Genomic DNA, 57,008 nt, shown 5'->3' on the forward strand with positions numbered 1-57,008 from the left:
GGCCGGGTGAGACGCTCCTCACCCGGCCGCCGCCGCCGTCGTGGCACCCCTCAGCGGTTCAGCGCTCGCCCCACGGCGAGTCGTACTTCTGCGCGAGCACGCCCGCCTCCTCCGGCGTCAGAAGCCGCGGGGACCGCTCCCCCAGCGACAGGAGCAGGGCGGACACCTCTTCCAGTTCCACCGCCGCGTCGACGGCGCGGGCCATCGTGGGGCCCGCGAGGACGGGTCCGTGGTTCTGGAGAAGTGCCGCGCGGAGCGGGAAGGGCAGCCGGGCCAGGACCTCGGCCTGGTCCGGGTCGCCGGGCGGGGCGTACGGAACGAGCGGGGTCTGCCCGACCCGCATCACGAAGTACGGGGTCAGCGGCGGGACCGCGCTCCTGGGGGACCACGGGGGGAGGCAGGACACCGCCGTGGCGTTCCGGGCGTGCAGATGTACGACGGCGCGGGTGGCGGCGTCCCGCCGGTAGAACGCGCTGTGCAGGGGGAACTCCTTCGACGGACGCGGTCCGTCGAGGTGGGTGCCGTCGAGACCGAGCACGCTGAGCCCGTCGGGGTCGACCTCGGCGAGGTCGGCGCCGGTGGGGGTGATGAGGATGCGGTCGTCGGCCCGGACGCTCAGGTTGCCGGAGGAACCCGGACTGAGCCCCAGGGCGGCCAGCCGGGCGCCGGCTGCTGCGAGGTCGCTGCGGGGGTCGCTCATGCCAGCGCGCTCCAGGCTTCGGTGAAGATGGCGGTGTCGCCGAAGTTGCCCGACTTCAGGGCGAGGTCCACGGTGTGGTCCTGACCGTGGACCCGGCCTTCGGCGCGCGCCCAGGTGACGCCGGGGGCGATGGGCGAGCCGATGGACAGGGTGCGGACCCCGAGGGCCGTGACGACGGCGCCGGAGGTCTCGCCCCCGGCGACGAGGATGCGGCGTGCGCCGGCGGCGACCAGGGCGGTGGCGCAGGTCGCGAGGGCCCGCTCGACGAGCTCCGAGGCGGCGGGGCCGCCGTCGGGCGCCGTCTGTTCGAGGTCGCCGAGGTCCTCTACGGCGTGGACCAGGGGCGGCTTCCCCGGCTCGTCCTGCCAGGACCGGCGTACGAAGTCGACGAGCCCGGCGACCGCCCCGGTGAAGTCGGCGCGCAGGGCGGCGACGTCGAGCTTGCGGTGCGGCAGGTGGGCGCGCGCGTGGGCGACCTGGGCCCGGGTGGCGGACGAGGCGCTGCCGGAGAGGACGACGCCGGGGTCGCCGGGCCGGGAGGCGGGCGTGGCACGGGCGGCTTCGGCGTGCGGGCCGCTGAGCCCGAGGGCCAGGCCCGCCGCACCGGTGACGAGGGTGAGCTGCGCGGTGGCCGCGCAGACGGTCACCAGGTCCTCGTCGCTCACCGCGTCCACGACGACGAGGGCGTCGGCGAGCTCCGGGGCGTCGAGAGCGGCGCGCAGTGCGTCGCTGCCCTGCCGCACGGTGTCCAGCCCGACGAGGCGGACCGGGTGGGCGGTCTGCGGGGCGAGGAGCCGGCCGACATGGGAGTCGAGCATCGGCGTGAGCGGGTGGTGCCGCATGGGGCTCTCTTCGAGGAGTTCGCCGTGGACGAAGAGGCGCCCCTCGTGGACGGTGCGTCCGGTGGCGGGGAAGGAGGGCACGACGACCGTGCGGCGTTCGCCGAGTTCCGCGAGGAGCGCGTCGGCCACCGGACCGATGTTGCCGTGCGGGGTGGAGTCGAAGGTGGAGCAGTACTTGAAGTAGAAGCGCCGGCAGCCGGACTCCCGCAGGGCGCGCAGGGCCGCGAGTGACGTGCCGACGGCCTCCTCCACCGGTGCGGTGCGCGACTTGAGCGCGACCACCACGGCGTCGGCGTTCCGCACGGCCGCCGCCCCCGGGCCGTCACAGAGGGCGTCCGGGCCCACGGTCACCACGGTCCGGTGTCCCCGGGCGACCAGCATGGTCGCGAGATCGGTCGCTCCGGTGAAGTCGTCGGCGATGGCCCCGAGGGTCGGCATCGGACCTCCTTGCGTTGGGGGGCGGTGCCAGGTGGAGTGTCCCGGCAACTCGTGTGTGAAAAAATGTTAACAGACTTTACGCAGGCGATATCTACTGGTACATCTTGTTAACACGCTCCCCTGTGGTGCTCGTGCCGTGGCCGAGACCGCTTCTGCCGGAGCCGTTCGAACCGAGCCGTGTGCCCGCCTAGGAGAGCCCATGAATCTGCATCACCTGTTCGCCGGAACCGGCGACCGGACCGTGCGCTACGCACTGTCCGGAGCCGGCGGCGGCTTCGCCCGGACCCTGCTGGCGCAGACCCCGCGCATCGGACGTCTGGCCCCTGCCGTCCTGTGCGACCGTGACGTGGAGCGGCTGCGCGGCATGCTCGTCGAGCTCGGGTACGAGGCGGAACGCCTGGCCGTCTGTGCGGACGCCGACGAGGTCGCGCGGGCCGCGGAAGCCGGGGCCGTCGCCCTGGTCGCGGACGGCGCACTGCTGTCCGCGGCCCCCTGGGACATCCTCGTGGAGGCCACGGGGAGCCCTGCCGACGGCTATGCGATGGCTCGCGAGGCGCTGGCCGGCGGACGCCACGTCGCCATGGTCAGCAAGGAGGTCGACTCCGTCGCCGGGCTGCACCTCGCGGATCTGGCCAACGACAACGGCGTCGTCTACACCACGGCCGACGGCGACCAGCCGGCGAACCTCATCGCCCTGGTGACCTGGGCGGAACTGCTGGGCCTGGACATCGTGGCGATCGGCAAGTCCAGCGAGTACGACCTCGTGTTCGACCCCGCCACCGGCTCGGTGACCCAGCTCGACACCACGGTCCCCGCTCCCGGAATGGGCGGGCTGCTCGGCCTCGGATCCGACGTACGCGCCACGCTCGCCGCCCGCGCGGCCGCCGTGACCGCGCTGCCGACCGGCGCCACCGCCGACTACTGCGAGATGGCGGTGGTCGCGACGAACACCGGTTTCCGGCCGGACGTCGAGCGCCTGCACTACCCGGTCGCCCGGATCGCCGAGCTGGCCGACGTCTACTCCCTGCGCGAGGACGGCGGCGTGCTGCACCGCCCCGGCGCCGTCGACGTGTTCAGCGCGCTGCGGCTGCCGGACGAGGCCTCGTTCGCCGGGGGCGTCTTCGTCGTCGTACGGACCGGTGACCCGGTCACCTGGGAGACGCTGCGCGGCAAGGGCCACGTGGTCAGCAGGGACGGGCGCTACGCGGCGGTCTACCTGCCGTACCACCTCATGGGTGTGGAGACGCCGGTCTCGCTGCTGTCCGCGGTGCTCCAGGGCCGGCCCTCCGGCGGTACCGACCCGCGGGCCCACGCCATGCTCGCCGGACGGGCCGAGGCCGATCTGCCCGTCGGCACCGTGCTGGACATGGGCGGCCACCACCACGACGTCACCGGCGTCCAGGCCGTCCTGCTGCGTGACGAGGACGCTCCCGCCGACGCGGCTCCGCTGTACCTCGCCGCACACGCCACGCTCGGACGTGACGTCCGGGCCGGGGCCCTGATCACTCTCGGCGACCTCGCCGACCCGGACGCGGACCTGCTCCACGCCTGGACCTCCGGGCGCGCCTCCCGCGCCACCGGCACCTCCGTCCCCCACGCGAGCCGATGATGAGTACCGACCTCCAGAACCTCCTGCTGGGCGCGGCCGCGGTCGTCGTCCTGATCCTGCTGATCACCAAGGCCAAGCTCCACCCCTTCCTGGCGCTGGCGTTGTCCGCCCTGGGCCTGGGGCTCGCGGCGGGACTCGGCCCCGGCGACACGGTCGACCACTTCCAGGACGGCTTCGGCGACGCGCTGAAGAGCACCGGCCCCACCATCGGACTGGGCACGATCCTCGGCGGCATCCTGCTGGGCTCCGGCGGCGCCGACCGGATCGCCACCGTCTTCATCGGCGCCCGGCCGGTGAAGTGGATCCCGACGGCCATCACGGCCGCCGCCCTGCTCATCGGGATGCCGCACCTCTTCGACGTCAGCTTCGTGATGCTCGTACCGCTGGTGTACGCGGTCGCCAAGCGCACCGGCACCCACCTGCTGTACGTCGGGCTGCCTCTCGCGGCGGGCCTCTACATCTCGCACGGCCTGCTCCCGCCGCACCCCTCCCCCACCCTCGCCGTCTCGGCGTACGGGGCCAACACCGGCCTGACCATCCTCTACGGCCTGATCATCGGCATCCCGATCGCGGTGATCAGCGGACCACTGCTGACGAAGTTCGTCTCGCGGTGGTTCGGCCCGGCCCCGGACCTGGACAAGGGCCCCATCCCGGAGACGAGCCCCGAGCCGGAGAACCGTAAGCGGCCCGCGTCCTTCGTGCTCGCCCTGATCACCGTGCTGCTGCCGCCCGTCCTGATGCTCATCGGCACCGTCGGAACCGCGAACACCGCGGAGGGCTCGCTGCCCTACGCCGTCTTCGAGGCGTGCGACTCCTCGGTCATCTCCCTGCTGGCCGCGGTGATCTTCGCCTTCTTCGCCCTGGGTCTGCGCTCCGGCTTCGGTCTGAACCAGCTCCAGAAGATGGCGGGCAAGGGCCTCGGCCCGGTCGGCGGGATCGTACTGATCCTCGGCGCCGGCGGCGGTCTCAAGGCGATGCTCACCGCGACCGGAATCGACAAGCTGATCTCCGACTACGCGGTGGGCTGGTCGATACCCCCGCTGCTGCTCGCCTGGCTGGTCGCCGCGTTGCTGCGCATCTGCCTCGGCTCCGCCACGGTCGCCACCGCGGCCGCCACCGGAATCGTCGCCCCGCTGATCGGCGCCTACCCGGGGCTCTCCCCCGAACTGCTGGTGCTGGCGACGGCGTCGGGCGCGGTGATGCTGTCGCACGTCAACGACTCCGGCTTCTGGCTGTTCAAGGAGTACTACCAGCTCTCGGTGGCCCAGACGTTCCGCACCTGGACGCTGATGCTGTCCCTGCAGTCGCTGCTCAGTCTCGGCGGAGTGCTCCTGCTCAGCACGTTCGTCGGGTCCTGAACGCCGCGTCCTGTTGGGACGGCGCGGGCCGGGGCGGCACAATCGAGCAGCGACCGCGGTGGTCGCGTGAGGAAAGGTAAGAAGCAGTGGCCGACGAAGAGCAGTTGCCCCTGATCCCCGATCAACGGCGCGAGCTCCTGTTGAAGCATCTGCGGCGCGACGGAGTACTGAGCGTGCAGCAGATCACCCAGCTCTTCGGCGTCTCCCACATGACCGTCCGCCGCGACATCGCCGAACTGGAGCGCAGGGGGCTGGTGTTCTCCGTACCCGGAGGGGCGCGGATCGCCAGTCACCTCCAGAGCGAGCCCAGTTTCCAGGCCAAGTCCCTGATAGAGCAGCCCGAGAAGCAGGCGATGGCCACGGCCGCCGCCGGGCTGGTGCGGGAGGGTATGACGGTCTACCTCGACGCGGGCACGACGCTGCTGGCCATGGTGCCGTTGCTCGCGCGTCACGAGTCGCTGACGGTCGTCACCAACGACTTCACGACCGTCGACCGCCTGATGGGTTCGTCGCACCTCGACGTCATACACATCGGCGGGCAGGTGGACCCGTCCAACCGGTCGAGCGTGGGCCGGCTCGCGGCCACGACCCTGCGGCAGCTCGCCCTGGACATCGCCTTCATCAGCACCAGTTCCTGGGATCTGCTGCGCGGGGTGACCACGCCTTCGGCCGCGAAGGTGGAGGTCAAGCAGGCGGCGATGGAGTGCACGGGGTCGAGTGTGCTGGTCGCGGGCTCGTCGAAGTACGGGACGTTCGGCAAGTTCCGGGTGGCTCCGCTCAGCGCGTTCGACACCGTCGTCACCGACGCCGGCCTCGCGGAGGCAGCCGCCGAGGGGCTGCGCGCCGGCGGCGCCGACCTCCGGCTGGCGGCTGTCTGAGTCCGCTCCCGCCGCCCTCGTCCGCCCGCCGGGCAGGACGAGGGCGGCGTCGCGCTCAGATGGCGTCGGCGGCTGTTCCGGTGAGGCGCGCCGACTCCTCCCAGAGGGCGAGTGCCGTGGTCATGTCCTGGGCCCGGGACGACAGGCGTGCCGGTGCGGGGCCTCCCCGGGTCTCGCCGAGCAGCCGGGGGCCGTAGTAGCTCCCGCCGAGCGCCGTCGGCAGGGTGGCCGCGTACAGCGTGGGCAGTGCCCCGGCGGACGCCGGCTGTGTGTAGACGCGCGTCGCACGCTCCAGCCGTGCCGCCCAGGTCCGTCCGGCCAGCCTCGGGCCCGCCTGCCCCAGCTCCGTCGCGGACAGACCCGGGTGCGCGGCCAGTGCGAGCACCTGCCTGCCGGCGGCGTCCGCCCTGCGCTGGAGTTCCGCGGTGAAGAGCAGGTTGGCGAGCTTGGACTGCCCGTAGGCGCGCCACTTGTCGTAACCGCGCTCGGCGTTGAGGTTGTCGAAGTCGATGCGGCCGATGCGGTGGGCCAGCGACGACACGGTAACGACCCGCGACATGCCTCCCACCCCGAGCAGAGGCAGCAGGTGGTGCGTGAGAGCGAAGTGGCCGAGGTGGTTGGTGCCGAACTGCATCTCGAATCCGTCGGCCGTACGCATGAGGGGCAGCGCCATCACCCCGGCGTTGTTGACGAGCAGGTCGAGCTTGCCGTCGGTCTCCTTCGCGATCCGGCCGGCGGCCTCGGCGACGGAGGAGAGGTCCGCCAGGTCGAGACCGACGAGCCTGAGGTCCGAGTCCGGCGCGGCACGGCGTACGGCGTCCAGCGCGCGCCTGCCACGCTCGGGGTCACGGCAGGCGAGGACCGTCCGGGCCCCGGAGCGGGCCAGACCGAGCGCCGTCACGGCTCCGATTCCGCTGTTGGCCCCCGTGACCACGGCGGTGGTACCGGAGAGGTCGGGCATGTCGGCGAGAGTCCATGGGTGCATACGCCACGCCTCCCCTTCGAGAACCGGCGCACACCCGTGGCCGCTGTGATCTTCGGCGCGCGGGTGGTGGTCCGCCCCCTGCCCCCGTCAGCCACCCTCTCACCGGGCGCCCGGCCCCGGTTCCCCGGATGCCCGGTCGGCCGCCTCCGCGGTCACCCGGGTGCCGGGGTGCCTGAGCGCGCACAGGTACGCGACGGCGAGCGCGATGGCCATCCCGTAGAACACCCACTGGTTCGCCTCGGCGAAGTCCAGCCTGATCGCGTCCATCGAGTCCCGCATGAGCGTGGCCACCCGGCCGTCGCCGGCCGGCTCCTGCGCGTCCGGATTCCCGGTGACGGCCTCCGCGACCGATCTGGCGGCGTCGTGCGCCGGGCCTGCCGGGACCCCCTCGGACGTGAGCGTCTCCACGACCCGGTCGGTGGTGACATGGGTGAGGACCGTCCCGAACACGGCGATCCCGATACTGGCCGCGAAGTTGCGCACGGTCTGGGTGATGCCCGTGACCTCGCCGTACGACGCTCCGATCGACCGGTTCACCGCGTCGGTGGAGGCGGGAGCGAGGAGGAGACCGATACCCGCGCCGGCGAGTGCCGCGTACGGCCACTGGTCGTGGATCGAGAGGTCCGTCAACTTGTTCGCCCACAGGGCGAAGCCCACAGCACCGAGCGCCGTGCCGAGCTTCATCGCCGGACGGGCTCCGCGCCGGTCCAGGATCCGCCCGCCCCACTGCGACGCGATCCCGAAACCGATGAAGAAGTACAGCAGGTAGAGCGCGGCCTGGTTCGGCGAGGCGCTCAGCGAGACCTGCGCGTACACGGAGGCGAAGAAGAACACGGGGACGAAGGCCAGCATCGCGAAGAACAGGACCAGCGTGTCGACGGTGAACGCCCGGTCGCGGAAGACCCGCAGTGTGATGAGCGGTTCCGGCACCCCGAGTTCGTAGCGGCAGAAGGCCACCAGGACCACGATGCCTCCGACGATGCACGCCCAGGTGGCGACGCTGCTCCAGCCCCACGCGGAGGCCTGCTGGAAACCGAGCACGCTCAGTCCCATGCCCACGGCCACGAGGACGGCGCCGGGCACGTCGAGCTTCTCGCGCCGGCGGGTCTCGGGGATGTGGGCCATGGCTGCCAGGACCAGGGCGATGACGGCGATCGGCACGTTCACCCAGAAGATCGCCCGCCACGTCCACGCCGTCAGCCATCCGCCGAGCAACGGCCCGACCGCGGTGAGGGCACCTGACAGGCCGAAGAACAGTGCCAGGGCGCGGCCGCGCCTCTCGACGGGGAAGACCGCGATGACCACGGCGAGCGCGGCGGGGAACATCAGTGCCGCGCCGAGCCCCTGCGTGGCGCGGAAGACGATCAGCCAGGTCTGCGCGAAGTCACCGGCCGGAACACATCCGCACAGCACGGAGGAGACGACGAACAGGAGAGTCCCGCCCAGCATGACCCGGCGGTGGCCGATGATGTCGGACAGCCGTCCGCCGAGCGCGAAGAAGGCGGCGAGGGCGAGCAGGTAGGCGTTGACGACCCACTGCATCCCGGAGGCCGAGAGGCCGAGTTCGTCGATGATGCTCGGAGCGGCGATGGAGACGATCGTCTGGTCGATGAACGTCATCGAAACGGCGAAAAGCATCGCCGCCAGGGCAAGCGTCTGGTTGGCGTTGCCCTGACCGGCGGTGGGGCCGGCCGCGGCCCGGCCGGTGCCCGGAGGCACCCTCTTGTCGTGCATGATCCGAGTGTGGACGCGGGGTGAACCGCACGCACCTCAAGCTCACTCCGGTGCCACACGGGTGGTGGTGTCTCAGCTGCTCCGCAGCAGCAGGCCCGCCGCGACGAGTCCCGCAAGACCCACGTCCGCGTCCGTGTACTCGCCGCCGAGGAGGTGATCCACGTACGCGTCCTCGGCCAGGGTGAACGGCTCGACGAACTCCTCCGCGTCGGGTGTGGGGGCGGCGACCTTGCGGCAGCCCCTGGCCAGCACGGCGTACCGCACATGGGTCGCGTTGGACGCCAGATAGGTCCGCATGACGACCTCGGCCGTCCCCGCCCGGTATCCGGTCTCCTCCAGGAGCTCCCGTGCCGCCGCGTGCAGCACGTCCTCACCGGGCTCGATCATGCCCCCGGGGAGTTCCGCGAGCACCCTGCCGGGACCGGGGCGGAACTGGCGTACGAGGATGCCCCGGCCGCCCTCGGTGAACGCGACGAGGGCCACCGTCCGTGAGCCGTACAGGATGTCCCAGTCCGACTCCTTGCCGTCGGGCTGCACGTAGGTGCGGCACCGGACCGTCAGGTAGCCGGCGGCCTCCGGCCGCTCACTCTTCAGGGTCCACGTCATGGGGTCAGGACTCTCCGTCACGGACCGATCATGTCCAGCCCGTCACGTCGCAAACGGTCCCGGGCGGCGAACCGTCCCGGTGGAGCGGCGTCCACGCCCGCGGCCCCCGGCAGCGCCGTCAGCCCGGGGCCGCGGCCGGGGCGGTCCTGCCGGGCGGTACGGGTTCGGGCCCGGCGCGTGGCCGGTGCAGGGCCAGCATGGCCTGGTCGTCCTGGGGCCGGCCGGCGCCGTGGCGCCGGACGTCCTGGATCAGCATGTCCAGGATCTGCCCCGGCGCGAGGCGGCCGCCGGCCCGTTCCCGCCCGCCGAGCACGAGGGGCAGCCGGGAAACGGGGTCGTAGAACCCTCCGGTGGCGTCGCGGGACTCGGTGACGCCGTCGGTGTAGCAGAGCAGCGTGGAGCCGGCCGGGAACGGGAAGCTGTCGACCGGTGAGGTCCAGACACCCAGGTCACTCATCCCCAGCGGGGGTGACTCCTCGGACGCCTCTAGGAGCCTGGCGCGGCCCGTCGCGTCGAGGAGCACCGGGGGCGGGTGGCCCCGGTTGACCAGGCGTACGGTCTCCAGGTCCGGCGAGAACTCCGCGATGAGGGCCGTGGTGAAGCCCTCCTCCTGCTGCTGGCCACCACGACGGCCGCCCTCGCGCAGGAGGGCCCTCTCCAGCTGGGCGACCAGCTGGGGAAGGTCCTCTGCCTCGTCCGCCGCGTAACGGAAGGCGCCGAGATCGGCGCTGACGGCACTGACCGCCCCGAGTCCCTTCCCCCGCACGTCTCCGACCATGACCCGGATTCCGTACGGGGTGTTCTGCACCACGTACAGGTCTCCGCCGATCAGGGCCTCGCTCTCGGCCGGCACGTAGCGCGCGTCGATGTGGAGGTTTCCCAGGCGTGAGGGGGGCCTCGGCAGTACGGCTCGCTGGGCGACCGCGGCGACGTGCTGTGCGCGCCGGGCGCGGGCGTCCTGTCTGCGCAGCGTGCGGTGGATGAGGACGGCGAGTGCGGTGACGGCCGCCAGGGTCACCTGGTTGGCCACGCCCGCGCGCCAGCCGAAGGTGCCGTCGAGCCGCGCGAGGAACGCGTGTACGGCCATCGCGGTGAGCCCGACGCCGATGATCCCGCGTACGCCGGACAGCGGCGCGGCGGCGACGGGTGCGGCCACGAGGAGAGGCGCCGACGTCACGTCGTGCGGCGTGACCAGGTCGGCCACCACGGCCAGCACGATGAGGCCTACGGGGATCCACTGGGTTCTCAGCAGCTGCGGCACTCCCCCACGCTGCCCGCAAGCGCGGCTCTCCGCATCCCCGGGCAAGCGGGGTCCGACGTACATGCCGGGGCTTCTGGTGGGCATGAGCATGTCATGGTTGCGCGGCGGGCCCGTGTGGGTAACCACGTGATGATCTTCGGCCCGGCGCTCGGCCCTTCGCGCGTCGTGCGTGTTCCGCGCACGTGTATGCCGGCGCGGAACAGCGCGGCCGGCACCTGACCAAGGGGAACTCATGCGCCTTCGCAAGACATCCGCCGCCATTGCCGTCGCGGCGGTGGCAGCCCTCTCCCTCACTGCCTGCAGTGACGGCGGCGGCACCGGACCGGCGGCGTCCGCCTCGACCGAAGGTCCCTCCGCCACCGGCGAATCCGCAAGCCCCGACGCCACGGAAGGCTCCGGAGGTTCCGGCGGAGGGGACACCCAGGCCTCGGCATCCGCCTCGGGCCCGGCCTCCTCGTCGGCTTCCTCCTCCGTCTCGGCGTCCGGCGACGCATGCCGGACCGCGGACCTCGCGTTCAGCAGCTCGGGCGGCATGGCGGAGGGCGAGCTGCTGATCGGTCTGAAGAACACCGGGTCCGCGTCCTGCTCGATGCGCGGGTTCCCCGGCCTGGACCTGAAGAGCAAGGACGGCACGGTGAGCGCCGAGCGCCGCAGCGGCCGGCCGGCCCCGACGGTCACACTGGCCCCCGGGGAGAACACCCACTTCTCGCTGTACTTCCCGCCGAACACCAGCGGCGGCTCGGGCGTCACCTTCACCTCGGCGGTGGTGACTCCGCCGAACGAGACCCACTCGCATCGCATGTCACTGTCCGTCAACAGTGCTGCGGACTCCGGCTCCGGCTCCCGCATCGCCGTGACGCCGGTCGGCTCGGGCAAGTAGGCCGAGCGGGTCCAGGCAGACGCATCCTGGACATCTCGTCCGCATGATGAGACTCGCTTGCGGAGCCCCATGCCTGCGGCGTCTTATCGCGCCTGTGCAAACCGAACAGATAACCCCTGATCAACCGGCCTCCGACGACAAGGCGGCGAGGCGCGCCGTCACGGTGTTCCCCGTCCTGGTGCTCGTGGCGGGCGTAGCCGGTCTCGTCACGCCCGGGACGTTCGACGGCTGGACGGAATCGGTTCCGTACCTGCTGGGGATCGTCATGTTCTGCATGGGGCTGACGATGACCCCACTCGATTTCAGGGGCGTGGCGAAGCGTCCGTGGGCCGTGGCAATCGGCCTGGTCGCGCACTACGTCATCATGCCGGGACTCGGCTGGGCCATCGCGCATCTGCTCGGGCTGCCGCCGCAGCTGGCGGCGGGGCTCATCCTGGTGGGCTGCGCGCCGAGCGGCACGGCCTCGAACGTGGTGACCTTCCTGGCCCGTGGTGACGTGGCGCTGTCGGTCTCCGTCGCCACCGTCTCCACCCTGGTCGCCCCGCTGGTGACGCCGCCGCTCACGCTGCTGCTGGCGGGCGCCTATCTTCCGGTGGACGCCGGCTCGATGATCACGGACATCCTCAAGACGGTGCTGCTGCCGGTCCTCGGCGGTCTGGTGGTGCGGCTGGTCGCGGGCAAGCTGGTCGACCGGGTGCTGGGCCTCATGCCCTGGCTGTCGTCGCTGGCCATCGCCGCGATCGTCTGCGCCGTCGTGGCGGGCAGCGCCGGTGTCATCAAGTCCGCCGCCGTGACCGTCCTGATCGCCGTCGTGCTGCACAACGGTTTCGGCCTGGCGCTGGGTTACGCGGCGGGCAAGCTCTCGGGGCTCGGCCGTCCGGCCAGCCGCGCCATGGCCTTCGAGGTCGGCATGCAGAACTCCGGGCTGGCCGCGTCACTGGCGACGGCTCACTTCAGCCCGCTCGCCGCGCTTCCGGCCGCCGTGTTCTCGGTGTGGCACAACATCTCGGGTGCCCTGGTCGCCGCCTGGATGTCCCACAGGTCACGGCGTGAAGAGCCGGGGGGCCCGGCCGCGGTACCGGCGCCGAGGACCACGGCCGCCGAGGAAGCCTGACCGGCTTTCAACTCCTGAGGTTGTACGACTCGAGGCGTTCGTCCGGGGTTCCCGGGCGAACGCCTCGCGCGTGCCGCCCCGGCCGGCTCCGGAGAGGGGCTCGTGCCGAGCCGGCGGCCGTGCGCCCGCTCGGGCTCCCGGCCGCACGTCGGTCCGGTTCCGCTCCACGAAGTCGGGGCAGGGCAGACCGCCGGTCCGACTGCATGCGATCCGGACGTCGACACTCGTGGCAGGCGGGTCTCCACCGGCCCTCCGGAAGTACCCGCGGCGCGTCGCGGCGTCCATCGCGCTGACTAGTTCACGCTCTCGTGTGGCCCTCAGGTATGACCCAGGACCGACTGGGAGAGGGATTCGTGGAACCCCCGCCCGCTCATACCGTCTTGATCACTGACGGCGGACGACCACCGCCGGCGACAAGTGTTCAGTGGACAGGCGAGACAGTGAGCGGGTGGCACGGGTGACTCAGCAGAATCGGCCGGAGGACAAGGCGTTCGCTCCGGAGTACCAGGGAGCGCTCGGCTCGTTGTCGGTGAACTCCTCCCTCACCGAGGTACTGGCGAGGGGAATCGAAGAGCTGCGTGCAGCCGAACGTGCCGGGGAGCAGCGGGAGATGGCGCGCTGCGGGCTCGCCGTCGCGGAAGCGTACCGGCGGCTGGGACGGGTGGCGGAAGCGGACGCGGCGTGGAAGTCGAGTTATCGTGCGGCGCGTTCGGCGGGTGACGTCGGGGCGATGGCCTGGGCGCTGTGGAGCGGTGGCACCCTCGCCCGCCAGCGGGGCTCGCTGGCACTGGCGTACCGGCTGCTCGGGCTCGCGGCGGAGATGGGCGAACGCGGGGGCGACGTGGTGGTTCGCGGCTACTCGCTGGCGGGCCTCGCGGAGACCGGGCGCATCCAGGGCGACTACCAGGCAGTCGGGGAACTGCACGAGCAACTGCTCGCCGAGGCCCGGAGGCGCGGCGAGGCCAGGCACACCGTGTGGGCGCTGGAGGGGATAGCCCAGATGCACCGCAACACCGGTTCGTACGACAGGGCGCTCGCCCTCTTCGAGGAGGCTGCGGAGACTGCGGGCCGGGCCGATGACCGAAGGGGCCGGGCCTGGGCGCTGCGCGGCATAGCCGACGTGGTGTCCGTACGGGACGGCGATGTGGAGCGCGCGCTGACGCTGCTCACGGAGGCCGAATCCATGTGCCGTGAGATGAAGTTGTCCAGTGCGCTGGCCTACAACCACAAGATGCGGGGCAACGTGCACTACCGGGCGGGGCAGTACCCGCAGGCCCGTGACACCTACGAGCAGGCACTCGCGGAGTTCCGGGAGATGGACGAGCCGCGGGGGGTCGCTCTCTCCCGGCTGGGGCTCGCCAAGTCGCTGGCCCGGCTCGGACGGAACCCGGCGGAGACCGTCGTGGAACTGGTGGCACTTCGCCGGGCCCTGGACCGGATCGGTCTGCGGCACGCCCGGGACATGGTCGACAAGGCATCCGTCGAACTGGGAGTGGGCCCCCTGCCCGACGTGGGGCACCGCGTCGAGGAGGCGGCGACGCGATGACCTCCCCGACGACCGTCCCCGCTGATACCGCGTACGACGCCGCGCCCCACGAAGCCGCCGGCGGCGGGAGAGCGGCGCGGTCGGACACCGCGTCACCGGAGCCCGCGGCCACGGCTCCCGGCATACTCGCTCGCTGTCGCGACCTGGTGCGCCCCTCCCTGGCCGCCGCGATAGAGCGGCTCCATCCGTGGCTGGGCGAGATGGCCGCGTTCTCACTGGGCTGGTGCGAGGTCGGCGGTGGGCCCGCCGACGGGTCGTACGAGGGCAAGGGGCTTCGCCAAGCCCTCGCGGTACTGTGCGCCGAGGCCGCGGAAGCCCCCGGTGAGAGCGCCGTGGCCGGTGCGGTGGCCGTCGAGCTGGTCCACACCTTCTCGCTCCTGCACGACGACATCATGGACGGGGACGGGACCCGGCGGCAGCGGGAGACCGTATGGAAGGCGTACGGCACCGGCCCCGCCGTGCTCGCGGGCGACGCGCTCTTCGCCCTGGCGGTGCAGACACTCGCCGAGGCACCGGGGCCGCACACGGCAGCGGCCGTGTGCCGGCTGTCCGAGACACTGAGCGGGCTCGTCCGCGGCCAGGCGGAGGACCTTCTTTTCGCGGCCCGCCCCTGGACGGGGCCCGAGGCTGTCCGGATGGACGAGTACCGCGCCATGGCGGAACTCAAGACCGGCACCCTGCTGGGCTGCGCGGCGGCGCTCGGTGGGCTCCTGGGCGGGGCACCCGCCCCTACCGTCACCGCACTGGACCAGGCCGGACGCCATCTCGGGGTGGCCTTCCAGGCCGTCGACGACCTGCTCGGCATCTGGGGTGACCCGGCGGTCACGGGCAAGCCCGTGCACAGCGACCTGCGACAGCGGAAGAAGACCTACCCCGTACTGGCCGCCCTCGCCGGTGACGGCCCCCGCACCAGCGAGCTCGCCGCACTCCTGGACTCCCCGCTGCCCCTCGACGAGGCCGGTGCGATGCGCGCGGCCGCACTCGTCGAAACGTGCGGTGGCCGCACCGCCACTCTGGACGAAGCCCGCCGCCGGCTGGATGCCGCCCGCGCCTGTCTGCGCAGCGTGCCTCTCGACCCCTGTGCCGCGCACGAGATGGAGGTGCTGATCGCGTTCCTGCTGCACCGCAGGGTGTGAGCGCGTCGGCCGCCGGGTGTCGCGTCGCACCCGGCCGGCCGGCGGCACACCGCCGGTCTTCCTGCCCCGGATCCCTGTGCCCGCGACGACGCACGATCCACGCACCGTCCAGGAGGAGGCCGGCCGGGCGCGCACCCGCGACGTCAACGCCTCATGGCGCACCGCACCGTGGCCGTCCGGCACGAGAGACCCTCGGTCCGTGACGAGGCGACCGTCCTCGCCGCCGTCGACCAGTGGCTGCGACCGGCCCCCGTCACGACGGCGCCGCGTAACAGTGGACGGCAACCGTCAGGTCCGGGCTCCACTGCTGCTCGACCGTGGCCATCAACTCCCAGCCCAGCCGCTCGTAGAGGGCCGCTGCGGCACGATCGGACGTGACGACGTCGAGCACCGGGTGCAGACCACGACGCCGCGCTTCCTCCTGCGCCTGACCCATCAGCAGCGCACCGATCCGGTGTCCCCTCGCCTGCGGATCGACGAACAGTCTGCCGACCACGGCGGTCCCACCCCGCGCGGCCCCGTTCAGCTCGCTCCACAGCGTCGGGGCCAGATCACCTTCGCCGCCCTGCGACAAAGTGACGTGACCGACCGTGCGGCCCGCGAGTTCGGCGACCCAGGAACCCAGCAGGGGGCCGCGTGACAGCCACTCGCGGGGCTGATCGGGCCAGTGCACCGGGTAGCCGTCAAGCTGATGGACCGCCGCGAGGACCCGCACGCACTCCTCGAAATCGCCGTCGGTCCTCTGCCGGACGCGCGGGCTCGCCCGCTGGTCGGGTATTCCGGAACTCTCGATGTTCACCCCGGAATCCAAGCACAGGCCACGGAACCACGACCAGGCGCGTTCGACGCGCCGTCGCCCAGGCGAGACCGGGCTCCGGCACTCCGGGAGCGGTTCCCTAACCCAGTAGGGCGGCGATGGTGATCAGGACCGGAACCGAGGCGACGGTGGACAACAGGATCGACTCCCGGGCGAGTTGTTCGGCGACACGGTACTGCGACGCGTAGGTGTAGAGGTTCTGCGCGGCGGGCAGCGCCGAGATCACGACGACGTCGAGGAGAGCCGCGCCGTGCAGATGGAAGACGCCCGCGCCCACGGTCCAGGCGATGACGGGCTGCACGGACGTCTTGAGGGTGGCGGAGAGCGCGATGGCGGCCCGGTCGGCCCCGCGGGCGGGTATGCCGCTGCCGCGCAGGGAGATCCCGAAAGCCAGGAGGACCGCGGGGACCGACATGTTGCCGATGAGGGTGAGCGGTTCGAGGGCCGGCGACGGGACCGTCCATCCGGTGGCGGCCACGGTGACGCCTGCCAGCGAGCCGACAGCCATCGGATTGCGGAGCGGTGTGGTCAGGCGCTGGAGGAGAGGACGGGGCTCTCCGGGCCGGCCCAGGTCGAGAATGGTCAGAGCGAGCGGCGTGACGACGATCTGCTGGAAGAGCAGCACGGGGGCGACGAGCGAGGCGTCTCCCAACACGTAGACGGCGATCGGGATCCCGAGGTTGCCGGCGTTGACGTAGCTGGAGCACAGTGCGCCGACGGTGAGGTGGCCGGCGCCCCAGCCCCTCAGGAGTCCCACGCCGACGAAGAGGGCCGCTGTCGCGGCCATGGCGGCCGCGGTGACCAGAAGCCGTCGGGAGAAGATGACCGACAGGTCCGCGCCCGCGAGAGTGGTGAAGAGCAGTGCGGGGGTGGCTACGTTGAAGGCGAGCCGGGTCAGGACCGTCCGGCCGTCGTCCCCCAGGTGTCCGCGGCGTCCGAGGACGTAGCCGATGCCTATGACGACGGCGATCACCGCGAACCCGGTGAGAACTCCCTGCATGAATTTCCTTGCTCATGGGCACGAAGCCCGCGGCGCCCGTCACCTGCCCTCGGGCCCCTCCGTGCTCTCGCGCAGGACGAGACGGTGGGCCACCACGCGGTCCTGAGGCGACTGGATGCCGGGGCTCCCGGCATCCGGTGTCAGCGGACTCTGCGCGGCTTCCTCGATGCGCCGGTGCAGCAGTTGGACCGCGACCCTGGCGACCGCCGCCTTGTCGGGCGACACGGTGCTCAGCGTCGGCACGCTGAACCGGCCCCCCTCCACGTCGTCGAAACCGATCACCGCCACGTCCTCGGGTACGCGGAGTCCGTGTTCGTGGAGCGCGCGCAACGCCCCCAGAGCGAGCTGGTCGTTGAGGCAGAGCAGCGCGTCCGGCCGCGCTCCGGCGTCCAGGGCTCGGGCCACCGCCCGCGCGCCGTCGGGCATCCTGAAGTCGTCCACCGGCAGCAGCGCCTCCGGGTGGTGGGCGATGCCCGCCCCGGCCAGCGCCGCCATATAACCGCGGGTGCGGGCCTCCGCGGTCCCGAGGCCCGGCGCCTCCCGGCCACCGACGGCGAACACGGTCCGGCACCCGAGACCGATCAGATGTTCCGTGGCCTCGCGCGCGGCCGTCTCGTTGTCGATGGCCACATGGTCCGCCCCCTCCTCCAGCAACTCCCCCAGGAGCACGGTCGGTGGTGCCCCCGCGCGGTCTGTGACGTCGTCCGCGGTCAGGGCGAGCGGGCTGAGGATGATCCCGTCGACGAAGTCGGAGCCGAAGCCGGCCAGCGCGGCGAGCTCGTGCTCGCGGTGCGCCCCGCTCTGGTGGATGAGCACCGTGAGGGAGAGCTGCTCGGCCTCACGGATGACGTGCCGGGCGAGCTCGGCGAAGTAGGGCACGTCCAGCTCGGGCACCACGAGGGCGATGATGCCCGTACGGCCCTTGCGCAGGTGGCGTCCGGCCAGGTTCACCCGGTAACCGAGATGGTCGATGGCCTCGCGGACCACACGCCGCGTCCGGTCGGAGACATGGACGTAATCATTGATCACGTTGGACACCGTCTTCTCCGACACCCCCGCGTGCCGTGCGACGTCCTTGATCCTGGGCCGTGCCACGGCCGACCTCCCTGCCCTCGTGCGCTGCCGAGTCTATGTCCCGGCCCGTCCGCCGCGGACGGGTGGCCTCCGGGCGCTGCCGGGCGGCTCACCACCGGGCTCACACAGCCGTATCGTTCGAACTCTTTACAGCGAATGTACATCGATGTAAAAAAAGGTGGCCGCACTGTTTCAGCCAGCGCGGCCACCCATCCGCCGTGTGCGGTGGACCCGCCCGCACCGGCGGTCCGCCGCCGATCCGGCATGAGCGTCCGGCCGTCGAAAGGTCCGTGATGAGTCCTTCGTCCCACCCCCGTGAGGTGCCGGTCCCGCCCGGCCCCGGCCCGGCCCCCGGCATCGGGCGCCGCCGGCTGCTGCGCTACGGAGCGGCCGGCGCGAGTTCGCTGTTCGCCGCCGGCGCCCTGACCGGCTGCTCCTCCCGGGCCTCCGCCGCCGGCGCCTCGGCACTCGACGTCTGGGACCTGTTCCAGGGGGGTGACGGCATGCTCATGAACGACATGATCAAGGCCGTCTCCGAGGGCCCGGACGGATTCGAGGTCGATCGCACGATCCTCGACTGGGGGCCGTCGTACTACACGAAGCTCGCCATGTCGGCCGCCGGCGGGAGGGCCTGTGACGTGGCCGTCCTGCACCTGTCCCGGCTGGCCGGCTACGCCCCCGGCGGCCTGCTGGACCCCTTCGACCTCGATGTGCTCGCCGAGTTCGGTGTCACCGAGAAGGACTTCACCCCGGCCGTCTGGAAGCGCACGCAGCATCAGGGGAAGGTGTACGCCATCCCCTTGGACGTCCATCCGTTCATCGTGTTCTACGACCGGGAGGCCGCGGGCAGGGCCGGCCTCCTGGACCCGAAGGGCGAACTCGCCCCGATGGGTTCTCCGAAGGCGATGCTCGAGGCGGGCGAAGCCCTGGCGGACGTGACGGGGAAGTCCGGCATCCTCTTCGGCCACGTCACCGACACCGCGCAGAGCTGGCGTCAGTTCGCCGCTCTCTACGCCCAGACCGGCGCCGCCTTCACGCTGCCGGACGGCAAGGCCGCCGAGATCGACACCGACGCCGCCGTACAGGTCGTGTCGTTCATGCAGCAGCTCTTCGACGGGCGGACGAATCCGAACAACCTCGACTACAACAGCGCCCTTGCCGGGTTCCTGGGCGGTCGCGGCGGCATGGCCATGCTCGGTGAATGGGAGCTGCCGACGCTCCGGAAGTCCGGCATCCCGCTCGGAGCCGCACCCTTCCCCCAGGTGTTCGACCGGCCCGCCGTCTACACCGACTCCCACAGCTTCGTCCTGCCGCACCAGGACAACCCGGACCCGGCTCGCCGCAGGGAGGCCCACCGCTACGTCGCCCAGATACTCAAGCAGAGCCTGACCTGGGCGAGTGCCGGCCATATCCCCGCCTATCAGCCCGTGCTGGCCGAGCCGGCGTACGCCGAACTGAAGCCGCAGTCCTCGTACGCCGACGCGGGAGAAGTGGCGGTGCTCGACCCGCCGAACTGGTTCGCCGGCGCCGCTTCGAACTTCCAGAACCGCATGTGCCAGCCGCTCCAGTCAGCGCTGCTGGGCAACACCTCGGCCGAGAAGGCGGTACGGCAGATGGTCCGTGAGGCGAACGCGCTGCTGCGGCAGCCCAACCCGGTTGCCTGACCGAGCAGAAGGAGTAACCGACGTGACCACCACCACGCCGGTCGGGGCCCCCGCCCCGACCGGGGAACCGCCACTCGTCCGGGCCCCCCGGCGCCGCGCCGGCCGCCGCGGACCGGGCCCGCTGTTCGTGCTGCCCTTCGCGGTCCCCTTCGTCCTCTTCCTCGTGTGGCCCGTGCTCCAAGGCCTCTGGATGAGCTTCACCGACAGCTCGCTCGCGCTGCGCGCCACGTCCTTCGTCGGTCTCGACAACTACGCCGAGGCCTTCGGCGACCCGGACGTCTGGAGCAGTCTCGGCAACACCGTCTTCTTCACCGCCGCCTCGAGCGTCCCCCTGGTGCTGATCGCGCTCGCGATGGCGCTCCTGGTGCACAGCGGGCTGGCCGGCCAGTGGGTGTGGCGGCTGTCCTTCTTCGTGCCCTACCTGCTGCCGGTCACCGTGGTGACCCTCATATGGACCTGGCTCTACCAGCCGGATGTCGGCCTCGGCAACGAACTGCTCGGCACGCTCGGCTTCGAACCCGTCGGCTGGCTGTCCGACGAGGCCGTCGCGATGTGGTCGGTCGCCGCGCTCACGGTCTGGTGGACGGTCGGCTTCAACTTCCTCCTGTACCTCGCGGCTCTGCAGTCACTGCCGACGGCCTACGACGAGGCAGCCGCGCTCGACGGCGCGGGGGCGTGGCGGCGTCTGTGGTCCGTCACCCTGCCGCAGCTGCGCAGGACCACCGTCCTGGTCGGCATGCTCCAGGTCCTCGCGTCGCTGAAGGTGTTCGACCAGATCTACATCCTCACCAAGGGCGGCCCCAACGGCTCGACCCGTCCTCTCCTCGAATACGTCTACGACGTCGGGTTCACGGGTTACCGGCTGGGCTATGCCTCCGCCGTCTCCTACGTGTTCTTCGCCCTCGTCATCGTCGTCTCGCTCGCACAGCTCCGCCTCTTCCGCCAGGAGGACTGACGCATGTCCACCACCACAACCACCGTGCGGAGCCGGCGCCGACCGCCACGGGAACAGGCCGGCTCCCCGCTGCTCCTCGGCCACGGCCGGCTGCCGCGCGTCCTGGCCGGCACCGCCCTCACCGTGCTGGCTGCCGTCTGGCTGCTGCCGTTCCTCTGGGCGGTGGCCACCTCCGTCCAGAGCGAGCAGGACGTCGCGAAGCCGGGCCTTTCGCCGTTCAAGGGCGCCTTCACCCTGGACTCGTACCAGCAGATCCTCGAACGCGGAAACGTGACGGTCTGGGCGGCCAACAGCTTCCTGGTGGCCGGACTGGTCACGTTGATCACCGTAGTCATCTCGACGCTGGCGGCGTACGGCTTCTCTCGGGGCACCTTCCGCGGCCGCCGCGCCCTGCTCGCCGTCACCGTCGCCGCCATCATGATCCCGCCGCAGCTCCTCGTCGTGCCGCTGTTCGAACAGATGCTGATGTTCAACCTGGTGGACACGTACGCGGCGATGATCCTGCCGCAAGTGGTGGCGCCCATGATGGTGTTCATCCTCAAGAGGTTCTTCGACGCGGTCCCCCGGGAGCTGGAGGACGCCGCCCGGCTCGACGGCGCATCAGAGGTGCGGGTCTTCCTGTCGGTCGTGCTGCCGCTGTCCCGGCCGATCGTCGCAGCCGTCTCGATCTTCGTTTTCATCGGCGCCTGGAACAACTTCATGTGGCCGTTCATCGTCACCAACGATCCCGGCCTGATGACGCTCCCCGTCGGACTCGCCACCGTCAAGGACGCCTTCGGCATCCAGTACGCGCAGGCCATGGCCTCGGCCCTGCTCGCCGCGCTGCCGCTGGTCGTGGTCTTCCTCCTCTTCCAGCGCCGCATCGTCAGCTCGGTGGCCACCACCGGCCTCGGCGGAACCTGACCGATCCCGGCTTCCACCCTCCGTACCACCTGGGCCGGATGCTCGCCGCCGGCCCGACGACTCACTGGAGCACGCGTGCCCACGCCCCCCGTACCGCGCCCGGAGTACCCGCGACCGCAGTTCGTCCGCACGGACTGGCTGAACCTGAACGGCTTGTGGCAGTTCGAGACCGACCGGGGCGACAGCGGCCTCGAACGCGGTCTCCTCACCCGTGAGCTGGGCGGGCAGATCCTCGTCCCCTTCCCGCCCGAGTCCGAGCTGTCCGGGGTCGGCGACACCGACTTCCTCGAGGCCGTCTGGTACCGGCGCGTCCTCGCCCTGCCGGCTGCCTGGGCCGGCCGCCGTGTTCTGCTGCACTTCGGAGCCGTCGACCACGACACGACGGTCTGGGCGGACGGCACCGAGGTCGCACGCCATCGGGGTGGCTTCACCCCGTTCACCGCCGACCTCGGCGACATCGCGGGGTCCGGGCGGGACGTCGTCGTCACCGTCCGGGCCCGTGATCCCCGCTCGGGCCCGCAGGCCCGCGGCAAGCAGGCCACCCAGTACGCCAACCACGACTGCAACTACACGCGTGTCACCGGCATCTGGCAGACCGTCTGGCTGGAGCCCGTTCACGAGGTGCACCTGAGGCGCCCCCGGATCACCCCTGATCTGGCAGGCTCCGCCTTCCACCTGGAACTGCCGCTGTCGGGGAACCGGCCGGGCCACCGGGTGCGCGCCGTCCTCAGCGACGGGGACGGCGACGTGTGCCGGGCCGAGGCACGCGCCGACCTCGATCTCGCACCCCGGCTCCACCTTCCGGTCCCGGCGGACCGGAGGCGTGAGTGGGGTCCCGAGGACCCGCACCTCTACGGCCTGCGGCTCGAACTGGTCGACGGGCAGGGGAAGCTGCTCGACGCGGTGGAGAGCTACGCGGGGCTGCGCGCCGTCGGCCTGCGGGGCAAGGCCGTCACGCTCAACGGGCGCCCGCTCTTCCAGCGGCTCGTGCTCGACCAGGGCTGGTACCCCGACGGTCTGATGACAGCGCCCACCGACGAGGCGCTGGCCCACGACATCGAGATCGCGATGGCCGCCGGCTTCAACGGGGCCCGGCTCCACCAGAAGGTCTTCGAGGAGCGCTTCCTCTACCACGCGGACCGTCTCGGCTATCTGGTCTGGGGCGAGTTCGGCGACTGGGGCTGCGAGACGGGCGGGTCGTCGGGGAACAACCAGCAGCCCGACTCCTCGTACGTCAGTCAGTGGCTCGAAGCCGTGGAACGCGACTACTCACACCCCTCGATCGTCGGCTGGTGCCCGCTGAACGAGACGTACCAGAAGCTGCACGACCGCATCACCGGACTCGACGACGTCACCCGGGCCATGTTCCTGGCCACCAAGGCCCTGGACACCACACGGCCGGTGATCGACGCGTCCGGCTACGCGCACCGGGTGATGGAAACGGACATCTACGACTCCCACAGCTACGAGCAGGACCCTGAGGCCTTCCGGCGGCAGATGGCGGGACTGGCCAAGGACGAGCCGTTCGTCAACGCGTACGAGAGCGGCGCCGCCTACTCCCAGCCCTACCGGGGGCAGCCGTACTTCGTGAGTGAGTTCGGCGGCATCTGGTGGGACCCGGAAGCGGCCGCCGCACAGTCCGGGGAGGACCGGACCGTCTCCTGGGGATACGGCGAACGGGTGCGCAACGAGGAGGAGTTCCACGCGCGCTTCAGCGGCCTGACAGGGGTTCTGCTCCAGGATCCCGCCATGTTCGGCTACTGCTACACGCAGCTGACGGACGTCTTCCAGGAACAGAACGGCGTCTACCGCTTCGACCGCGGCACCAAACTCGACGTGGCACGCGTCCGCGAGGCCCAGGTACGCCCTGCGGCGATCGAGGAGCGGGACGGCCGGTAGCGGGCCGTACGGTGCCCGCCGGCGACGGCATCGCGGTGCGCGGGCGGCACCGCCGAAAGCCGCCGGGCTGTGCCGTACACCTCCCGGTCACCCCGCCAGGTGATGGACGCCGGTGCAGCCGGACCGTCCCGGGCGGGACCTTCACCGGTCTCCGTCCGGGCCGGGCCTCCGGTGGTGCGGGCCCGGACGCCCCGCCGACTGCGCCGCCGGCTCAGGCCGGCGGACGAACGCCCGGCCCCTCGGTATCGGTGACACCGAGGTCCGCGGAGCAGGCACCCGTCACACGTCACCGGTCTCACGCCCGGTGGCGCCACTGGTTCGTCCTGCGGGAAGCACGGCCGGGTCGGGCGTCGCACCCAGGTGGCGGACCGAAGCCACCCCGTGCTCTGCCTGCACGGGGTGCCTGCGCTGCCAGTAGGGGTTCTCGTGGGACAAGCGGCTGGAGACCCTGCCGTACATGCCGAACGTCGCGATGACCAGGCCCATGACGAAGCTGAACACCACGTTGGTCATGCCGAAATCCAGGACGTTGACGGATCGGTCCAGCACGAAGATGTGGGCGAAGCCGCTCAGGACGAACAGCCCGCCCACCGTCATGTTGAGGGTCGACGCGAAGTTGCCTCCGATGGCGGCCCCGACCAGCAGCGCAAGTCCCACCACCGTCGAGATGACGCTGAGCGTGGTGTTCGTGGTCATGCCCGCGACGGTGTCCCCGGCCGTGTCGAACGGGGTGAGGGCGTCAGAGAATCCCAGGACGGCGAAGGTGATCAGGATGAGGCCGCAGACGGCCGCGCCGTAGCGGTAGACGGTCGCCAGATGATGATCGACGGGAAGTTCGTCTCGAAGCTTCATGACCTTCCTTCTGCCGGAACCATCAGCATGGATGCGGATATACAGTGATTTACAGCAACTGCTTCACCGTCCGCAGCCGGGCAGGAGGGCGCCGGCCCACGGTGGCGGCCGTCCGACCCTGAGCCGTCGTCGGGCCCCGCGCATCCGCCGGCCCGTTCCAGGGAGAAGTAGAGGTGGGTGGAGCGCAACGCACCCCCGACGCACACGGCAGGAGCGGCCCGATGCGCCACGCAGCGGCAGAGGCGACGCGTGTGGCCGGGTCGGGTCGGGTCGGGTCGCACGGTGCCGCCGCCCGTCCCTTGCTTCCGGCACCCGGAGCGCGAAGCGTCCCGGCGCACGATCGGGCAGGTCACGGCGGTTCCCGAGCATCATGTCCCGCCGCTCGGGAAGACGACCACACGTGGTACCGGGGCGCCGTCCGCGACCGCCCAAGGGTCGGATCGGCGATCCGGCGTCCCGCCCTGCGACACCGGGCCGAGCATGAGGAGGAGCGTTCGTGAACACGGACGGACAGAGGAATGCCGAGCGGCTCAACTGCCTGGTCACCGGTGCGTCCGGGTACATCGGCGGACGTCTCGTACCGGAGCTGCTGGAGGCGGGCCACTCGGTCCGTTGCCTGGCCCGGTCCCCCGGGAAACTTCGCGATCATCCGTGGGCGCGGGAGGTGGAGACGGTCAGCGGGGATGTCACGGAGGCTGCGTCGGTCGCCTCCGGCATGCGCGGGATCGACGTGGCGTACTACCTGGTGCACGCCCTCGGGACCGGTTCCGGTTTCGAGGACACCGATCGCCGCGCAGCGAGGATCTTCGCCGAGCAGGCGCACGCCGCAGGTGTCCGGCGGATCGTGTACCTGGGTGGACTCACACCGAACGGGGTACCGGAGCGAGAGCTCTCGCCACATCTGCGGTCCCGCGCCGAGGTGGGCCGGATCTTCCTGGAGGGGCCCGTTCCGGCCACCGTGCTGCGGGCGGCCGTGGTCGTCGGCTCGGGATCGGCCTCCTTCGAGATGCTGCGTTACCTCACCGAACGGCTCCCTGTCATGGTGACCCCGAGCTGGGTGAGCACCCGCACGCAGCCCATCGGGGTCCGCGACGTGCTGCACTACCTCGTCGGCTCGGCCACCATGCCGGCGGACGTCGACCGGGCGTTCGACATCGGCGGGCCGGACGTCCTCACCTACCAGCAGATGATGCGCCGGTACGCCGAGGTGGCCGGGCTTCGGCGACGGCTCATCGTGCCTGTACCGGTTCTCACCCCGAGGCTGTCCAGCCATTGGGTCGGCCTCGTCACCCCTGTGCCGGCTTCCATCGCCCGGCCGCTGACCGAGTCGCTGCGTCACGAGGTCGTCTGCGACGAACACGACATCGCCCGCTACGCCCCGGACCCCCCGGGCCGGCCACTGCCGTTCGACGACGCCCTGGATCTCGCCCTGCGCCGGGTGCGTGAGGCCCAGGTGACCACGCGCTGGTCCTCCGCCGCTGTGCCCGGGGCGCCCAGCGATCCCATGCCCACCGACCCGGCCTGGACCGGGGGCAGTCTTTACCGGGACGAACGGGAGCTGGCGGTGGACGCGCCCCGCGAGTCGCTGTGGAAGGTGATCGAGGGGATCGGCGGCGACAACGGCTGGTACTCCTTCCCCCTGGCCTGGGCGGTCCGGGGCTGGCTGGACCGCCTGGTCGGCGGTGTCGGGCTGCGTCGCGGACGCCGTGACGCCGAGCACCTGCGGGTGGGCGACTCACTGGACTTCTGGCGTGTCGAAGAGATCGAACCGGGCCGGCTGCTGCGGCTGCGCGCCGAGATGCGGCTGCCGGGCCTCGCCTGGCTCGACATGTGCGCCGAGACGTCCGAGGGTGGCCGCACCCGCTACCGGCAGCGTGCCGTCTTCCATCCGCGAGGACTGCTGGGTCACGTCTACTGGTGGACCATCTCTCCCTTCCACGCGGTCATCTTCGGAGGGATGGCCCGCAACATCACTCAGGCCGCCACCAAAGGCATGAGCGCGCACGACGACGAGGCCCGCACGGGCCGCGGGCGGCGGGGCTCCCGCCGTGGCGGCGTACGCGGCGACAGGAGTGCGTAGCCCCATGACTTCCCCCGGTGACACGGAGCACCCGGCTCCCGGCAGGTGGCTCCTCCTGCTGCTGTTCCTGGCGATCTGCTGTGCGGTGGCCGTGGTCGGCGCTGTTGCCGCCGGCGACGCGGGCAGCACCTACACCTCGTTGCGGCTTCCCGGCTGGGCACCGCCCGGATGGCTGTTCGGGCCCGTGTGGACCGTGCTGTACGCGACCATCGCCGTCGCAGGATGGCTGATCGCGAGAACGCGCCGGCCGGGCAACAGAACCGCCCTGCTGTGGTGGTCCGTGCAGCTCGTCCTCAACCTGGCCTGGACTCCCCTGTTCTTCGGCGCGGAGCGGTACGGTCTCGCCCTGGTCGACATCCTTCTCCTCGTGACCGCCCTGATCGTCACGATGGTGAAATTCGCTCGACTGCACACATGGGCCGCCGTACTGCTCGCGCCGTACCTGGTCTGGGTCTCCTACGCCTCGGCCCTGAACTGTTCCATCTGGCTGGCGAACACCTGAGGACGGCCGGCCGGGCGTCCGCCGCGCTGTCGGGGCCGGGCAGCAACGCGCCTCCGTCAGGCGGGGCGTGCGGGTGGCGCGATTCGGAGCGGCTCCGCCCCGACGCCCGACTCACCCGGATGGCGGAACCACGTACACCCGTTGCCACCGCTGACCGGTGACGCCGGATGCGCAGCCCGGCCTCTTCCGTGCGCACCCGACAGGTGGCGCCGGCCGTCAGACGACCAGCGACTCCACAGCCCTGACGGCCTCGGCGAGCCCTGGCGGATGCCGGAGCCCGCGCGCGGTCTGCCCTGCCCAGCCGGGCCCGAGGGCGAAGACGACCGGCTTCCTCCGGGCGCCGCGTACACCCCATTCGATCGTGGCGACGTGCCGGGCGAGCGGCAGACTCGCGGTGGTGCGGGACTGCGCCCACAGGCCGACCGCACCCGGCCCGGTCCTGCGGACCGCGGAGACGAGCGACTCGACGGGCACAGCTGCCCCGAACATCCGGACGGGAAGCCCGCGTTCGGTCAGCGCGGCGGTGAGTACCTCCAGTGGGAGGGTGTGGTTCTCAGCCGGTGCACAGGCGAGGACCGTGGAGGTGCCGCGGAGGTCCCGGCCGACGGGCGGTGTGTGGCGTCGCAGCGCTCCGGAGACGTGCCAGGACAGGAAGTGTTCGACCTCGACGTACCTCTCCCCCGAGGTCTGCCACTTGCGGCCGACAGCCTGCAGCGTCGGCATGATCAGTTCCGTCCAGGCGGTGACCAGGCCGTGTTCCTCGATCGCCGCGTTCAGCAGTTCGTCCAGGGCGGCAGTGTCGAGGCGAAGGGCCGCGCGGGCCATACCCTTGCATTCCGCACGTGCGTCACCCATGCGCAGTCCGCTGCCGGCCCGGAGCCGTCCACTCGCCGCCGCTCGCGGCAGGGGAAGCTCTTTTGGCCGTGGCGGGGGCAAGCGGGGGCCGGAGCCGGCGAGCGCCAGCCTGGCGGCTTCGGCGGGCGGCAGCCCGGCCCCGGTCAGGACGCACATCCTCCGTAACCGTGCGAGATCCTCAGCCGCCCAGCGGCGGTGCCGGCCGCCGGTACGCGTGGTGGGACCGAGGCCGTAGCGGCGATCCCACGACCGGATCGTGGTGGGGGCGACGCCGAGACGTCTCGCCACCTCGCCGGTGGTCAGAGCGCCCTCACTCCGGGCGTCGTCGCCTTCTTCGCCGTGTTCGTCCGGTCCCACATCCGCATCATACGACGCACAAACGACGCAAGTTGTACGTGTCGTTCCTGCTCCCGAGACTGTGCAGTCCAGCCGGGTCCCATCGCTGAACACACCCGCCGGGGCCGGCTCGGCAGAGGCCCCTGCTGCGGGGAGGAACGGGCATGAGTACGTGCACGCAAGCTGACACTCCCTCACCGTGGGCTGTGCCGCCCCCCTATGACGACCGCCTCGTCCCCGGCCTGCACCTGACGGAGGAGTCGTTCGCTGCCATGTACCGGCGTTGGGGCTCCTTCGTCCACACGATGGCCACCCGCTCCCTGGGGGACACGCACGAAGCGGAGGACGTCACCCAGCAGGTCTTTCTCGGGGCCTGGCGCGGACGGGAGAGCTTCCGTCCGGACCGAGGTTCTTTCGGCGCGTGGCTCGTCGGCATCACGCGCCGGAAGGTCGTCGATTCTCTGGCAGCCAGGAACAAACGCCTCAGCCTGATCGACGCCGTGACGTGCACCCTCGACCCGCATGGGCTCCAGCACGCACCGGATGACGTCCTGGACCGCGTGTTCCTGGTCGGCGCCCTGTCCCGGCTGCCGCGTAACCAGCGTCAGGTCCTGTGCATGGCCTTCTACGAGGATCTGACGCAGGTCCGGATCGCCGAGTACACCGGAATGCCCCTGGGCACCGTCAAGAGTCACGCCCGGCGGGGCCTGACCCAGTTGCGAGCGGAGATCGAGCAGGGCTACACGGACGGGAGCACGGCATAGGCGGGGCGGCCCTGCAGGCGAGGGTCGCTGTCACGGCCGTGCCACGCCTCACGACCCGTATCGGTGGAATCCGCGGAAGCGTCGCCGTCAGGAGCACCCCGGGACACACCGTCTTCCGCCTCACGCTCCCCGCCTGACACGCGGCCGACGGACGGAACACAGCCGCCCGGGGCACGGTGTGCGCGCCCGAGGCTCGGCGGGACGAGACGGCAGGGCGGAGCGGCACTGCCTCGAAAACGCACCGAACCGCACAATCCGGAGAATCGCCCCCGCTCGCTCCCGAGACCCGAGCGGGCCGGGACACCACCCGTAGCGCCCGCACGCACACCTCGCACGCCAACTATGGTGTCCCGCCACATACGCCCCTGACCTGCCCCTTCCTACGGTATGGCGACACGGAAACGTCCCCGCCAACTGTCCGGAAGTGGTATCCATGACCGCCCCAGCAGCAACCGCTCCCCCACCCCCGTCCAACCTCCGCCGCATCGTCGCCGCGAGTCTCGTCGGGACCACGGTGGAGTGGTACGACTTCTTCCTCTACGGCTCCGCTGCCGCGCTGGTCTTCAACAAGCTGTTCTTCCCCGACTCCGACCCGCTCGTCGGCACTCTTCTCTCCTTCCTCACCTACGCGGTCGGCTTCGCCGCGCGTCCGATCGGAGCCCTGGTCTTCGGGCACTACGGAGACCGGCTCGGACGCAAGAAGCTGCTGGTGCTGAGCCTGCTGATGATGGGAGGCGCGACCTTCGCCATCGGCCTCCTGCCGACACACGCCACCATCGGTTCCGCCGCGCCCGTCCTGCTCACGGTGCTGCGCCTGGTTCAGGGATTCGCCCTCGGGGGTGAGTGGGGCGGCGCCGTGCTGCTCGTGTCGGAGCACGGCGACTCGAAACGGCGCGGATTCTGGGCGTCGTGGCCCCAGACGGGGGCGCCCGCCGGCCAGTTGCTCGCGACGGCGGTGCTCTCCGCCCTCACCGCTCTCATGTCCGAGTCCGCGTTCGAGGCCTGGGGCTGGCGGATTCCCTTCCTCCTCTCCGGCGTTCTCGTGATCCTGGGACTGTGGATTCGTCTCTCCGTCGATGAATCGCCCGTCTTCAAGGCGGCCCTCGCCCAGGCCGAGCAGCGCAAGGCGGATGCCGCCCCCGCCGAGAAGATGCCCCTGGTCGCGGTCCTGCGGCATCACTGGCGCGATGTGCTGATCGCCATGGGTGCGCGGATGGCCGAGAACATCAGCTACTACGTGATCACCGCGTTCATCCTCGTCTACGCGACGACAGCCGCGGAGCTGAGCAAGCAGACGGCGCTCAACGCCGTACTCGTCGCCTCCGCCGTGCACTTCGCCGTGATCCCGCTGTGGGGCGCGCTGTCCGACCGGATCGGGCGCAGGCCCGTCTACCTGGTCGGCGCCATCGGTGTGGCGCTGTGGATGTTCCCGTTCTTCGCGCTGATCGACGGCAGGAGCTTCGGGAGCCTGCTGCTCGCCGTCACGGTCGGACTGATCTTCCACGGCGCCATGTACGCGCCGCAGGCGGCCTTCTTCGCGGAGATGTTCGCGACGCGGATGCGCTACTCGGGCGCGTCGATCGGCGCCCAGTTCTCGTCGGTGGCCGCAGGCGCCCCGGCACCGCTCATCGCCACGGCGCTGCTCGCCGACTTCGGCAGTTCGACGCCGATCTCGCTGTACGTCATCGCCGCCGCGCTGATCACCGTGCTGGCGATCGTCTGCGCCAAGGAGACCAGGAACCGGGACCTCACGGACATCGATCCGGAGACCGACGGGCCGGCCGCTGCCCCCGCGGCACTGCCCACCGACGCGCGGAGCGTCTGACCCGACAGCGCCGAAGGGCCCGCCTCCACCGCTGCCGGGGGAGCCGGGCCCGTCAGGCTTCGGGGCTCCGTGCGAACCAGGTGGGGCCGTCGCTGAGGGACTGCTTGATCCGGAACAGCGAGAACTCGCTCAGCGGCGGCAGGGTGTCGACGTCGAACCACCCGACTTCCAACGACTCGTCGTCGTTCACCCGCGCCTCGCCGCCGGTGGCCCGGCAGCGGAAGGTGATGTCGACGTACTGGCACCGGTCGCCGTTGGCGTACTGCACGGGCTTCAGCGCCTGGGTGAGCACGACCCGCTCCGCGACACAGTGCACCGCCGTCTCCTCGTACACCTCACGCTCCGCCGTCAGCGCGGGCTCCTCACCGGGCTCGCCGATGCCGCCGACGAGCGACCACTTGCCGGTGTCGGACCGCCGGCCGAGCAGCACCCGGCCCCCGTCGTCGAAGACGACTGCGGTGACTCCCGGCAGCAGGAGGAGCTGGTGTCCGGCGGTGGCGCGGATGTCGCGGATGAAGTCAGGAGTGGCCATGCGACGAGACTACGTGGCGTGCGTGGCGTCCTCCGGGCCGGCCGCCAGGTCCTCCCGCTCCTTCCGCGCGCGCGTCGACCGGGCGGCCGCCCAGCCGAGACCGCCCAGGGCGAGCAGCGCCAGGACGCCCTCCGGCAGGGTTCCCAGCCGGGTGGCCGGGGTGAGCGAGGAACGCAGGGGCACCTCGTCGACCAGTGCGTCCGGGGTGAACATCTTCGTCTTCTCGACGATCGTGCCGTCCGGCCGGATCACGGCGCTGACGCCGCTGGTCACGGGTACGACGACGGAGCGCCCGTGCTCGACCGCGCGCACCTGGCTCATCGCCAGCTGCTGGTAGGTCATCTCGCTGCGCCCGAAGGTCGCGTTGTTGCTCGGTACGGCGATCAGCTGTCCGCCGTCCTTGACCGTGTCGCGTACGGCGTCGTCGAACGCCGCCTCGTAGCAGGTCACGAGCCCGACCTTCGTGCCCGCCAGGTCGAACACTCCTACCTTCGTACCGGGGCCGAAGTCCCGCTGTACCCGGTCGACGTCCTTGCTGAAGACGCGTGCCACGGACCGCATCGGCATGTACTCGCCGAACGGCTGGATGTGACGCTTGTCGTAGGTGTCCACGGGGCCGCTCTCCGGGTCCCATTCGATGAGGGTGTTGCGCAGCGGCCCGGTGTCGGGGCTGAGAACGGCGCCGACGACCGTGGGGGCACCGATGGCCCGCACGGCCCGGTCGATGGCGTCGCGGGCGTCGGCGTTGCGGTAGGGGTCGAGGTCGGACGAGTTCTCCGGCCACAGGACGAAGTCGGGCTGCGGCACCTTCCCGGCCTTCACGTCGCGGGCGAGCTGTTCCGTGCGCTCCGCGTGGTTGTCCAGGACGGCCCGGCGCTGGGAGTTGAAGTCGAGCCCCAGGCGCGGCACGTTGCCCTGGACCGCGGCGACCGTGGCGGTGCCGTCCTCGGGCGAGTCGTCGACGAGCGGGAGGGCCGCGAGGGCGGCGGCGACCGGGGCGGCCACGGTGACGGCCGCCGCGACGACGGCGGAGCGGGGCACGGTGCCGGTGACGCGGTGGCGGCGGACCTGCCGGACGGCTTCCAGGAGTCCGAAGCCGCACAGCACGACGGCGAATGTCAGGAGCGGGGTGCCGCCCAGCGCGGCGAGCGGCAGGAAAGCGCTGTCGGCCTGGCCGAAGGCGATCTTGCCCCAGGGGAAACCGCCGAAGGGGACGCGGGCGCGGAGCGCCTCGTCCAGGGTCCACACGGCCGCTGCCCAGACGGGCCAGTACGGGAGCCGGGAGACCGCGGCGATGCCGGCGCAGCCGATGGCGATGAACAGGGCTTCGGCGAGCGCGAGGGCGAGCCAGGGGACGGGGCCGACCTCCTCGCCCGTCCAGTGCAGCAGCGGCAGCATGAAGCCGAGCCCGGCGAGGAGGCCGAGGCCCAGCGCGGCACGCAGCCTGCGTGCCGTGAGCACCCAGCCCAGCAGGGCGAAGCCGGGGAGCACCAGCCACCACAGGGGCCGGGGAGGGAAGCTGGCGTAGAGCAGCGCACCCGACAGCACGGCTGCGGCCGGCCGGAGGAGCCGCGGCCACAGCTTGCTGCTGCGGGACACGGGGGCGGGCGGCGGTTCGGCGGTGATGACGGTGGCGCTCACCTGCCGGAGTCTACGGTGGGCGGCTGTGGGCCCGGCAGCCGCTCCTGCCGCCACAGGCCGCGACGGCATGCCGTCCACGCACGGCGACGCCCGGGCTCAGGGCCCCGGGGTCTTCCCGGTGGCCGTCAGGTGCAGCCGGTCCCGGATGAAGCGTACGGCCGCCTCCGCGTCGTCCACCGTGACGGTGAAGCTCCTGCCGTCCCCCAGCCGGAGCACCAGCCCCTCCCCCCGTCGCACGACCACGGCCGTGCCCTGGTCGGGGCGCCAGCGGTAGCCCCAGCCGCCCCACTGGCGCGGGGTGACCCTGGGGGCGAAGTCCGCGCCCACCACATGGGTGAGCAGGATGCGGCGCCTGGGCAGCCCCACATGGCCGCAGCGCACCTCCAGGGCGTCACCGTCGACCTTGACGGCCACGTGCACGAAGGCGAGGGTGCCGAAGAGGATCAGGAGTCCGGCGGCGACGCAGCCGATGACGGACATGAGCAGGGGGGCGATTCCGCCGCCCCAGGCCGAGTCGACGGCCAGTTGGATGCCGAGTGCGAGACAGCCCGCCCCCACTGCGGCCAGCAGCCACTGGAAGCGATTGGTCGCCCGTCCCGTCCAGACCGTGCTCCGGGCCTGGCTCGAACCGTGCCGCGCGTCGCCGGGGAGGTCCGTCATGCCAAGCAGCGTACCCACGTTCCGCGACATGAGGAGGTGCGCGCGAGCCCGGCGGGGCTCAGACTGCGGGGCTGACGGCCTTGAGCAGCAGGCCCTCGGCGTAGGACAGGGCGGGCCCGGACAGGTCACCGGCGTCTCCTCCGAGGAGCACGGTGAGGGTGCCGGCAGGTTCGGCCGACGGAGCGGGAACGGCCCCGATACGGCGCAGTGCCTGGGCCGCCACCGCGTCGGCGGAGCCGTGGAGCACGAGTGGCTTCCGGCCGGCCCGGTCGCGCTCCACCGCGGCGCGGATGCGTTCGGCCACCAGTTCGTAGTGGGTGCAGCCGAGGACGACGTCCGTCACCCCGGCCGGGGTGAGGGCGGCGGCAGCGGCCACCGCGCGGTCGATCGCCTCCTCGTCGGCGTGCTCGACCGCGTCGGCGAGACCGGGGCAGGGCACCTCGGTCACGTCCACGGCCCGCGCGAAGTCGTTGATCAGCCCACGCTGGTAAGGGCTCCCGGTGGTCGCCGGCGTGGCCCAGATGGCGAAGGGGCCTCCGCCCGAGGCGGCCGGCTTGATCGCGGGCACCGTGCCGACGACCGGAATCCCGGGCTCCAGCTCGGCCCGCAAGGTCGGCAGGGCGTGGACGGAAGCGGTGTTGCAGGCCACGATCAGGGCGTCCGGCCCGTGGGCGGCGGCCGCGCGAGCCACGGCGAGCGCCCGCCGGGTCACGTCCTCGGACGTGCGGGGCCCCCAGGGCATCGAACCCGGGTCCGAGGACAGCACCAGATCGGCGTCGGGCCGTAGCCGGCGTACAGCGGCCGCTGCCGCGAGGAGGCCGATTCCCGAGTCCATGAGTGCGATCTTCACCCGGTCACCATAGTCGACAGCCCTTGCGGCGCCGCCGGAGTGGGGCACACTTCGACGGATGAGCGCCGTTGCCTGGACCGCCGTGGGTTCGCTGATCGTGTGGATGTGGCTGTTGCTGGGCCAGGGCTTCTTCTGGCGGACCGACCAGCGGCTGCCGGCCCGCCGGGACCCGGCACGCTGGCCCTCGGTGGCCGTGGTCGTGCCCGCGAGGGACGAGGCCGAGCTCCTGCCGACGAGCCTGCCGTCACTGCTCGCCCAGGACTATCCGGGTGACGCGGAGGTCTATCTGGTCGACGACTGCAGCGCGGACGGCACGGGCGAGCTCGCCCGGACGCTGTCCGAGCGGTACGGCGGGCTGCCGTTGACGGTGGTCACGCCCGGTGAGCCGGAGCCGGGCTGGACGGGCAAGCTCTGGGCCCTGCGTCACGGCATGGCGCTGGCCCGGCGGCGGAAACCCGAGTTCCTGCTCCTGACGGACGCCGACATCGCTCATGAACCGGACAGCCTGCGGGAACTCGTCGCCGCGGCCGGTCCCGAAGGGGCCGACGGATTCGACCTGGTCTCGCAGATGGCCAGACTGAGGGTGACGAGTACCTGGGAGCGGCTGGTCGTGCCGGCCTTCGTGTACTTCTTCGGGCAGCTCTACCCCTTCCGTCGGGTGAACGGAAAGGGGTCGAGGACGGCCGCGGCGGCGGGCGGCTGTGTGCTGCTGCGCGCCGGAGCCGCCGAGCGGGCGCGGATCCCGGAGTCCATCCGTCAGGCGGTGATCGACGACGTGTCCCTGGCGCGTGCGGTGCGGCGCAGCGGGGGCCGCATCTGGCTGGGGCTCGCCGAACGGGTGGACAGCGTGCGGCCCGGTCCACGGCTGGCGGACCTGTGGCGCACGGTCGCGCGGAGTGCGTACGCGCAACTGCGCCACAGCCCGTCACTGCTGGCCGGCACGGTCCTCGGGCTGGTCCTGGTCTATGTGGTACCACCCGTCACGCTGGGCGCGGGGCTGCTGACCGGCGATCCGGTGGCCGCGGTGGCGGGCGGGGCGGCCTGGGCGGTCATGGCGGGGACCTACATGCCGATGCTCGGGTACTACCGGCAGTCGCTGTGGCTGGCGCCGCTGCTGCCGTTCACCGCGGTCCTCTATCTCCTGATGACCGTGGATTCCGCTGTGCAGCACCACCGGGGGGTCGGTGCGGCCTGGAAGGGACGTACGTACGCCCGCCCCGCGGCCGCACCGGAGCCCTGAGCCCTGTTCTGCCCGGGTGGCCGCGGTCCGTCCGCCGCCGGGTCATTTGCGCCCGGGGGTCCAGTTCATGCCCCAGCCGTAGGCGGCGTCGATGGTCCGCTGAGGGCTGACCCCGCGCTGGGGGACGAGATAGCGGGCCTCGCGCCGCACGGTGAGGTCTCGCCCGTCGCTGGTGATCAGCGCGAGCGCGCACACGGTGGAGGGGACGTCGCACTCGTCGAGGGAGAAGTCGATCGCCGCACCGTTCTGCGGCTGGAGTGTGACCGTGGCATGCAGATCGGCGAAGCTCCGGGCGCCCTCGTAGATGGTGACGAAGATCAGAACACGGCGCAGCCGGTCCTTGTGGTCGAGGTTGACCGTCAGGTTCTCGCCGCTGGAGACAGCACCGGTACGGTCGTCCCCGTCGAGGTGGATGTACGGCGGCCGGCGCAGGGAGCCGTACGCGTTTCCCAGTGCCTGTACGACTCCCTTGCTTCCGTCGGTGAGTTCGTACAGGGCGCAGAGGTCGAGATCGAGATCCCCGTGCATGGCGACGGCCCTGCCGAGTTTCGCGCCCCATCCCTTGAACTGCTTGCGCACCTCCCAGTTGAGATTGACGCGCAGCGCGCCGGACGTGCCGCCCTGTTTCGACAGCGAGACCGAAGGGGCCTCCTTCGTCAGCGTGACCTTGGTCAGCCGCACAGCCTGGGTTACGGGGGGCTCGGGCGGGGGCGTGGGGGCGGCCGGAGGTGCGACGGGGTGAGCGGGCGGCCGGGGCGCCTGCTGGGGCCGCTGGGCCGGCGGTGCCGGCCGCGGTTCGTCGACGGAGATGCCGAAGTCGGTCGCGAGACCTCCGAGTCCGGTGTCGTAGCCCTGCCCCACGGCCCTGAACTTCCAGGCGCCCTGCCGCAGGTAGAGCTCCCCGAGGATGAACGCGGTCTCGACCGTCGCGTCCGCGCTGTCGAAGCGCGCGATCTCCGATCCGTTCGCCGGGTCCACGATCCTGACGTACAGGCCGGTCACCCGGCCGAAGGTGCCGCCGTCCGCCGAGGCCGCCACCACGACGCGGTCGATCGCCGGCTCCATCCGGGCGAAGTCGACCGTGAGGCTGTCCGTCACGGCTCCTCCGGCCGTCTGCTTTCCCTCGTGGCGCACCGCACCGGACCCGTGCACCGGCTGGTTGTAGAAGACGAAGTCCGCGTCGCCGCGTACCTTCCCCGACACGAGAAGGAGCGCCGAGGCATCGACATCGGGTGTACCGGGAGAGGTGCGCCAGCCCAGTTCGACCCGCACGGCCTGAGCCGGCACCGCGACATTGGTTCCCTTTTGCATGGTCATGCTCGCCCCCATCTCGAGTCCGGCTGCCCGGAGCGTCTCCCGCCAACCTAATCCCCGGTGCGCCGGGAGCACATTCACCCCGGCCGGGGGCTCCGGGGGGCGACGCCCATGGCAAGGAGTGCGGTGTCGTCGTCAAGTCCCTTGCCGAATCCGTCCAGGAGCACGGTGAGGTCCTCGACGGCATCGGAAGCCGAGACGGGCGCGAGGGCCCGCGCCACGTCCAGGAGCGCTTCGTCGCCGAAACGTTCGCCCGTGCGCGAGGCGTGCGCCTCGGTCAGACCGTCGGTGTAGAGCAGCAGAGTGTCACCGGGACCCAGATCCAGGGTGACTGTGGTGAACTCGGCGTCCGGTACGACACCGACCAGCTGACCGCCCGGCGTGGGTACGTAGTCGGCGCTGCCGTCGGCCCTCAGCAACACGGCCGGGGGGTGGCCGCCACCGGCCAGTACGATATGGAAGCCCTCACCCTCCACACGGGGTGTGAGCAGGCCGAAGATCACGGTGCAGAATCGCGGTTCGTCGTCCTGGGACGCCTGGCTGAGTGCGGTGTTGAGGTTGGCCAGGACCGTGGCCGGTACAGGATCGGAGACCGCCGCCGCTCGCAGGGTGTACCGGACCAGGGACGTCACCACGGCCGCGTCCACTCCCTTGCCGCGCACGTCCCCCATGAAGAACCCCCAGCGTCCGGCGGCCAGCGGGAACAGGTCGTAGAAGTCCCCGCCCACCTCGTCGGAGGACGCGAAGTGGTAGTGCGCGGCTACGTCCAGGCCCGGAACCGGTTGGAGCGCCGGCGGGATCAAGGTGCGCTGCAGGGTGGTGGCCAGGCGCTGCAGACGTTCGCGGTCGTGCTCGGCCTCCTGACGGGATCGCAGGAGCTCCCGCTCGTAGGTGCGCCTGTCCTGGGCGTCCAGAAGGGTGGTGCGGATCAGCAACGGCTCACCGTCGCTGTCCCGCTTGAGGACGGAGGTGACCATGACGGGTAGCCGGCTGCCGTCCGCCGCCTTGAGCTCCAGGGCGATGCCGCTGATCACGCCCTGCATCCGCAGCAGCGGTGAGAAGTGCGTCTCGTGATACAGCCTGCCACCGACGGTCAGCAGGTCGGAGAACTGTTTGTGGCCGACCAGTTCGTCCCGACGGTATCCGAGCCATTTCAGCAGGGTTCCGTTGACCTTGGCGATCCGCCCGTCCACCAGCGTGGAGAGGTAACCGCACGGCGCGTTCTCGTACAGGTCCTCCGCGCTGTCCTCCAGCAGGGCGGAGAACGGCAGCTGTTCCTGCTCACGGTCCCCCGCCGCCCACGACGCGTTGTTCTCATCGCCGCCCGGGGGCACCGTCACGGCCCCTGCACGAAGGCGATGATCGCCTCGGCCGTTTCCTCGGGGGCGCTCAGCTGGGGACAGTGGCCCGTCGAGTTCAGCGTGACCAGCTCGCTGCCGGGGATCTGTCCATGGACGAAGGCACCCACCTCGCGCGGGGCGATCGTGTCGCGCGCACTTTCGGCGATGAGTGTCGGCACCGTCACCTCGGCGAGATCCGCCCGGTTGTCCGACAGGAAGGTCGCGCGGGCGAAGACCCGCGCGATCTCCGGATCCGTTCGGCAGAAGCTGTTGGTCAGCTCTTCACCCAGTTCGGGACGCTCCGGGTTCCCCATGATCACCGGCGCCATCGTCGCGGACCAGCCCAGGTAGTTGCTGTCCAGCGACTCGAGCAGTTCGCCGATGTCCTGCTCGCTGAATCCACCACGGTAGTCGCCGTCATCGATGTACGACGGCGACGGGGCGAGGAGAACGAGCCTGTCGAAAAGCCCGGGCTCCCGAACGGCGGCGAGCACACCGATCATGGAACTGACCGAGTGCCCGACGAAGTTCACGGGCCCGAGGCGGAGCTCCCGGCAGATCTCGATCACGTCCTGCGCATAGGCGTCCAGGGACGAGTACCTCTCGGAGCTCCAGGCGGACACATCGGAGCGACCCGCCCCCACGTGGTCGAACAGGACCACCTGGAAGTGCTTCTCCAGTTCGGGTACGACCAGACGCCACAGGCTCTGATCGCACCCGAACCCGTGGGCGAGCATCACCACCGGGCCGCTCTCCAGGCCCGTCACCGACACTCGGTTCCTCTTCCGAACGTCCATGAGAACATCCTGACACTCCCGGCGCGTGACGGCCCGAGGTATCGCAGGAGGAAACCATCGACCAGCGCTGATCACAGTGCGTCACCGGCAGCGGCAGCGGCAAGGGGCCCCGGGCGCGGCTCTTCGCGGCACCACCTCTCATGCCGCCCGGCGGATCAGATCCCGTCGGCACCATGGGCGACGGTGTCGACGCGAGCCGCGAGGTCCGGATGGTCGGCCTCGAGATAGGTCTGGGTGTCGGTGAGCGGGCCGATCAGGTTGGCGGCGTCGTTGTCGGCAAGGGCTTCGGCGAGACGGGCAAGGGGGGTACGGGCCCGCACAGGCAGGTCGGTGAGAGCGGTGATCTGGCCGGCGAGCTGGCGCAGGCCGGCGGCGTTGGCCCTCGCCCAGGCGGCGGCGGTGCGGTCGGCGGCGCGGCGGCTGCGCGTGGCCTGTACGCGTTGTTCGCCGGTGGCTCCGGGGGCGCCGGGGCGTACGCGGAGGTAGCGCCGCTCTGCGGCTTGGCGGCTGGCGACACCGAGGGGGTGCGCCAGGTCCGCCCAGCTGGAACCCGCCGCCCGCGCCGCCTCGATCAGGCCGGGTTCCCACCCTGCGAGCTGGTCACGGAGTTCACGCAGGAGGAGGAGCGCGGCCAGGGCATGGTCCGCACCGGCCTTCCCGTCCTCGGGGTGCGTCTCCGTCCGGGCGGTGCGGACCGCCCGGTCCATCGCGTTCAGCGCTGCCGCGACGGTGAGGGAGGGCGTGGGGTCACGGGGGTCGGACGAGTCGGTCATGAAGATCCCTCTCTGCATGTCACCGTTCGGATGACACTGCAGTTGTCATCCTTTCGATGACATGCTACAACGGTGGCACCTGAAGCGCATTGGCAGTCACTGCCAGACCTGTGGAGGTGTTTTCGCTATGTTGATGCGCACCGACCCCTTCCGTGAACTCGACCGGCTCGCCCAGCAGTTCACCGGTGTCACCGGCACCCGGTCGCGGCCTTCGGCCATGCCGATGGACGCCTATCGGGAAGGTGAGGAATACGTGATCGTCTTCGATCTGCCCGGTGTGGCCGAGGACGCGCTGGACATCGATGTCGAGCGGAACATGCTCACCGTCAAGGCCGAGCGGCACCCCGTCGGCCGGGCCGAGAGCGTGCACATGGAGCTGTCGGAACGCCCGTTCGGCGCTTTCTCCCGCCAGCTGGTCCTGGCCGACACCTTGGACACAGAACGCATCACGGCCGACTACGAAGCAGGGGTGCTGACCCTGCGCATCCCGATCGCCGAGCGTGCCAAGCCCCGCAAGATCACGATCGGCGGGCAGTCCGAGCGCAAGCAGATCAACAGCTGAGGCGCGCGGTCACCCGACCCGTGCGGTGCGAAGGACGGGACCCGGCCTTCCCGTGCGCCCCGTCCTTCGCACCGCGGATGCGGTCGGCCCACGTGCCGCCTCGGCCGTGGTGGGGGCGCGCATCCGGTGGGTGATGGCCGGGACGAATCGGCCACCCCGGCTTACGCCGCCCCCTTGGACACTCCCCATGACACCTGAGCCCGCGAATGCGTGACGGCTCACGCATTCAGCAAGGCCGGCCTGCGTTCCTCCGGTCGGTCCGCTCCGCGGGCGAACAACCTTCTGAGCGAGAAAGGCAACCACTCCACGATGCTTCCGCTGCACGAACAGGCCACGGCCCGGGTCGGCATGACGTTCCTTCAGATGGTGGAGAAGGTCCGGTACGAAGGCGCGTATCCCACACGGCAGCGAGCCGAGGACGTCATACACGCCGTGCTGGCAGCGCTGGGCCGTCAGCTCACCGGTGACGAACGCGTCGACCTTGCCGCCCGCCTCCCGGCCGAGTTCTCGTCCGACCTCACCAGGCAGATGACGGAGCGTGAACCGCTCACCGGATGGGGTTTCGTCAAGGATCTGGCCGCCCGCACAGGCGGCACTCCTGCCACCGCCCGCTGGGACGCCGGAGCTGTCCTCGCCGTGACAGGTCAACTGGCAGGCCCCGGCCTCCTGGACCGCATCATCACCCAGCTCCCTCCCGGATACGCCCTGTTGTTCGGGCGCGTGGAACTCATTCAGGCCGCGTGACCGGTACGGGCGCAAGCGTGCAGCGCCCCAGCGGTGAACTGACGACGGGTCCGAACTGACACGGGGCTCCGGCGATCATCCGGTCGGATCCCTGTCCGCGCGCTGCTGCCGGCCGATCGGCCCCGGCGCGGGCCGGCGGGGCCCACGGCCTACGCAGTTGCCGGTCGGGGCAGCCCGCCCTGGTCGAGCAGGCCGTGCAGGCGTTCCGCGGGCAGGCCTGGGTTGGCTGCGGCCCCTTCGGCGTGCTCCGGGGTGTCGAGGAGCGACGAGATCACGTCGAGGGGAAGGAGCGGGTTGGCGGCCGCCGCGCGACGAACGCACGGCTCGGGGTCGGCGAGCAGGTGGAGCGGCGGCCGTCCGAGGCCTGTGTCGGCGGCGGCCAGGGCACGGACGTCGGGGTCGTCGTGGTCGAGCAGGTGGTGCAGCCCGGTGCGGGGCAGGCTGGGAAGCGTCAGCAGGTAGGGGCGTCGGCTCGGTGCGGCGACGAAGGCGTCGAGGACGATCGTGGGTGGTGCGAGCGGGTGGTTGTAGGCGAGCAGGTGCCGCACGTCGGCGTCGGGATCGGCGGCCAGGCGGTGCACGAGATCCTCGGGCAGCCGGGGGCAGCTCGCGGCGACGCGCCGCAGCAGGTGATCCGGGGACGCGGCGCACATCTCGTACCAGCTGGTCGGGGGCTCGGCGATCATGTCGTCGACAGCGCCGATGGTCTCGGCTGTGCGGCCGATGGTCCCCTCCGTGTGGCCGATGATCCGGTCGATGGCAGCCCGCTCGGGCCACGTTCGCGGCAGTGGGTGCATCAGCGCCCGGGTTCGCACCATGCTGTCCGGGTCCTGGCCCAGTTCGGCCAGCAGGGTCGGATCGGCATCGGCCCTGGCGGCCACCCGCTCACGGACATGGGGGTCGGGATCGCGCGCGAGGCGGGTGATGGCGTCGCCAGGCGTGTGGGGGTTGTGGGCGAGGGACCACAGGTCGCGCCGGTCGGCGAGGCACCGTGCGGCCACGGCATGGGAGACGGCGTAGTTGGTGAGCAGGAGGCCCCGATGGTGGCAGCCCTCCTCCGGCAGTTCCCTCTCCATCGCCATCGGGTCCAGCAGCCGGCTCTGTCTCAGCGCGGCTTCGCGCACGACGGGGTCCGGATCGCTCAGGAGCGCATCGCGTTGGCCGGGAGTGAACCACAGCCACAGTCCCGTTGCCCAGTAGCGCAGTTCGGTGTCCGGGTGGTTCAGCATCCGGCGGCGGAACGCCGGTGAGATCTGTCCGGAGACCTCCAGTTCCTGTCTGATCTCGTCAGCTGTGACCATGTGGCCGCTGCCTTCGTCGTCCCGCACGGTCAGCAGGTGCTCCAGGATCTCGTCCGGCAGCGCCTCGACCCTGCCCAGGCGCGGGCGCGGGCCTGAGGCAAGGGCCGCGCGGACGTGAGCGTCCACGTCGTCGGCCAGTCGGCCGCGCTGCTCCGCGGTCGCGTGCCGGTTGCGGGCGAAGCTACGGCGGATCAGGCGCTCGGGGTGCGCGAGCACCGCCTCGACCACCTCTGCGGGAAGTTCGCGCTCCTCGCAGAGGATCGTCCAGGTGGCACGTGCCTGTGCGCTCAGCAGCCGGAGCAGAACATCGGACGGTGCGGCGGGGTTGGCTGCGACACCACGCAGCCACGACTCAGCGAGATCGGAGGGCATCGGGACATCGTGGCAGTGATCGAACGACCCTGGCCAGGCAGAAAGCGGCGACATACCGGGCCGGTGCTGCCGACGCGCGGACCGAGGAGCAGCTGCGAGGCCGCATCGCTGAGCACCATCCCGCGCTGCACCGGTCGGAGACCCGGGCGCGAGCAGAGTTCCGGCAGGCCAGGACGCTCTCAGAGCCCGTAACCACCAGAGAAGTCCCCGTCACCAGCTGCCTGTCCCAGGCCGAGCAGGGCCTTCTCGGGGCCAGAGGTGAGCATGGCGCCCTTGGCCCAAGGCCGTGTTCACGGGCGTGGGACGTTCGCGGTGGCCCGAGGCCTGGAGATCGCAGGCCGCGTCGTGCTCGTGATTCTCAGCGCTCCTGCGCGTATGTCACGACCCACGCGAGGGCGAGAACGAGCCCGAGAATCCCGATACCGAAGATGCCGAGAGCCGTCCCTGTCGGCGTCGGGTGAATCGTGCTTCGGGCACACATTCCGTAATGCCGAGCCCGCACGTCGACCTGCTTCAGCGCTACCTGGACCAGCCGCTGAAGGAGGGGGCGTTCTTCGAACCGGCGGAGAGTGTGCCGCTGGCGGGGGTGGTGCCCGAGCCGTGGGGGGCGGCGGTGGTGGACGACAAGGGCCGTGTCGAGCGCATCCCTTATGAGCTGTGCGTACTGGTTGCGCTTCGGGACGCGGTGCGCCGGCGGGAGATCTGGGTGGTGGGGGCGAACCGGTGGCGTAACCCGGAGGACGACCTGCCTGCGGACTTCGAGGACAACCGGGACGTGCACTACGCCGCGCTGGGTCAGCCGCAGGACTCCGGCGAGTTCATCACCGCCCTTCAAGGCAAGCTCCGCACCTCGCTGGACCGCTTCGAGACCGCACTGGCGGAGGGCACGACGGGCGGGGTGTCGATCGTCAAGAAGCACGGCGAGCCATGGATCAGGGTCTCCCCGCGCGGCAAGCAGGAAGAGCCGGAGTCCCTGGTGGCGATCAAGGGGGAGATCGAGCGCCGCTGGGGCACCATCGACCTGCTGGACATCCTGAAGTACGCCGAGTTCGACACCGGCTTCATTGAGGAATTCACCTCGGTGGCCACCCGCGAGACGCTATCGAAGGACGTGCTGCGGCGCCGGCTGCTGCTGGTCTTGTTCGGCCTGGGCACGAACATGGGGATCAAGCGGGTCGCGGTGACCGGCAAGCACGGCGAGAGCGAGGCGCCGCTGCGCAGGGTGCGGCACCTGTTCGTCAACCGGGCCAACATGCGCGCGGCCCTGCGGAAACTGGTGAACGCCACCTTCGCCGTCCGCGATGAGATGTGGTGGGGCACCGGCACCGCGTGCGCCTCCGACAGCCGCAAGTTCGGCGCCTGGTCCTCGAACCTGATGACCGGGTGGCACCAGCGCTACCGCGGCCCCGGTGTGACACCCGGGCTACCGGGCCTGGCCGGAGCCGTGGTGAAGACGATGTTGCCCGGGACGCTTCAGCGTCCCGGGCAACATGCTGAGCGGCAAGGTTATGGGAAGAGCCGTAGGTTCCAGCCGTCGCCGGTCGCGGCTGCGGGGAGCCTGGCCTCTTCCCACTGCTGGAGCCATTCGCGCCCACATCAGACTCCATAGGCGTGAGCTAGTGCCGCATCAGGCAACGTTCGCCCTGCTGTGACGTCTCAATTGGTGCTGTGTCGTCAGTCGGGTACGTCTTCGCTGTCGAAGTCACTGGTGGAGGTGAGACCTTCGACGAAGGATCGGAAGTCCGTGGCGAGGGCCAGCTCTTCATTGCGGTCGGCGTCGAACCACGTCACCGATGGTTCCCCGTGTCGGCCGGATGCCCGGTAGTCGAGCGCAATCCAGTAGTGCCCGTCGCCTGAGAGAAGCACGGCAGGCCCGGGCAGTCCCCATTCCTTGATCAGGTACAGACTGTCCAGCAGAGAGACTGCGCGGCCGTCTTCGCCGATGCCCATCAAGTGGTCGAACGGGATGTGATCGGTACCCCAGGAAGTCGGCTGGTCTGTCGGGAAGGCGTCCCGGTCGGCCGCAGACTCGCCCCCGTTCTGACCGCGCAGCAGGTCGAGGAGCGAAATGGGGAGAGTGACACCGAGCAGTCGCTCGGCTTTGCGCACGGCCTCATCAGTCAGCGGCTGGTGCACTCCGTAACTGCTGCGAGGCTTCCAGAAGGCGGCCTGCACATCCTCAAAGCGTGCCATGACTGCAATCGTAGGAGCCCTGCGTCGCTCTGCGCCGCCCGGCCCGGGACAGGCCGACAGAATGATCACGTGAGCGGACGTGCGCGAGTGCGGGAATTTGACGATGACGAGGGGCGACGGCTGCTGCGGATCATCCGCCGCGGCACCGGGTCGGTGGTGACCTGGCGGCGGGCCCAGATGGTGCTGCTGTCCGCGCAGGGCATGCCGGTGGCAAAGATCGCCGAGGTGTCGTTCACCAGCGACGACCGGGTGCGGGACGTGATCCACAACTTCAACGCCAACGGCTTCCACTCGTTGTATCCGAAGTACTCCGGCGGTCGGCCGAAGACCTTCACCCTGCCCGAGCGCCGCGAGATCAAGAAGATCGCGAGGTCCAAGCCGACCGAGCACGACCTGCCGTTCTCGACCTGGAGCCTGACCAAGCTGGCGGACTTCCTGGTTGCCGAGGGGGTGGTCGACGACATCAGCCACGAGGGCCTGCGCATCCTGCTCCGCGAGGAAGGCGTCTCCTTTCAACGCCTGAAGACCTGGAAAACCTCCCGTGATCCTGACATCGCCGGCCAAGAAGGCGCGGGTCGAGCACCTCTACGCGATCGCCGACGGGGAAGTCATACCCGAGGAAGGCGAGCCCGAAGTCATTTTCTGCATGGACGAGTTCGGGCCCCTCAACCTCATGCCCCACCCCGGCCGGCAGTGGGCCGAACGCGGCGGAAAGAACAAGGACCCCGACCGGGAACCACGCCGCAGGCGGCGGGCGACCTACAACCGCTATGACGGAGTGCGGCACCTGTTCGCCGCCCTGGACCTGGGCAAGGACAAGCTCTACGGCCACGTCAAACCGGTGAAGAAGCGAACCCAGTTCCTGAAGTTCTGCCGCTACCTGCGCACGCTCTACCCACCATCGGTACGGATCGCGATCGTCTGTGACAACTTCTCCCCGCACCTGACCACGAAGCGGTGCCAGCGCGTCGGCGACTGGGCCGCCATGAACAACGTCGAGATCGCCTACACCCCGACCAACAGTTCCTGGCTCAACCGCGTCGAGGCCCAGTTCACCGCCCTGCGCTACTTCACCCTCGACGGCACCGACCACGCCACCCACAAAGAGCAGGGCAGTATGATCCGCCGCTACATCATCTGGCGAAACCGCCACGCCGACGACCAGCGCCTACGCGCCGTCGTCGACAGGGCAAACGTTGCCTGATGTGGCCCTAGGTGTACTGCCCTGTGAGGTTGGGGACGCGGCTGGCGGGTGGACGAGCGAGATTGTTTGAGGCCGTGTCGGCCGGTGGGCATGGTGACGGCCCGGCGCGGGGTCGGGTTCTCCGAGGTCCTTGGGTCGAGGTGGGCAGGGACGGCGGGTCAGCTGGCGGGACGGGGTAGTGCGGCCAGGCGGTGGAACGCGGCCGCGAGTTCATGTCGCCAGGGCCAGGTCGCGGATATGCGAAGGCGGATGCGGCGGCCGCCGCGGGTGATCCGGGCGCCGACGTGCAGAAGCCGGTAGCGGAGTTTCTTGGGTTCGGCAGTCGCGAGTTCGCCGTCCAGCAGGAGGACGCGGGTCCAGGCGAGGAGGTCGATGGCCGCGAGGCTGAGTTCGAGCCAGGCGGCGTTGACGTCGAAGCGGCGCGAGGGGAAGCGGTCGAATCCGGTGGTCTTGCCGCGCCGGATGTGGTCCTCGACGGTGGCGTGCTGGCGGTGGCGGGCCTCCAGGAACTGGGCCGGGCCGGAGGTGATGGGGGTGTCGGTGAGGAAGACCTGGTGCCGCATGCCCTCGTCCTGGTCGAAGAGTGAGAGCTGGGCTCCGGGGTGGGGGCGTTCGCGGCGGACGATGACGCGGGTGCCCTCCGGGTAGCCGGCGAGGCCGGGCATGCCGGTCAGCTCGGCGACCTCGGCGGACTCGCGCAGGGTGCCGTCCTGGTCGAGAGCGGGATGCCAGACCTGCTCGGGCAGGGCCCGGATCGCGCGGCGGACTGGTTCGGTGACCGCGTATCCCACTGAGAAGAAGGTGCGGATTCCCCGTGTTCGCAGGTCCCGGACGTGGGTGAGGAATGCTTTCGCGGACCCGGCGCTGTCGGTGCGGACGAGGATGTCGGTGCCGTGCCGGTGGGGGTCGGGGATCTGCGCGAGAGCGTCGTCCAGTACCGCGATGTGATCCGCGGCCGTGTTGGCTCCGGCGTTGCCGGGTCGCAGCCGCCCGGCCACGGCCTCGCCGGTATTGGCCAGGAAACACAGCAGCGGGTGGAAGCCGAAGCCGCCTTTGTAGGTGGGTGCGGCCGCCTCCTTCTCGGAGTGGCAGGTGATCAGCGTGGCGTCGATGTCCAGGACGAGGCCGGGCAGTTCCCGCCCGTCGGCTTTCGCCGCCGGTATGCCGCAGCGGGTCTCGGACGCCTGCAGCCAGGCTACTTCGCGGGCCTGGGCGCGGGCTGAGCGCAGACGGTCCAGTACACGTTCGTCGATGGCGGCCAGCAGTCGCCAGGCCGTCGGCGTCGAGGCGATGGGGCCGAACACCTCGCCCTGGTCCCGCAGCGCGGCCAGATCCCCGATCGCCTCGCCGCCATCGGCGAGCATCACCGCGAGATCGGCGGCGATACGGCCCGGGACATGACCAGTACCGCGTGGCCGAAGTGGGCTCAGAGCGGCAAAGTACGAGCTGGTCAGCCCGGTGGCATCGGCAAGATCAGCCAGCAGCCGCGCTCCGGCGTGACCAACCACCCCCGCACCGTCAGCAGAGACATGGAGCTTGGGACGCGAACCGATACCCTGCACGTAGAAAGTGCCTTCCGCCTGGACCGACAGAACCCCTAGACAAGGTTCATCGTCCCAGCTCAGAAAGCACTTTCACGTTCCCGCCCATGATCCGGACGGAACTCAAGTGAAAGCGCGAGGCTAACGGCGATTCGCAGCCTCAGGCGCTCGCCCGCGCTCTGCTTTCCGAACCAGTCTGGGACGCCTCCGTCCTTGACGACCTTCAGCCGGGCTGCCCGGTCGATCTCCACGCTCTCCAGGTGAGGTGATGCCGAACCGATGTCCGAGCTGGAGGATCTCCTCGTTGACTTCTATGAAGAGGAGAGACGCCGCCGTCTTACTGTCATCCTCGAGCACCTGGGGGCCAGCTTTGAGAACCTTGATCGTGGTGGTCTCAATGGGGTCATCGGTGACTTGCGGAAGCTGCGGGAAGACGGTCAGCGCTCCCCTCCAGTCGCAGCACTGCCTCCTGCGCCAGTAGTCGCTCAGGTAGCTGCGTCGCCGTGCGCATGCCCGTGACGGCGGTGGCCTGGGGCTGGTTGCTATGGGGGAGGTAGTGCGCATCGAACCACCAGAGAACTTGCCACAGCGCCATTCCAATCGCACTGAGTCACGATCTGATCAACCAGTCGGCGCCCACCCGACGCGACAGCCGGGCCATCACCAGCCCGAACAACCGAAACGGCCCGCCAGACAAACCGACGGGCGTCACGAAATCGAGGTCAGGGCCTGCCGAGAGGTGCAAAGCCGCTCGTACTCATGGCCTGCCCGAGGCACAGCCGAGGCATGTTTTCGTGCGGTTTGCTGTCCCAAACAGGGGCATCTGTGACGCCGGAAGACACCGAGAAACTCTTGGACATCGACAGTGCGTGGATGCGCCCCCTCGGTTCTGCGCAGAAAACCGCCCAATGATCGTCTTTGCCGCGTTCGACGCAGGTGGCTCCCTTCATGGCGCGAGCGAACTCCCCGTCCGATTGCTCCCTCCGAGGGTCCCAGCGTCCATCGGTGTAATCATTTTTGTAGATCCGCAATCGCCGGTCGTTCTGGTCCCTGACCCACTGAGCTCCTTTGTTTAAGAAATCAGTATGACGTCTCAGGTTGCCATGAAAGGCACCATCAACCGACCAAAGTTCGCGCCATGACCGATCGAACTGCACATGGTCGGTTACCGATCCCCAAACGTTTTCGTGGTAGTGCAAGGCCGCACCGTGACGGTCAAGCAGTTTGTTCAACTGGTCGACCGCAGAGCTGAAACCAGCAACTGCCACCCGGCCAACTGCCGGCGGAAGGGGGTGGACCTTGGGAACCTTGCCGTCGTCGTCCCGTGGAATCCACCTGCAGATTTCTCTGAGCATGCGCATCAGCGTCATGGGTGATTCCCAAAGATCAAAGTTAGAGCTGGGGGCTACAGGAATCACGATGGCTGCCGAGCGCTTCGCCGCAAGCATCTGGTAAGCGAGATTGTGGTAGTTGCCCCAGTGCGCGAAGGGGAGCTCCACATATGGCTGCAGCGCGAAGTATGGCTCAGCCGGAGTCCCGAATCCCCGTGCCTGCAGCGCGTACGGATAGTCCCCCGTGTACGGGTATTGGGCCAAGGGGTACTTCTGGGGTGCGGTGTTGGGCGTGAACCAGACGAGGAAGTCGATTGCGCTGCGGCCTACCTTGGCAAGCTCGTGAGGCATCCAAACGGCCACTAGGAATCGGGGGGCCGTTTTCTGAGTGCCGACTTCGCCATATTCGATGAGGTGAACTCGGCCGTCGATGTTGGGTGTTGCAGGTTGCGCCAGCGTATGGAATCGCCCCCAGCCCGGTGCGTTCACCGGCCAGTCCTTCTGTTCCGCGCTGCCGAGCGGGTCGGGGGCGAGGATATGGAAGGTGGACTGATCAAGCATAGAGGATCTCAGGTAGAAGTTGTTGCGGTCGAGCAGTGCACCCGTTAGCGGTCCCAAGGGTGCGGTTTCCGGCGGGGCCGGCCTGCGTCGGCGGGCTGCCGCATCGAGAGGGGCCTTAACCCGCTCTGCTCGTGCTTTCAGGTCTGCTTCCTCCAGGAAGGTGACTGGCGCAGGACGGATCCGTGACATGACCGCTCGAACCACCACTTGCTGCCCTTGGGTCCTCACCTGAATCCGTGGATCGGTCCACCTCCAGCTGTTTTCCCTCGGGTTTCTGACAAGATTGATCATTAAGCGAGAGAAACGCCCATGCTGCAGAGAGACGACTACATTGACAACCGCGTCGGTCACCTGAAAATCGAAGGTGGCGCCAATTACCTGCGGGGCATGAACAGTCACGCTCCCGGACCCGGTCCAGGTGGACAGTTCCAGTACTGCGTCGGGAAGGAGGCCATCGCTTACGTCCCGCACTTCGAGTTGAAACTGGATACTCATCGGGGGCCCGCCACCGAAGGGGTATGACGTGGCCGCGTCACAGCCACTGCCCGGTCTTGAGGTCGTAGCGCACGGCTACTGCGGCTACCTGGTTGGGCAGGACATCGACCCACTGGTCGAAGTTCTCGTAGGGCTGGGCTGGCCGGAAGCCCGCCAAGGGGTCGAAGCCGTTCTCGACCAAGGGTTGGGAATGCGCGACAGGAACGCCCGGCGTAACCGCGACGAACGAGAGTCCCGCTCAGAGCGTCCCCGCCTGGATAGGCACTCGGATCCACCACCGTGACGCTGTCCGGCAATGCCATGGGCATCCGGCGCTCGGTGATGACCTCGGTGCTGGAGCCCTCCACCTCGTACGACTGAGTCCGACTTGCACCGCCGCTGGACACCACAGGAAGGGATGAGGTGCCCAGGAATGTGACCGTGTACGTCATCGAGACGCTCCTCACCTCGTCTTGTTCCCATCGTCATATTCGCGTGCGGTTCGGAGCGAGGCGCGGTCAAACGCGGTCGGTCACCCGAACGGCTGGCCGATCGGGTGACGGCGTACCTTCATCAGGTCGGTGCGCATCTGACGCTGTTGCCCGAGCATCGTCGTGGGCACGGAGCGATGTACGGCGGCCCGAACCACGGCCGGATCGACACCGACCGGCTGCGGACGGTGCTGGCCGGGCTGCCGCTGCCGCGTTTCGACGGCGGGCGCCTGGTCCTGGCGGTCGATGTGTCGCCGTGGCTTCGTTCGGACGCGCCATGCTCGGCGGAGCGGCTGCTTGCCACGTCTATGGACGGGCGAAGACTGTCTCGCAGTTCATTCCGGGCTTGCCCTACTCCTTCGTTGCCGTGCTGGAGCCGGGAGCCACGTCCTGGACCGCGGTCCAGGACGCGGTCCGGCTCGGACGGCGGATGACGCGACCGCGATCACCGCCGCCCAGCTCCGAGGAGTCGTTGGACGGCTCATCACCGCGGACCAGTGGCAGGCCGGGGACCCGGACATTGTGCCGGAGCGTGATCGGCTCTGCCGCTAGGCCGATCGGCGGCTGCTCGCCAGGCGGGGCCGCGTGGTGTTGCGGCAGATGGGGCGCGGCCTCCCGCAGCTCTCACCGGCGCGGGGGTGTTCCCCACTTGGGGGTGACGGCCGGCCGCGGTCTGGAGCGGCACGGTCGGGCATCCGGGCAACGCATCACTCGCTCAGGGGTCGACTGAGTCAGGCACAGGAATCTGCTGCCCAGTCTTAGGGTCATAGGCCACCTCCACAGCCACCACCTGATCGGTAGGGAGCACTTCGATCCATTGGTCGAATACCTTATAGGGATCGGCTGGCTTGAAACCGCCCTCCAGAGGGTCGAAACCGGTTTCGAAGACCTCTTCCGCAGCGACGGTGTTAGCAATGGTCGTGTTGGAATCCCCCAACTGGGCCGCGAGAATTTCCAGGACTTGTCCTACGTCTTTGTTTTGGTAGTCAGTGGGGTCTCCCTCCTTGAATTCATAGGGAAGGCCGAGTGCTGCTTCCCCTTCGACATCCGCTTCTCTGAGCCACCTGAGTGCCTCGGCTTCGTGCCCTGGACGCACCGGCAGGACTGCCTTGGCCCATGCTGCGTTGAGGAATTCGTTGCGGCGCGCGTCGCCGTCGATTTCGATCAGCCAGCCTAGGGAACTGCCTAGGGGAGCAGGTTGTGCTTGCTCGGTGATCAGGTAATTCAAGCGCCACTCGTCACTCGCTTGACCTAGCGGATCAATTGCATTCGTCATATCGGTGTGGCTGTACCAGCTGGCCACGGTCCGACCTTCAAGAATGCTCGGATCCGGCACCGGATATCTACCGACGCTGGCTTTGGTGGGTTCGGAGGGGTCCGGAGTGGGGAATGGGGCTCCGGGGACGGGATGAGGCCTCCAGTAGTCCGGCGCCACGAAGTACAGCATCTCGTCCACATCGAAGATCTGTCGAAGCAACTCTGAGCCCAGATGCTTGTCGTCGTAGAGCTCGAATGGCTTGAGCGTGTGGATCACGTTTCCGTAGATCGTTTGACGTTCCTCGTTACGCAGGTCCTGTGACGGCCGGGGGCGCATTGCACTGACCAATGCGAGCCGCTCACGCACGGCGGAAGCGTAGGCGGCACGCTGCAACTGGGCCACCTCTGCGTCGTAGATCTTCTTCTCCTCCGCGTAGCGATCGTGGGCCGCGTTTGTCGCTGGTGGATCCCACGTGAGTTCGAAGGTCAGAGAGATCGGGGTGAGGTCGCCAGAATTGAAGAACTTGGAGAAGACAGCGAAGCCTGTCATCGCCTGATTGCGTCGGATCAGATGGTCGATGAACGCTCGTCCCGGCGCCACGGAGACAAGTAGCGCCTCTTTCAGCTTGTATCCCTCTTCGGGCGGCGGAGGCGTGAAGTCCATCCGCGCCACGGCATGGATGACGTTTTCGTGGTCGGTGATATCCTCGGCATCCTCAGGGTTATGGAAGACGAACTCCCAATTTGCTTTCAGTTCGTCCTTATTATTGGGTGTCTTCCGGATAGGGAACGCACCGGTGAACTGGGTGTTCTTGATCACAAGCGGTGCTGGCGGTTCCGGCTTCCTGATCGAGGTAAGGTCCGGTGCTGGAATAAGGTGGACCAGGTCCCCCAGGCCAAGCCTTCGGCCTGGTGCAGGGATGTATACCTGCCAGCACAATCGTGTGCCGATGTGCTGCAGTTGCACGCCGACCTTGCGCATCTTACGTCGCAGTTCGTAGTTGACCAGCTCCTTCGTGGTGTTTTGCATGACGTAGCGACGGCTGGACGTGTCTGTGGTCTCGGTTACCGTCTTGAACGTGCTCTTGAAGTTCCGTTTGATTTCGCTGGCGACTTTGGCACTTTGCGTGCGGGTGTGTTTGTGCGTGTCCTCTGAGGACTGCTTGACCGTGTTACTGACGCCGAAAGTGGCGCTTGCCTCGGCGTGGTAGATGCCGACGAGGTTGGCACCCCCGGAGGCGCTGATGCCGAGCTTGGTGTCGTTGGCGTTGTCCTCTTTGACCGCGTCGGCGATGTCGTCCTGCTCGGTCAGGCTTTCTTCGATCTTGCGCGAGGTTTCCTCAGCCTGCTCGGCTGTCTTTTCGACCAGCGTGCGCCGCGTGCTGGTCTCGACGAGCTCCACGGTGCCTCCGGGGCTGAGCCAAAGGTGGCCGACGGGGGGGCCGAGGAACGTGTCGAACTCGAAGAAGTACTGCCGAAACAGGTTTACCAGTCCGACCGGTGAAAGCACGCCCTGGGCTGTGGCTTCGAAACGCTCCGCCAGGGCGGTCAAGGCCCCATCATCCATCCTGCGCGCGGCGGTGCCCGAGAACGATTCGCGGCTGAGGTACGCCCAGGCCTTTTCGGCAGTGCCTCGGGCGACGCGCAGCGAGTTTTGCAGACCGTACCATCCAGCCAGAGGCTGGTAGATGCCGAACAGCTCACTGGCGTAGGGCAGCATTCCGGTAAATTCGACCGGTGGGCGGCCGTTGATTGATGACCCCACGATCGGCGCGGCCAGGAGCTGCACAGTTCCTGGCGTGCCGCTTGCACTGGTGGCGTATTGCACTGTAGCCAAGGTCTGACCTTGGGGAGCCTTGGCGAGCAGCATCTCGCAGGTGGTCTCACTGGTTGGAGCAACAAACGAGATGCTCTGCGTGCCCGGAGTGGCAATCTGGCGTCCTACGTACTGGCGACTCGACGTAGCATCTCGCTGGATAAACATGCCCTGCAGTTGCGACACATTGGGGTACCGCTCTGGGCCGCGTACATCCACCTCACGGGGTAGGCCTAGCGCGATTCTCAGCCCCGCCGAGAGCTCACCGCCCCCACTGGATCCGCTCCCTGTGGATTCAATTTTATAAGACCAGATGCTGTATCCCGCGCCCGTCCCCGGAGCGGAAAGGGCGGTCCGGCCCATGAAGGTGACTACCAGCACTATGACCACTTCCGGAGCAGACGACGACGCCGGGCTTCCCGGTTCGTGTTGACCTTATGGCGCCCGCGCCGTTACGGCACTTCTGGCTCGGCCTATTGGGTGCGTGTGGTGGGCTCGCAGGCGGGTCGTGCGCTGGGATCGGGTGCGCGGTAAAGGCCGATTGGGCGTTTCCAGCGTTGCCTGGGCCATGACCCCTTAGCCTCGGCGTTTCAGTTGGAGCTGGTGGGCGGACGAGCGAGATTGTTTGAGGCCGTGTCGGCCGGTGGGCATGGTGACGGCCCGGCGCGGGGTCGGGTTCTCCGAGGTCCTTGGGTCGAGGTGGGCAGGGACGGCGGGTCAGCTGGCGGGACGGGGTAGTGCGGCCAGGCGGTGGAACGCGGCCGCGAGTTCATGTCGCCAGGGCCAGGTCGCGGATATGCGAAGGCGGATGCGGCGGCCGCCGCGGGTGATCCGGGCGCCGACGTGCAGAAGCCGGTAGCGGAGTTTCTTGGGTTCGGCAGTCGCGAGTTCGCCGTCCAGCAGGAGGACGCGGGTCCAGGCGAGGAGGTCGATGGCCGCGAGGCTGAGTTCGAGCCAGGCGGCGTTGACGTCGAAGCGGCGCGAGGGGAAGCGGTCGAATCCGGTGGTCTTGCCGCGCCGGATGTGGTCCTCGACGGTGGCGTGCTGGCGGTGGCGGGCCTCCAGGAACTGGGCCGGGCCGGAGGTGATGGGGGTGTCGGTGAGGAAGACCTGGTGCCGCATGCCCTCGTCCTGGTCGAAGAGTGAGAGCTGGGCTCCGGGGTGGGGGCGTTCGCGGCGGACGATGACGCGGGTGCCCTCCGGGTAGCCGGCGAGGCCGGGCATGCCGGTCAGCTCGGCGACCTCGGCGGACTCGCGCAGGGTGCCGTCCTGGTCGAGAGCGGGATGCCAGACCTGCTCGGGCAGGGCCCGGATCGCGCGGCGGACTGGTTCGGTGACCGCGTATCCCACTGAGAAGAAGGTGCGGATTCCCCGTGTTCGCAGGTCCCGGACGTGGGTGAGGAATGCTTTCGCGGACCCGGCGCTGTCGGTGCGGACGAGGATGTCGGTGCCGTGCCGGTGGGGGTCGGGGATCTGCGCGAGAGCGTCGTCCAGTACCGCGATGTGATCCGCGGCCGTGTTGGCTCCGGCGTTGCCGGGTCGCAGCCGCCCGGCCACGGCCTCGCCGGTATTGGCCAGGAAACACAGCAGCGGGTGGAAGCCGAAGCCGCCTTTGTAGGTGGGTGCGGCCGCCTCCTTCTCGGAGTGGCAGGTGATCAGCGTGGCGTCGATGTCCAGGACGAGGCCGGGCAGTTCCCGCCCGTCGGCTTTCGCCGCCGGTATGCCGCAGCGGGTCTCGGACGCCTGCAGCCAGGCTACTTCGCGGGCCTGGGCGCGGGCTGAGCGCAGACGGTCCAGTACACGTTCGTCGATGGCGGCCAGCAGTCGCCAGGCCGTCGGCGTCGAGGCGATGGGGCCGAACACCTCGCCCTGGTCCCGCAGCGCGGCCAGATCCCCGATCGCCTCGCCGCCATCGGCGAGCATCACCGCGAGATCGGCGGCGATACGGCCCGGGACATGACCAGTACCGCGTGGCCGAAGTGGGCTCAGAGCGGCAAAGTACGAGCTGGTCAGCCCGGTGGCATCGGCAAGATCAGCCAGCAGCCGCGCTCCGGCGTGACCAACCACCCCCGCACCGTCAGCAGAGACATGGAGCTTGGGACGCGAACCGATACCCTGCACGTAGAAAGTGCCTTCCGCCTGGACCGACAGAACCCCTAGACAAGGTTCATCGTCCCAGCTCAGAAGGCACTTTCACGTTCCCGCCCATGATCCGGACGGAACTCAAGTGAAAGCGCGAGGCTAGGTCATCTATGGAGGAATGCCACCGTGGTCGCCACGAACCAGCCGGCGTCGTCGAGCCACGGATAGTGGCCTGCTCCCGGCTGCACCACGAGCGTGGCGTCAGGGAAAACTTCCGCGAACTCAGCCGCGGACACAGGCGGGCTGTTCAAATCGAACTCTCCGGTGAGTAGCAGAACGGGGGCCTCGCAGGAGGCGAGCGCCGCACGAGTGCTTTGCGGGTTGAAGGCGCCGTCGGCTGCGAAGAGAGCGACAGCTTCCTGATTGCTCGGCTGGCTGGCTGCGTGGTGCTTCTGTGCCGTGGCATCCCACCGGCCCCAGAAGAAGGGGGCGACAGCTTCCCAGTCGCTGCCCGTGCCCTCCGTGATCGCCTGCAAGGCGGCGAACGCTGCCGGGAACCACGGCTCGTTCCTCCGAAGCTCCGCGAGCTCGCGCCGCGTCTCTCCCCTGATCGCTACATCGACAGCGCGGGTGCTGGGTCCGATGAGGGCGAGCTTGCTGACTTTCTCCGGGTGCCGGGCCGCGTATTGCGTCGCAATGTTCGTGCCGGCGGAGTGGCCGAGCAGGTCTATCCGGGGAAGGCCGAGGTGCTCACGCAGAGCCTCGACATCGTCGACCAGGCGATCGCAGCGGTAGGAGGAGGTGTCTTGGGGAATCGCGGACCGGCCGGTGCCGCGGAGGTCCAGGACGATCAGCTGGCAGTACGTAGACAGGCCGCCGAGGTCGCCGAGGTAGACGGAGTCCGCAGGACCTCCCGGAATGCAGACGACCGGGTCGCCATCACCGATCACACGGTATGAGAGCTGGGTTCCGTCAGGCGCGGCGAAGGTAGGCATGGGGCGGATCCTGTCAGGCATAACCTGGTTGTACAACCAGGTTATGAGCGAGGGCGTTCTAGTGTATAACCGGGTTGTGGCAAGCGAAGAAAGCACGCACCAGACCCCCGAGATGTTGACCGAGGAACAGGCCGAGCGGATGCTCGCCAGCGTGAACGAGGTCATCCGTGCGGGCGAGGAGATGCGAAAGCTACGCGCCGAAATGATCAGGGTGTTTGCAGGCTTCGGCTGGACGCAGGAACGTATCGCGCAGCTCACTGACATGAGCCAGCCCGCCGTGTCCAAACAGATGGCGAAGCGCAAGACCGATGAGCCGCGCCCCCA

The 57,008-nt window shown here is 69.8% G+C and carries 47 protein-coding genes and 2 pseudogenes (1 of these 49 running past the window's edge); 22 read left to right on the forward strand and 27 right to left on the reverse strand.

The window, feature by feature from the left end; genetic code table 11:
* Nucleotides 1-58 precede the first annotated feature (58 nt).
* Together ABZ441_RS14755 and otnK are read right to left on the reverse strand one after the other, a co-directional pair.
* Nucleotides 59-700: a class II aldolase/adducin family protein gene (locus ABZ441_RS14755; protein ID WP_358972877.1), complete on the reverse strand. Its 642-nt coding sequence runs from the start codon at nucleotides 698-700 to the stop codon at nucleotides 59-61.
* A complete protein-coding gene (gene otnK, locus ABZ441_RS14760) occupies nucleotides 697-1,980 on the reverse strand; it encodes a 3-oxo-tetronate kinase (RefSeq protein ID WP_358972880.1) in 1,284 nt (427 codons plus the stop codon). The genes ABZ441_RS14755 and otnK overlap by 4 nt, the downstream gene beginning before the upstream one ends.
* A gap of 199 nt (nucleotides 1,981-2,179) precedes the next feature.
* Between otnK and ABZ441_RS14765 the strand changes: the two genes are divergently transcribed.
* From ABZ441_RS14765 to ABZ441_RS14775, 3 genes are all read left to right on the forward strand, one after another.
* Complete coding sequence (locus ABZ441_RS14765) at nucleotides 2,180-3,589, forward strand: homoserine dehydrogenase (protein WP_358972882.1); 1,410 nt, start codon at nucleotides 2,180-2,182, stop codon at nucleotides 3,587-3,589.
* Nucleotides 3,589-4,947, forward strand: a complete 1,359-nt coding sequence (locus ABZ441_RS14770; protein WP_358972885.1) for a gluconate:H+ symporter — start codon at nucleotides 3,589-3,591, stop codon at nucleotides 4,945-4,947. The genes ABZ441_RS14765 and ABZ441_RS14770 overlap by 1 nt, the downstream gene beginning before the upstream one ends.
* A gap of 86 nt (nucleotides 4,948-5,033) precedes the next feature.
* On the forward strand, nucleotides 5,034-5,825 hold the full coding sequence (locus tag ABZ441_RS14775) for a DeoR/GlpR family DNA-binding transcription regulator (RefSeq protein WP_358972888.1): 792 nt from the start codon (nucleotides 5,034-5,036) through the stop codon (nucleotides 5,823-5,825).
* A 55-nt stretch (nucleotides 5,826-5,880) separates the two neighbouring features.
* On the opposite strand, the gene ABZ441_RS14780 is transcribed toward ABZ441_RS14775, so the two are convergent.
* The 4 genes from ABZ441_RS14780 to ABZ441_RS14795 form a co-directional block, all read right to left on the reverse strand.
* Entirely contained in the window at nucleotides 5,881-6,810 is a 930-nt protein-coding gene (locus ABZ441_RS14780; RefSeq protein WP_358972891.1) for an oxidoreductase, read from the reverse strand.
* Between the two features lie 99 nt (nucleotides 6,811-6,909).
* Entirely contained in the window at nucleotides 6,910-8,448 is a 1,539-nt protein-coding gene (locus ABZ441_RS14785) for an MFS transporter (protein ID WP_358973228.1), read from the reverse strand.
* A gap of 168 nt (nucleotides 8,449-8,616) precedes the next feature.
* Nucleotides 8,617-9,150, reverse strand: a complete 534-nt coding sequence (locus ABZ441_RS14790; protein ID WP_358972894.1) for an NUDIX hydrolase — start codon at nucleotides 9,148-9,150, stop codon at nucleotides 8,617-8,619.
* A gap of 118 nt (nucleotides 9,151-9,268) precedes the next feature.
* Nucleotides 9,269-10,411: a PP2C family protein-serine/threonine phosphatase gene (locus ABZ441_RS14795; protein ID WP_358972896.1), complete on the reverse strand. Its 1,143-nt coding sequence runs from the start codon at nucleotides 10,409-10,411 to the stop codon at nucleotides 9,269-9,271.
* 232 nt (nucleotides 10,412-10,643) lie between these two features.
* On the opposite strand from ABZ441_RS14795, the gene ABZ441_RS14800 reads away from it, so the two are divergent.
* From ABZ441_RS14800 to ABZ441_RS14815, 4 genes are all read left to right on the forward strand, one after another.
* A complete protein-coding gene (locus tag ABZ441_RS14800; protein ID WP_358972899.1) occupies nucleotides 10,644-11,291 on the forward strand; it encodes a DUF4232 domain-containing protein in 648 nt (215 codons plus the stop codon).
* A 94-nt stretch (nucleotides 11,292-11,385) separates the two neighbouring features.
* The gene (locus tag ABZ441_RS14805) at nucleotides 11,386-12,405 is read left to right on the forward strand and encodes a bile acid:sodium symporter family protein (protein WP_358972901.1); all 1,020 of its coding nucleotides are present in this window, start codon (nucleotides 11,386-11,388) and stop codon (nucleotides 12,403-12,405) included.
* A 457-nt stretch (nucleotides 12,406-12,862) separates the two neighbouring features.
* Entirely contained in the window at nucleotides 12,863-13,951 is a 1,089-nt protein-coding gene (locus tag ABZ441_RS14810) for a tetratricopeptide repeat protein (protein WP_358972904.1), read from the forward strand.
* Complete coding sequence (locus ABZ441_RS14815) at nucleotides 13,948-15,087, forward strand: polyprenyl synthetase family protein (RefSeq protein WP_358972906.1); 1,140 nt, start codon at nucleotides 13,948-13,950, stop codon at nucleotides 15,085-15,087. Before ABZ441_RS14810 ends, ABZ441_RS14815 begins: the two co-directional genes overlap by 4 nt.
* 253 nt (nucleotides 15,088-15,340) lie before the next feature.
* On the opposite strand, the gene ABZ441_RS14820 is transcribed toward ABZ441_RS14815, so the two are convergent.
* From ABZ441_RS14820 to ABZ441_RS14830, 3 genes are all read right to left on the reverse strand, one after another.
* Nucleotides 15,341-15,802, reverse strand: coding sequence for a GNAT family N-acetyltransferase (locus tag ABZ441_RS14820; protein ID WP_358973231.1), 462 nt, complete (start codon nucleotides 15,800-15,802; stop codon nucleotides 15,341-15,343).
* Between the two features lie 181 nt (nucleotides 15,803-15,983).
* Entirely contained in the window at nucleotides 15,984-16,904 is a 921-nt protein-coding gene (locus ABZ441_RS14825; RefSeq protein ID WP_358972909.1) for an AEC family transporter, read from the reverse strand.
* Between the two features lie 39 nt (nucleotides 16,905-16,943).
* On the reverse strand, nucleotides 16,944-17,999 hold the full coding sequence (locus ABZ441_RS14830) for a LacI family DNA-binding transcriptional regulator (protein ID WP_358972913.1): 1,056 nt from the start codon (nucleotides 17,997-17,999) through the stop codon (nucleotides 16,944-16,946).
* Between the two features lie 272 nt (nucleotides 18,000-18,271).
* Here ABZ441_RS14830 and ABZ441_RS14835 point away from each other — a divergent pair, with 272 nt between their 5' ends.
* The 4 genes from ABZ441_RS14835 (at nucleotide 18,272) to ABZ441_RS14850 (ending at nucleotide 23,399) form a co-directional block, all read left to right on the forward strand.
* Nucleotides 18,272-19,642, forward strand: a complete 1,371-nt coding sequence (locus ABZ441_RS14835; RefSeq protein WP_358972916.1) for an extracellular solute-binding protein — start codon at nucleotides 18,272-18,274, stop codon at nucleotides 19,640-19,642.
* A gap of 22 nt (nucleotides 19,643-19,664) precedes the next feature.
* Complete coding sequence (locus ABZ441_RS14840; protein ID WP_358972918.1) at nucleotides 19,665-20,597, forward strand: sugar ABC transporter permease; 933 nt, start codon at nucleotides 19,665-19,667, stop codon at nucleotides 20,595-20,597.
* A 3-nt stretch (nucleotides 20,598-20,600) separates the two neighbouring features.
* A complete protein-coding gene (locus ABZ441_RS14845; protein ID WP_358972921.1) occupies nucleotides 20,601-21,500 on the forward strand; it encodes a carbohydrate ABC transporter permease in 900 nt (299 codons plus the stop codon).
* A 75-nt stretch (nucleotides 21,501-21,575) separates the two neighbouring features.
* Nucleotides 21,576-23,399, forward strand: coding sequence for a sugar-binding domain-containing protein (locus tag ABZ441_RS14850; RefSeq protein ID WP_358972924.1), 1,824 nt, complete (start codon nucleotides 21,576-21,578; stop codon nucleotides 23,397-23,399).
* 279 nt (nucleotides 23,400-23,678) lie between these two features.
* On the opposite strand, the gene ABZ441_RS14855 is transcribed toward ABZ441_RS14850, so the two are convergent.
* A complete protein-coding gene (locus ABZ441_RS14855) occupies nucleotides 23,679-24,251 on the reverse strand; it encodes a DUF4383 domain-containing protein (protein ID WP_358972927.1) in 573 nt (190 codons plus the stop codon).
* Nucleotides 24,252-24,747: 496 nt separating this feature from the next.
* Between ABZ441_RS14855 and ABZ441_RS14860 the strand changes: the two genes are divergently transcribed.
* Entirely contained in the window at nucleotides 24,748-26,331 is a 1,584-nt protein-coding gene (locus ABZ441_RS14860) for an SDR family oxidoreductase (protein WP_358972930.1), read from the forward strand.
* 4 nt (nucleotides 26,332-26,335) lie between these two features.
* Nucleotides 26,336-26,833 carry a TspO/MBR family protein gene (locus ABZ441_RS14865; RefSeq protein WP_358972933.1) on the forward strand — a complete coding sequence of 166 codons (498 nt, stop codon included), beginning with the start codon at nucleotides 26,336-26,338 and terminating at the stop codon, nucleotides 26,831-26,833.
* Nucleotides 26,834-27,049: 216 nt separating this feature from the next.
* Here ABZ441_RS14865 and ABZ441_RS14870 read toward each other — a convergent pair whose 3' ends face one another.
* Nucleotides 27,050-28,045, reverse strand: coding sequence for a MerR family transcriptional regulator (locus ABZ441_RS14870; protein WP_358972935.1), 996 nt, complete (start codon nucleotides 28,043-28,045; stop codon nucleotides 27,050-27,052).
* Between the two features lie 143 nt (nucleotides 28,046-28,188).
* On the opposite strand from ABZ441_RS14870, the gene ABZ441_RS14875 reads away from it, so the two are divergent.
* Both ABZ441_RS14875 and ABZ441_RS14880 read left to right on the forward strand, forming a co-directional pair.
* The gene (locus ABZ441_RS14875; protein ID WP_358972938.1) at nucleotides 28,189-28,788 is read left to right on the forward strand and encodes a sigma-70 family RNA polymerase sigma factor; all 600 of its coding nucleotides are present in this window, start codon (nucleotides 28,189-28,191) and stop codon (nucleotides 28,786-28,788) included.
* A 433-nt stretch (nucleotides 28,789-29,221) separates the two neighbouring features.
* The gene (locus ABZ441_RS14880; protein WP_358972941.1) at nucleotides 29,222-30,613 is read left to right on the forward strand and encodes an MFS transporter; all 1,392 of its coding nucleotides are present in this window, start codon (nucleotides 29,222-29,224) and stop codon (nucleotides 30,611-30,613) included.
* A 52-nt stretch (nucleotides 30,614-30,665) separates the two neighbouring features.
* Here ABZ441_RS14880 and ABZ441_RS14885 read toward each other — a convergent pair whose 3' ends face one another.
* From ABZ441_RS14885 to ABZ441_RS14900, 4 genes are all read right to left on the reverse strand, one after another.
* On the reverse strand, nucleotides 30,666-31,145 hold the full coding sequence (locus tag ABZ441_RS14885; protein ID WP_358972944.1) for an NUDIX domain-containing protein: 480 nt from the start codon (nucleotides 31,143-31,145) through the stop codon (nucleotides 30,666-30,668).
* Nucleotides 31,146-31,154: 9 nt separating this feature from the next.
* Nucleotides 31,155-32,786: an apolipoprotein N-acyltransferase gene (gene lnt / locus ABZ441_RS14890; RefSeq protein ID WP_358972947.1), complete on the reverse strand. Its 1,632-nt coding sequence runs from the start codon at nucleotides 32,784-32,786 to the stop codon at nucleotides 31,155-31,157.
* A 96-nt stretch (nucleotides 32,787-32,882) separates the two neighbouring features.
* Entirely contained in the window at nucleotides 32,883-33,446 is a 564-nt protein-coding gene (locus ABZ441_RS14895; protein ID WP_358972949.1) for a hypothetical protein, read from the reverse strand.
* 58 nt (nucleotides 33,447-33,504) lie between these two features.
* Entirely contained in the window at nucleotides 33,505-34,296 is a 792-nt protein-coding gene (locus tag ABZ441_RS14900) for an aspartate/glutamate racemase family protein (RefSeq protein ID WP_358972952.1), read from the reverse strand.
* Nucleotides 34,297-34,354: 58 nt separating this feature from the next.
* Here ABZ441_RS14900 and ABZ441_RS14905 point away from each other — a divergent pair, with 58 nt between their 5' ends.
* A complete protein-coding gene (locus ABZ441_RS14905; protein ID WP_358972955.1) occupies nucleotides 34,355-35,536 on the forward strand; it encodes a glycosyltransferase in 1,182 nt (393 codons plus the stop codon).
* A gap of 42 nt (nucleotides 35,537-35,578) precedes the next feature.
* On the opposite strand, the gene ABZ441_RS14910 is transcribed toward ABZ441_RS14905, so the two are convergent.
* The 4 genes from ABZ441_RS14910 to ABZ441_RS14925 form a co-directional block, all read right to left on the reverse strand.
* On the reverse strand, nucleotides 35,579-36,865 hold the full coding sequence (locus tag ABZ441_RS14910; protein ID WP_358972957.1) for a TerD family protein: 1,287 nt from the start codon (nucleotides 36,863-36,865) through the stop codon (nucleotides 35,579-35,581).
* A 62-nt stretch (nucleotides 36,866-36,927) separates the two neighbouring features.
* Entirely contained in the window at nucleotides 36,928-38,190 is a 1,263-nt protein-coding gene (locus ABZ441_RS14915) for a SpoIIE family protein phosphatase (protein WP_358972960.1), read from the reverse strand.
* Entirely contained in the window at nucleotides 38,187-38,987 is an 801-nt protein-coding gene (locus ABZ441_RS14920; RefSeq protein WP_358972963.1) for an alpha/beta hydrolase, read from the reverse strand. Before ABZ441_RS14920 ends, ABZ441_RS14915 begins: the two co-directional genes overlap by 4 nt.
* Before the next feature lie 155 nt (nucleotides 38,988-39,142).
* A complete protein-coding gene (locus tag ABZ441_RS14925; protein WP_358972966.1) occupies nucleotides 39,143-39,760 on the reverse strand; it encodes a type III effector protein in 618 nt (205 codons plus the stop codon).
* A 127-nt stretch (nucleotides 39,761-39,887) separates the two neighbouring features.
* Here ABZ441_RS14925 and ABZ441_RS14930 point away from each other — a divergent pair, with 127 nt between their 5' ends.
* Entirely contained in the window at nucleotides 39,888-40,322 is a 435-nt protein-coding gene (locus tag ABZ441_RS14930) for an Hsp20/alpha crystallin family protein (protein WP_358972969.1), read from the forward strand.
* A 309-nt stretch (nucleotides 40,323-40,631) separates the two neighbouring features.
* Nucleotides 40,632-41,066 carry a DUF2267 domain-containing protein gene (locus ABZ441_RS14935; protein WP_358972972.1) on the forward strand — a complete coding sequence of 145 codons (435 nt, stop codon included), beginning with the start codon at nucleotides 40,632-40,634 and terminating at the stop codon, nucleotides 41,064-41,066.
* Between the two features lie 149 nt (nucleotides 41,067-41,215).
* Here ABZ441_RS14935 and ABZ441_RS14940 read toward each other — a convergent pair whose 3' ends face one another.
* Nucleotides 41,216-42,739 carry a hypothetical protein gene (locus tag ABZ441_RS14940; protein ID WP_358972975.1) on the reverse strand — a complete coding sequence of 508 codons (1,524 nt, stop codon included), beginning with the start codon at nucleotides 42,737-42,739 and terminating at the stop codon, nucleotides 41,216-41,218.
* Between the two features lie 487 nt (nucleotides 42,740-43,226).
* Here ABZ441_RS14940 and ABZ441_RS14945 point away from each other — a divergent pair, with 487 nt between their 5' ends.
* Nucleotides 43,227-44,348 carry a Tn3 family transposase gene (locus ABZ441_RS14945; protein WP_358972978.1) on the forward strand — a complete coding sequence of 374 codons (1,122 nt, stop codon included), beginning with the start codon at nucleotides 43,227-43,229 and terminating at the stop codon, nucleotides 44,346-44,348.
* A gap of 65 nt (nucleotides 44,349-44,413) precedes the next feature.
* Here ABZ441_RS14945 and ABZ441_RS14950 read toward each other — a convergent pair whose 3' ends face one another.
* Nucleotides 44,414-44,932 (reverse strand): SMI1/KNR4 family protein, encoded by a 519-nt coding sequence (locus tag ABZ441_RS14950; RefSeq protein ID WP_358972981.1) that lies wholly within the window; start codon nucleotides 44,930-44,932, stop codon nucleotides 44,414-44,416.
* Nucleotides 44,933-45,001: 69 nt separating this feature from the next.
* Here ABZ441_RS14950 and ABZ441_RS14955 point away from each other — a divergent pair.
* Nucleotides 45,002-46,136: pseudogene (locus ABZ441_RS14955) on the forward strand (IS630 family transposase).
* A gap of 158 nt (nucleotides 46,137-46,294) precedes the next feature.
* On the opposite strand, the gene ABZ441_RS14960 reads toward ABZ441_RS14955, so the two are convergent.
* The 3 genes from ABZ441_RS14960 to ABZ441_RS14970 form a co-directional block, all read right to left on the reverse strand.
* Nucleotides 46,295-47,698, reverse strand: a complete 1,404-nt coding sequence (locus ABZ441_RS14960; RefSeq protein WP_358972984.1) for an IS1380 family transposase — start codon at nucleotides 47,696-47,698, stop codon at nucleotides 46,295-46,297.
* A gap of 701 nt (nucleotides 47,699-48,399) precedes the next feature.
* Entirely contained in the window at nucleotides 48,400-50,064 is a 1,665-nt protein-coding gene (locus tag ABZ441_RS14965) for a hypothetical protein (RefSeq protein ID WP_358972987.1), read from the reverse strand.
* 37 nt (nucleotides 50,065-50,101) lie between these two features.
* On the reverse strand, nucleotides 50,102-50,245 hold the full coding sequence (locus ABZ441_RS14970) for a hypothetical protein (protein ID WP_358972990.1): 144 nt from the start codon (nucleotides 50,243-50,245) through the stop codon (nucleotides 50,102-50,104).
* Nucleotides 50,246-50,632: 387 nt separating this feature from the next.
* Here ABZ441_RS14970 and ABZ441_RS14975 point away from each other — a divergent pair.
* A pseudogene (locus ABZ441_RS14975) lies at nucleotides 50,633-51,056 on the forward strand (transposase); the annotation flags it as partial.
* A gap of 193 nt (nucleotides 51,057-51,249) precedes the next feature.
* Here the strand turns inward: ABZ441_RS14975 and ABZ441_RS14980 are convergent.
* The 3 genes from ABZ441_RS14980 to ABZ441_RS14990 all read right to left on the reverse strand — a co-directional run bounded on the left by ABZ441_RS14980 (nucleotide 51,250) and on the right by ABZ441_RS14990 (nucleotide 56,684).
* Nucleotides 51,250-53,661 (reverse strand): hypothetical protein, encoded by a 2,412-nt coding sequence (locus ABZ441_RS14980; RefSeq protein WP_358972993.1) that lies wholly within the window; start codon nucleotides 53,659-53,661, stop codon nucleotides 51,250-51,252.
* Nucleotides 53,662-54,324: 663 nt separating this feature from the next.
* The gene (locus ABZ441_RS14985) at nucleotides 54,325-55,728 is read right to left on the reverse strand and encodes an IS1380 family transposase (protein WP_358972984.1); all 1,404 of its coding nucleotides are present in this window, start codon (nucleotides 55,726-55,728) and stop codon (nucleotides 54,325-54,327) included.
* Between the two features lie 125 nt (nucleotides 55,729-55,853).
* The gene (locus ABZ441_RS14990) at nucleotides 55,854-56,684 is read right to left on the reverse strand and encodes an alpha/beta hydrolase (RefSeq protein ID WP_358972996.1); all 831 of its coding nucleotides are present in this window, start codon (nucleotides 56,682-56,684) and stop codon (nucleotides 55,854-55,856) included.
* A gap of 76 nt (nucleotides 56,685-56,760) precedes the next feature.
* On the opposite strand from ABZ441_RS14990, the gene ABZ441_RS14995 reads away from it, so the two are divergent.
* Nucleotides 56,761-57,008, forward strand: partial view of a sigma-70 family RNA polymerase sigma factor gene (locus ABZ441_RS14995; protein ID WP_358972998.1) — the beginning only. 373 nt of this gene lie beyond the right edge of the window; the window shows 248 of its 621 coding nt (coding positions 1-248); it begins with the start codon at nucleotides 56,761-56,763; its stop codon lies beyond the right edge, outside the window.

Origin of the sequence: Streptomyces sp. NPDC005752 (assembly GCF_040630715.1) — a bacterium.
Taxonomy (GTDB): domain Bacteria; phylum Actinomycetota; class Actinomycetes; order Streptomycetales; family Streptomycetaceae; genus Streptomyces.

What these genes read in the sequence shown, in the direction of transcription:
- ABZ441_RS14945 (WP_358972978.1), top strand. Translation starts at nt 43,227, where the DNA reads ATGCCGAGCCCGCACGTCGACCTGCTTCAGCGCTACCTGGACCAGCCG.
- ABZ441_RS14790 (WP_358972894.1), bottom strand. Translation starts at nt 9,150, where the DNA reads ATGACGTGGACCCTGAAGAGTGAGCGGCCGGAGGCCGCCGGCTACCTG.
- otnK (WP_358972880.1), bottom strand. Translation starts at nt 1,980, where the DNA reads ATGCCGACCCTCGGGGCCATCGCCGACGACTTCACCGGAGCGACCGAT.
- ABZ441_RS14920 (WP_358972963.1), bottom strand. Translation starts at nt 38,987, where the DNA reads ATGGACGTTCGGAAGAGGAACCGAGTGTCGGTGACGGGCCTGGAGAGC.
- ABZ441_RS14765 (WP_358972882.1), top strand. Translation starts at nt 2,180, where the DNA reads ATGAATCTGCATCACCTGTTCGCCGGAACCGGCGACCGGACCGTGCGC.
- ABZ441_RS14865 (WP_358972933.1), top strand. Translation starts at nt 26,336, where the DNA reads ATGACTTCCCCCGGTGACACGGAGCACCCGGCTCCCGGCAGGTGGCTC.
- ABZ441_RS14875 (WP_358972938.1), top strand. Translation starts at nt 28,189, where the DNA reads ATGAGTACGTGCACGCAAGCTGACACTCCCTCACCGTGGGCTGTGCCG.
- ABZ441_RS14825 (WP_358972909.1), bottom strand. Translation starts at nt 16,904, where the DNA reads ATGCAGGGAGTTCTCACCGGGTTCGCGGTGATCGCCGTCGTCATAGGC.
- ABZ441_RS14880 (WP_358972941.1), top strand. Translation starts at nt 29,222, where the DNA reads ATGACCGCCCCAGCAGCAACCGCTCCCCCACCCCCGTCCAACCTCCGC.
- ABZ441_RS14905 (WP_358972955.1), top strand. Translation starts at nt 34,355, where the DNA reads ATGAGCGCCGTTGCCTGGACCGCCGTGGGTTCGCTGATCGTGTGGATG.
- ABZ441_RS14845 (WP_358972921.1), top strand. Translation starts at nt 20,601, where the DNA reads ATGTCCACCACCACAACCACCGTGCGGAGCCGGCGCCGACCGCCACGG.
- ABZ441_RS14935 (WP_358972972.1), top strand. Translation starts at nt 40,632, where the DNA reads ATGCTTCCGCTGCACGAACAGGCCACGGCCCGGGTCGGCATGACGTTC.
- ABZ441_RS14965 (WP_358972987.1), bottom strand. Translation starts at nt 50,064, where the DNA reads ATGAGTATCCAGTTTCAACTCGAAGTGCGGGACGTAAGCGATGGCCTC.
- ABZ441_RS14835 (WP_358972916.1), top strand. Translation starts at nt 18,272, where the DNA reads ATGAGTCCTTCGTCCCACCCCCGTGAGGTGCCGGTCCCGCCCGGCCCC.
- ABZ441_RS14950 (WP_358972981.1), bottom strand. Translation starts at nt 44,932, where the DNA reads ATGGCACGCTTTGAGGATGTGCAGGCCGCCTTCTGGAAGCCTCGCAGC.
- ABZ441_RS14980 (WP_358972993.1), bottom strand. Translation starts at nt 53,661, where the DNA reads ATGCTGCTCGCCAAGGCTCCCCAAGGTCAGACCTTGGCTACAGTGCAA.
- ABZ441_RS14855 (WP_358972927.1), bottom strand. Translation starts at nt 24,251, where the DNA reads ATGAAGCTTCGAGACGAACTTCCCGTCGATCATCATCTGGCGACCGTC.
- ABZ441_RS14910 (WP_358972957.1), bottom strand. Translation starts at nt 36,865, where the DNA reads ATGGGGGCGAGCATGACCATGCAAAAGGGAACCAATGTCGCGGTGCCG.
- ABZ441_RS14930 (WP_358972969.1), top strand. Translation starts at nt 39,888, where the DNA reads ATGTTGATGCGCACCGACCCCTTCCGTGAACTCGACCGGCTCGCCCAG.
- ABZ441_RS14940 (WP_358972975.1), bottom strand. Translation starts at nt 42,739, where the DNA reads ATGCCCTCCGATCTCGCTGAGTCGTGGCTGCGTGGTGTCGCAGCCAAC.
- ABZ441_RS14990 (WP_358972996.1), bottom strand. Translation starts at nt 56,684, where the DNA reads ATGCCTACCTTCGCCGCGCCTGACGGAACCCAGCTCTCATACCGTGTG.
- ABZ441_RS14785 (WP_358973228.1), bottom strand. Translation starts at nt 8,448, where the DNA reads ATGCTTTTCGCCGTTTCGATGACGTTCATCGACCAGACGATCGTCTCC.
- ABZ441_RS14815 (WP_358972906.1), top strand. Translation starts at nt 13,948, where the DNA reads ATGACCTCCCCGACGACCGTCCCCGCTGATACCGCGTACGACGCCGCG.
- ABZ441_RS14885 (WP_358972944.1), bottom strand. Translation starts at nt 31,145, where the DNA reads ATGGCCACTCCTGACTTCATCCGCGACATCCGCGCCACCGCCGGACAC.
- ABZ441_RS14800 (WP_358972899.1), top strand. Translation starts at nt 10,644, where the DNA reads ATGCGCCTTCGCAAGACATCCGCCGCCATTGCCGTCGCGGCGGTGGCA.
- ABZ441_RS14895 (WP_358972949.1), bottom strand. Translation starts at nt 33,446, where the DNA reads ATGACGGACCTCCCCGGCGACGCGCGGCACGGTTCGAGCCAGGCCCGG.
- ABZ441_RS14780 (WP_358972891.1), bottom strand. Translation starts at nt 6,810, where the DNA reads ATGCACCCATGGACTCTCGCCGACATGCCCGACCTCTCCGGTACCACC.
- ABZ441_RS14925 (WP_358972966.1), bottom strand. Translation starts at nt 39,760, where the DNA reads ATGACCGACTCGTCCGACCCCCGTGACCCCACGCCCTCCCTCACCGTC.
- ABZ441_RS14770 (WP_358972885.1), top strand. Translation starts at nt 3,589, where the DNA reads ATGAGTACCGACCTCCAGAACCTCCTGCTGGGCGCGGCCGCGGTCGTC.
- ABZ441_RS14755 (WP_358972877.1), bottom strand. Translation starts at nt 700, where the DNA reads ATGAGCGACCCCCGCAGCGACCTCGCAGCAGCCGGCGCCCGGCTGGCC.